The 57,061-nt window shown below is 54.9% G+C and carries 56 protein-coding genes and 2 tRNA genes (2 of these 58 only partly in view); 25 read left to right on the top strand and 33 right to left on the bottom strand.

Features of this window, described 5'->3' with window-relative positions:
- From pnp to ACERY3_RS20395, 8 genes are all read right to left on the bottom strand, one after another.
- On the bottom strand, nt 1-1,712 hold the 5' portion of the coding sequence (gene pnp, locus ACERY3_RS20430) for a polyribonucleotide nucleotidyltransferase (RefSeq protein WP_024906369.1). It extends 427 nt beyond the left edge of the window; only the first 1,712 of its 2,139 coding nucleotides appear in the window; its start codon is at nt 1,710-1,712; its stop codon lies beyond the left edge, outside the window.
- A 242-nt stretch (nt 1,713-1,954) separates the two neighbouring features.
- On the bottom strand, nt 1,955-2,224 hold the full coding sequence (rpsO, locus tag ACERY3_RS20425; protein ID WP_003861789.1) for a 30S ribosomal protein S15: 270 nt from the start codon (nt 2,222-2,224) through the stop codon (nt 1,955-1,957).
- Nucleotides 2,225-2,378: 154 nt separating this feature from the next.
- Nucleotides 2,379-3,329, bottom strand: coding sequence for a tRNA pseudouridine(55) synthase TruB (truB, locus tag ACERY3_RS20420; protein ID WP_058841637.1), 951 nt, complete (start codon nt 3,327-3,329; stop codon nt 2,379-2,381).
- Nucleotides 3,329-3,733: a 30S ribosome-binding factor RbfA gene (rbfA, locus tag ACERY3_RS20415; RefSeq protein ID WP_003024988.1), complete on the bottom strand. Its 405-nt coding sequence runs from the start codon at nt 3,731-3,733 to the stop codon at nt 3,329-3,331. The genes truB and rbfA overlap by 1 nt, the downstream gene beginning before the upstream one ends.
- A gap of 89 nt (nt 3,734-3,822) precedes the next feature.
- A complete protein-coding gene (gene infB, locus ACERY3_RS20410; RefSeq protein ID WP_029739629.1) occupies nt 3,823-6,510 on the bottom strand; it encodes a translation initiation factor IF-2 in 2,688 nt (895 codons plus the stop codon).
- A 24-nt stretch (nt 6,511-6,534) separates the two neighbouring features.
- A complete protein-coding gene (gene nusA, locus ACERY3_RS20405; RefSeq protein WP_029739628.1) occupies nt 6,535-8,037 on the bottom strand; it encodes a transcription termination factor NusA in 1,503 nt (500 codons plus the stop codon).
- 28 nt (nt 8,038-8,065) lie between these two features.
- The gene (gene rimP / locus ACERY3_RS20400) at nt 8,066-8,518 is read right to left on the bottom strand and encodes a ribosome maturation factor RimP (protein WP_014833432.1); all 453 of its coding nucleotides are present in this window, start codon (nt 8,516-8,518) and stop codon (nt 8,066-8,068) included.
- 207 nt (nt 8,519-8,725) lie between these two features.
- Nucleotides 8,726-8,802 (bottom strand) — tRNA-Met (locus ACERY3_RS20395).
- Between the two features lie 287 nt (nt 8,803-9,089).
- Between ACERY3_RS20395 and argG the strand changes: the two genes are divergently transcribed.
- Nucleotides 9,090-10,436: an argininosuccinate synthase gene (gene argG, locus ACERY3_RS20390; RefSeq protein ID WP_024906366.1), complete on the top strand. Its 1,347-nt coding sequence runs from the start codon at nt 9,090-9,092 to the stop codon at nt 10,434-10,436.
- Nucleotides 10,437-10,628: 192 nt separating this feature from the next.
- Here argG and ACERY3_RS20385 read toward each other — a convergent pair.
- From ACERY3_RS20385 to rlmE, 6 genes are all read right to left on the bottom strand, one after another.
- Nucleotides 10,629-10,715: transfer RNA gene (locus ACERY3_RS20385), tRNA-Leu, on the bottom strand.
- Nucleotides 10,716-10,724: 9 nt separating this feature from the next.
- Nucleotides 10,725-11,057, bottom strand: coding sequence for a preprotein translocase subunit SecG (secG, locus tag ACERY3_RS20380; protein ID WP_058841638.1), 333 nt, complete (start codon nt 11,055-11,057; stop codon nt 10,725-10,727).
- A 223-nt stretch (nt 11,058-11,280) separates the two neighbouring features.
- Nucleotides 11,281-12,618 (bottom strand): phosphoglucosamine mutase, encoded by a 1,338-nt coding sequence (gene glmM / locus ACERY3_RS20375; protein WP_023309339.1) that lies wholly within the window; start codon nt 12,616-12,618, stop codon nt 11,281-11,283.
- Entirely contained in the window at nt 12,611-13,459 is an 849-nt protein-coding gene (gene folP / locus ACERY3_RS20370; protein ID WP_023309340.1) for a dihydropteroate synthase, read from the bottom strand. The genes glmM and folP overlap by 8 nt, the downstream gene beginning before the upstream one ends.
- Before the next feature lie 98 nt (nt 13,460-13,557).
- On the bottom strand, nt 13,558-15,492 hold the full coding sequence (gene ftsH, locus ACERY3_RS20365) for an ATP-dependent zinc metalloprotease FtsH (protein WP_029739626.1): 1,935 nt from the start codon (nt 15,490-15,492) through the stop codon (nt 13,558-13,560).
- Between the two features lie 102 nt (nt 15,493-15,594).
- Nucleotides 15,595-16,221: a 23S rRNA (uridine(2552)-2'-O)-methyltransferase RlmE gene (gene rlmE / locus ACERY3_RS20360; protein ID WP_003861812.1), complete on the bottom strand. Its 627-nt coding sequence runs from the start codon at nt 16,219-16,221 to the stop codon at nt 15,595-15,597.
- Between the two features lie 127 nt (nt 16,222-16,348).
- Between rlmE and yhbY the strand changes: the two genes are divergently transcribed.
- Entirely contained in the window at nt 16,349-16,642 is a 294-nt protein-coding gene (gene yhbY, locus ACERY3_RS20355) for a ribosome assembly RNA-binding protein YhbY (RefSeq protein WP_003861814.1), read from the top strand.
- Between the two features lie 151 nt (nt 16,643-16,793).
- Here yhbY and greA read toward each other — a convergent pair whose 3' ends face one another.
- Entirely contained in the window at nt 16,794-17,270 is a 477-nt protein-coding gene (greA, locus tag ACERY3_RS20350) for a transcription elongation factor GreA (RefSeq protein ID WP_014171793.1), read from the bottom strand.
- 228 nt (nt 17,271-17,498) lie between these two features.
- Here greA and dacB point away from each other — a divergent pair, with 228 nt between their 5' ends.
- The 3 genes from dacB to pmrB are packed head-to-tail and all read left to right on the top strand — an operon-like array spanning nt 17,499 to nt 20,637.
- On the top strand, nt 17,499-18,932 hold the full coding sequence (gene dacB / locus ACERY3_RS20345) for a serine-type D-Ala-D-Ala carboxypeptidase (protein ID WP_032659718.1): 1,434 nt from the start codon (nt 17,499-17,501) through the stop codon (nt 18,930-18,932).
- 2 nt (nt 18,933-18,934) lie between these two features.
- Nucleotides 18,935-19,597 carry a two-component system response regulator PmrA gene (pmrA, locus tag ACERY3_RS20340; RefSeq protein ID WP_033146744.1) on the top strand — a complete coding sequence of 221 codons (663 nt, stop codon included), beginning with the start codon at nt 18,935-18,937 and terminating at the stop codon, nt 19,595-19,597.
- Complete coding sequence (gene pmrB, locus ACERY3_RS20335) at nt 19,594-20,637, top strand: two-component system sensor histidine kinase PmrB (RefSeq protein ID WP_048981187.1); 1,044 nt, start codon at nt 19,594-19,596, stop codon at nt 20,635-20,637. Before pmrA ends, pmrB begins: the two co-directional genes overlap by 4 nt.
- 34 nt (nt 20,638-20,671) lie before the next feature.
- Here pmrB and cgtA read toward each other — a convergent pair whose 3' ends face one another.
- The 4 genes from cgtA to rplU form a co-directional block, all read right to left on the bottom strand.
- Nucleotides 20,672-21,847 (bottom strand): Obg family GTPase CgtA, encoded by a 1,176-nt coding sequence (gene cgtA / locus ACERY3_RS20330; protein ID WP_039260419.1) that lies wholly within the window; start codon nt 21,845-21,847, stop codon nt 20,672-20,674.
- 15 nt (nt 21,848-21,862) lie between these two features.
- The gene (locus ACERY3_RS20325; protein WP_039260417.1) at nt 21,863-22,828 is read right to left on the bottom strand and encodes a DMT family transporter; all 966 of its coding nucleotides are present in this window, start codon (nt 22,826-22,828) and stop codon (nt 21,863-21,865) included.
- A 96-nt stretch (nt 22,829-22,924) separates the two neighbouring features.
- Complete coding sequence (rpmA, locus tag ACERY3_RS20320; protein WP_004385076.1) at nt 22,925-23,182, bottom strand: 50S ribosomal protein L27; 258 nt, start codon at nt 23,180-23,182, stop codon at nt 22,925-22,927.
- Between the two features lie 19 nt (nt 23,183-23,201).
- Nucleotides 23,202-23,513: a 50S ribosomal protein L21 gene (gene rplU, locus ACERY3_RS20315; RefSeq protein WP_003025032.1), complete on the bottom strand. Its 312-nt coding sequence runs from the start codon at nt 23,511-23,513 to the stop codon at nt 23,202-23,204.
- A 257-nt stretch (nt 23,514-23,770) separates the two neighbouring features.
- Between rplU and ispB the strand changes: the two genes are divergently transcribed.
- Both ispB and sfsB read left to right on the top strand, forming a co-directional pair.
- Nucleotides 23,771-24,742 carry an octaprenyl diphosphate synthase gene (ispB, locus tag ACERY3_RS20310; protein WP_024906360.1) on the top strand — a complete coding sequence of 324 codons (972 nt, stop codon included), beginning with the start codon at nt 23,771-23,773 and terminating at the stop codon, nt 24,740-24,742.
- Nucleotides 24,743-24,971: 229 nt separating this feature from the next.
- Nucleotides 24,972-25,259: a DNA-binding transcriptional regulator SfsB gene (sfsB, locus tag ACERY3_RS20305; RefSeq protein ID WP_058841640.1), complete on the top strand. Its 288-nt coding sequence runs from the start codon at nt 24,972-24,974 to the stop codon at nt 25,257-25,259.
- A 60-nt stretch (nt 25,260-25,319) separates the two neighbouring features.
- Here sfsB and murA read toward each other — a convergent pair whose 3' ends face one another.
- The 7 genes from murA to mlaF form a co-directional block, all read right to left on the bottom strand.
- Nucleotides 25,320-26,579 (bottom strand): UDP-N-acetylglucosamine 1-carboxyvinyltransferase, encoded by a 1,260-nt coding sequence (gene murA, locus ACERY3_RS20300; protein ID WP_023309349.1) that lies wholly within the window; start codon nt 26,577-26,579, stop codon nt 25,320-25,322.
- A gap of 50 nt (nt 26,580-26,629) precedes the next feature.
- The gene (gene ibaG / locus ACERY3_RS20295; protein WP_008501458.1) at nt 26,630-26,884 is read right to left on the bottom strand and encodes a BolA family iron metabolism protein IbaG; all 255 of its coding nucleotides are present in this window, start codon (nt 26,882-26,884) and stop codon (nt 26,630-26,632) included.
- A 126-nt stretch (nt 26,885-27,010) separates the two neighbouring features.
- A complete protein-coding gene (gene mlaB / locus ACERY3_RS20290; protein ID WP_023309350.1) occupies nt 27,011-27,304 on the bottom strand; it encodes a lipid asymmetry maintenance protein MlaB in 294 nt (97 codons plus the stop codon).
- A complete protein-coding gene (gene mlaC / locus ACERY3_RS20285; RefSeq protein ID WP_033146748.1) occupies nt 27,304-27,939 on the bottom strand; it encodes a phospholipid-binding protein MlaC in 636 nt (211 codons plus the stop codon). The genes mlaB and mlaC overlap by 1 nt, the downstream gene beginning before the upstream one ends.
- Nucleotides 27,940-27,957: 18 nt before the next feature.
- Nucleotides 27,958-28,506 carry an outer membrane lipid asymmetry maintenance protein MlaD gene (gene mlaD / locus ACERY3_RS20280; protein WP_033147081.1) on the bottom strand — a complete coding sequence of 183 codons (549 nt, stop codon included), beginning with the start codon at nt 28,504-28,506 and terminating at the stop codon, nt 27,958-27,960.
- A gap of 4 nt (nt 28,507-28,510) precedes the next feature.
- Entirely contained in the window at nt 28,511-29,293 is a 783-nt protein-coding gene (mlaE, locus tag ACERY3_RS20275) for a lipid asymmetry maintenance ABC transporter permease subunit MlaE (protein WP_010436044.1), read from the bottom strand.
- Nucleotides 29,294-29,300: 7 nt separating this feature from the next.
- Nucleotides 29,301-30,113, bottom strand: coding sequence for a phospholipid ABC transporter ATP-binding protein MlaF (mlaF, locus tag ACERY3_RS20270; protein ID WP_024906354.1), 813 nt, complete (start codon nt 30,111-30,113; stop codon nt 29,301-29,303).
- A gap of 227 nt (nt 30,114-30,340) precedes the next feature.
- On the opposite strand from mlaF, the gene ACERY3_RS20265 reads away from it, so the two are divergent.
- From ACERY3_RS20265 to npr, 11 genes are all read left to right on the top strand, one after another.
- Nucleotides 30,341-31,318, top strand: coding sequence for a calcium/sodium antiporter (locus ACERY3_RS20265; protein ID WP_023309354.1), 978 nt, complete (start codon nt 30,341-30,343; stop codon nt 31,316-31,318).
- A gap of 13 nt (nt 31,319-31,331) precedes the next feature.
- Nucleotides 31,332-32,318, top strand: a complete 987-nt coding sequence (gene kdsD / locus ACERY3_RS20260; RefSeq protein WP_023333606.1) for an arabinose-5-phosphate isomerase KdsD — start codon at nt 31,332-31,334, stop codon at nt 32,316-32,318.
- Between the two features lie 14 nt (nt 32,319-32,332).
- Nucleotides 32,333-32,899, top strand: coding sequence for a 3-deoxy-manno-octulosonate-8-phosphatase KdsC (kdsC, locus tag ACERY3_RS20255; RefSeq protein WP_023309356.1), 567 nt, complete (start codon nt 32,333-32,335; stop codon nt 32,897-32,899).
- A complete protein-coding gene (gene lptC / locus ACERY3_RS20250) occupies nt 32,896-33,471 on the top strand; it encodes an LPS export ABC transporter periplasmic protein LptC (RefSeq protein WP_033146749.1) in 576 nt (191 codons plus the stop codon). Before kdsC ends, lptC begins: the two co-directional genes overlap by 4 nt.
- Nucleotides 33,440-33,994 carry a lipopolysaccharide ABC transporter substrate-binding protein LptA gene (lptA, locus tag ACERY3_RS20245; RefSeq protein ID WP_033146750.1) on the top strand — a complete coding sequence of 185 codons (555 nt, stop codon included), beginning with the start codon at nt 33,440-33,442 and terminating at the stop codon, nt 33,992-33,994. The genes lptC and lptA overlap by 32 nt, the downstream gene beginning before the upstream one ends.
- A 6-nt stretch (nt 33,995-34,000) precedes the next feature.
- Complete coding sequence (gene lptB / locus ACERY3_RS20240; RefSeq protein WP_033146751.1) at nt 34,001-34,726, top strand: LPS export ABC transporter ATP-binding protein; 726 nt, start codon at nt 34,001-34,003, stop codon at nt 34,724-34,726.
- 47 nt (nt 34,727-34,773) lie between these two features.
- The gene (gene rpoN / locus ACERY3_RS20235; RefSeq protein ID WP_063143582.1) at nt 34,774-36,207 is read left to right on the top strand and encodes an RNA polymerase factor sigma-54; all 1,434 of its coding nucleotides are present in this window, start codon (nt 34,774-34,776) and stop codon (nt 36,205-36,207) included.
- Nucleotides 36,208-36,229: 22 nt separating this feature from the next.
- Nucleotides 36,230-36,517 carry a ribosome hibernation promoting factor gene (gene hpf, locus ACERY3_RS20230; protein ID WP_008501444.1) on the top strand — a complete coding sequence of 96 codons (288 nt, stop codon included), beginning with the start codon at nt 36,230-36,232 and terminating at the stop codon, nt 36,515-36,517.
- An 82-nt stretch (nt 36,518-36,599) separates the two neighbouring features.
- Nucleotides 36,600-37,091, top strand: coding sequence for a PTS IIA-like nitrogen regulatory protein PtsN (gene ptsN, locus ACERY3_RS20225; protein WP_008501443.1), 492 nt, complete (start codon nt 36,600-36,602; stop codon nt 37,089-37,091).
- 45 nt (nt 37,092-37,136) lie between these two features.
- Nucleotides 37,137-37,991, top strand: coding sequence for an RNase adapter RapZ (gene rapZ, locus ACERY3_RS20220; protein WP_014885397.1), 855 nt, complete (start codon nt 37,137-37,139; stop codon nt 37,989-37,991).
- On the top strand, nt 37,988-38,260 hold the full coding sequence (gene npr / locus ACERY3_RS20215) for a PTS phosphocarrier protein NPr (protein ID WP_003861872.1): 273 nt from the start codon (nt 37,988-37,990) through the stop codon (nt 38,258-38,260). The genes rapZ and npr overlap by 4 nt, the downstream gene beginning before the upstream one ends.
- Nucleotides 38,261-38,299: 39 nt before the next feature.
- Here npr and mtgA read toward each other — a convergent pair whose 3' ends face one another.
- The 5 genes from mtgA to lptF form a co-directional block, all read right to left on the bottom strand.
- Nucleotides 38,300-39,025, bottom strand: coding sequence for a monofunctional biosynthetic peptidoglycan transglycosylase (gene mtgA, locus ACERY3_RS20210; protein WP_029739613.1), 726 nt, complete (start codon nt 39,023-39,025; stop codon nt 38,300-38,302).
- Nucleotides 39,022-39,675: an isoprenoid biosynthesis glyoxalase ElbB gene (gene elbB / locus ACERY3_RS20205; RefSeq protein ID WP_373226383.1), complete on the bottom strand. Its 654-nt coding sequence runs from the start codon at nt 39,673-39,675 to the stop codon at nt 39,022-39,024. The genes mtgA and elbB overlap by 4 nt, the downstream gene beginning before the upstream one ends.
- A 232-nt stretch (nt 39,676-39,907) precedes the next feature.
- Complete coding sequence (gene arcB / locus ACERY3_RS20200) at nt 39,908-42,241, bottom strand: aerobic respiration two-component sensor histidine kinase ArcB (protein WP_047058976.1); 2,334 nt, start codon at nt 42,239-42,241, stop codon at nt 39,908-39,910.
- Between the two features lie 135 nt (nt 42,242-42,376).
- Nucleotides 42,377-43,459, bottom strand: coding sequence for an LPS export ABC transporter permease LptG (lptG, locus tag ACERY3_RS20195; protein ID WP_024906346.1), 1,083 nt, complete (start codon nt 43,457-43,459; stop codon nt 42,377-42,379).
- Entirely contained in the window at nt 43,459-44,559 is a 1,101-nt protein-coding gene (gene lptF, locus ACERY3_RS20190; RefSeq protein WP_024906345.1) for an LPS export ABC transporter permease LptF, read from the bottom strand. Before lptF ends, lptG begins: the two co-directional genes overlap by 1 nt.
- Before the next feature lie 266 nt (nt 44,560-44,825).
- On the opposite strand from lptF, the gene pepA reads away from it, so the two are divergent.
- The 5 genes from pepA (at nt 44,826) to ACERY3_RS20165 (ending at nt 51,452) form a co-directional block, all read left to right on the top strand.
- A complete protein-coding gene (gene pepA, locus ACERY3_RS20185) occupies nt 44,826-46,337 on the top strand; it encodes a leucyl aminopeptidase (protein WP_023309366.1) in 1,512 nt (503 codons plus the stop codon).
- Between the two features lie 86 nt (nt 46,338-46,423).
- A complete protein-coding gene (gene holC / locus ACERY3_RS20180) occupies nt 46,424-46,867 on the top strand; it encodes a DNA polymerase III subunit chi (protein ID WP_008502815.1) in 444 nt (147 codons plus the stop codon).
- On the top strand, nt 46,867-49,722 hold the full coding sequence (locus ACERY3_RS20175) for a valine--tRNA ligase (protein ID WP_023309367.1): 2,856 nt from the start codon (nt 46,867-46,869) through the stop codon (nt 49,720-49,722). The genes holC and ACERY3_RS20175 overlap by 1 nt, the downstream gene beginning before the upstream one ends.
- Nucleotides 49,723-49,845: 123 nt before the next feature.
- Nucleotides 49,846-50,349, top strand: coding sequence for a GNAT family N-acetyltransferase (locus ACERY3_RS20170; RefSeq protein ID WP_039260409.1), 504 nt, complete (start codon nt 49,846-49,848; stop codon nt 50,347-50,349).
- An 83-nt stretch (nt 50,350-50,432) separates the two neighbouring features.
- Entirely contained in the window at nt 50,433-51,452 is a 1,020-nt protein-coding gene (locus ACERY3_RS20165) for an NAD(P)-dependent alcohol dehydrogenase (RefSeq protein ID WP_033146757.1), read from the top strand.
- Nucleotides 51,453-51,544: 92 nt separating this feature from the next.
- Here ACERY3_RS20165 and ACERY3_RS20160 read toward each other — a convergent pair whose 3' ends face one another.
- On the bottom strand, nt 51,545-53,191 hold the full coding sequence (locus ACERY3_RS20160) for a dihydroxyacetone kinase subunit DhaK (protein WP_373226375.1): 1,647 nt from the start codon (nt 53,189-53,191) through the stop codon (nt 51,545-51,547).
- Between the two features lie 138 nt (nt 53,192-53,329).
- Between ACERY3_RS20160 and ACERY3_RS20155 the strand changes: the two genes are divergently transcribed.
- On the top strand, nt 53,330-54,832 hold the full coding sequence (locus ACERY3_RS20155; RefSeq protein WP_373226374.1) for a helicase HerA-like C-terminal domain-containing protein: 1,503 nt from the start codon (nt 53,330-53,332) through the stop codon (nt 54,830-54,832).
- On the opposite strand, the gene ACERY3_RS20150 is transcribed toward ACERY3_RS20155, so the two are convergent.
- Nucleotides 54,812-55,753 (bottom strand): TIGR01212 family radical SAM protein, encoded by a 942-nt coding sequence (locus tag ACERY3_RS20150; protein ID WP_139153161.1) that lies wholly within the window; start codon nt 55,751-55,753, stop codon nt 54,812-54,814. The two genes, ACERY3_RS20155 and ACERY3_RS20150, sit on opposite strands and share 21 nt — an antisense overlap.
- A gap of 687 nt (nt 55,754-56,440) precedes the next feature.
- Between ACERY3_RS20150 and gltB the strand changes: the two genes are divergently transcribed.
- Nucleotides 56,441-57,061, top strand: partial view of a glutamate synthase large subunit gene (gene gltB, locus ACERY3_RS20145; RefSeq protein ID WP_048981173.1) — the beginning only. 3,840 nt of this gene lie beyond the right edge of the window; only the first 621 of its 4,461 coding nucleotides appear in the window; it begins with the start codon at nt 56,441-56,443; its stop codon lies off the right edge, out of view.

Raw genomic sequence — 57,061 nt, 5'->3', positions numbered from 1 at the left:
TTACCGATAACATCTTTGATCTTGTCTGGGTTGATCTTGATGGTGTGGATACGTGGAGCGAACTGAGAAATGTCGCCACGCGGCGCGTTAATCGCCTGTTCCATCACGCCCAGGATGTGCAGACGCGCACCTTTAGCCTGGTTCAGAGCAACCTGCATGATCTCTTTGGTGATACCTTCAATTTTGATATCCATCTGCAGCGCAGAGATACCTTCGCGGGAACCCGCTACTTTGAAGTCCATATCGCCCAGGTGGTCTTCGTCACCCAGAATGTCAGACAGAACAACGAAGTTGTCGCCTTCTTTCACCAGGCCCATTGCGATACCCGCAACGGCGGCTTTGATCGGCACGCCTGCATCCATCAGCGCCAGAGAAGCACCACACACGGAAGCCATGGAAGAAGAACCGTTGGATTCGGTGATTTCAGAAACCACACGAACGGTGTACGGGAACTTGTCAGCTTCTGGCATCACTGCCAGCACGCCGCGCTTCGCCAGACGACCGTGACCAATTTCACGACGCTTCGGCGAGCCAACCATACCGGTTTCGCCTACGGAGTACGGAGGGAAGTTGTAGTGAAACAGGAAGCTGTCAGTGCGCTCGCCCATCAGTTCGTCGATGATCTGTGCGTCACGTGCAGTACCCAGGGTCGCGGTAACCAGCGCCTGCGTTTCGCCACGGGTGAACAGCGCGGAACCGTGAGTACGTGGCAGAACGCCAGTACGCACATCCAGACCACGGATCATGTCTTTTTCGCGGCCATCGATACGCGGCTCGCCTGCCAGCACACGGCTACGAACAACGTTTTTCTCGATTGCGTGCAGGATGTCGCTCAGTTCGTTAGCGTCCAGCGTTTCGTCTTCAGCAACCAGCGTCGCGATAGTTTCAGACTTGATCACGTCAACCTGAGCGTAACGCTCCTGTTTGTCAGTGATGCGGTATGCATCGCTCAAACGAGATTCTGCCAGAGCTGCAACGCGTGCGTTCAGCGCATCGTTTGCTGCTTCAGGCTGCCAGTCCCAACGTGGTTTACCGGCTTCTTTCACCAGGTCGTTGATGTTCTGGATAACGATCTGCTGCTGGTCGTGGCCAAATACCACAGCGCCCAGCATCTGGTCTTCGCTCAGCAGTTCAGCTTCGGATTCAACCATCAGCACAGCCGCTTCAGTACCCGCAACAACCAGGTCCAGCTTACTTTCTTTCAGCTCTTCCTGGGTTGGGTTCAGCACGTACTGGTCGTTGATGTAGCCAACGCGCGCGGCACCGATTGGGCCATTGAATGGAATACCAGACAGTGACAGGGCAGCGGATGCGCCGATCATGGCAACGATGTCCGGGTTAACCTGTGGGTTAACGGAAACAACGGTCGCGATAACCTGTACTTCGTTAACGAAGCCTTCCGGGAACAGCGGACGAACCGGACGGTCAATCAGACGCGCAATCAGAGTTTCGCCTTCGCTTGGACGGCCTTCACGACGGAAGAAACCACCCGGGATTTTACCGGCAGCGTAGGTACGCTCCTGGTAGTTAACGGTCAGCGGGAAGAAGTCCTGACCTGGTTTAGCTTTTTTCTGGCCAACAACGGTAACGAATACCGCAGTGTCATCCATGCTTACCATAACGGCAGCAGTAGCCTGACGTGCCATCATGCCGGTTTCCAGCGTGACGGTATGTTGACCATACTGGAATTTACGAACGATCGGATTCAGCAAAGTTCTGTCCTTTCTTAAATGTTTGACAGCACACCACCGGTGTGCTGTCGATTTAACCCGACCTTCTTCGCATCCTCGCGACTAATGACAACCAACACCCCCATGGGTGAAGCCTCTCATTAGCCGCGCGAACCTCTGCAATGAAGATCATTTATAGCAACAATACAATAGTTTCCAGTGAATTGCTGCCGTCTGGTTGAAAAAAGGGGCCATCAGGCCCCCTTTTCTGAAACTCGCAAGAATTAGCGACGCAGACCCAGACGCTCGATCAGCGCGGTGTAGCGTGCAACATCTTTACGTTTCAGGTAGTCGAGCAGTTTACGACGCTGAGAAACCATACGCAGCAGACCACGACGGCTGTGGTGATCTTTTTTGTGCTCTGCAAAGTGACCCTGCAGGTGGTTAATCTGTGCAGTCAGCAGTGCAACCTGAACTTCGGTAGAACCGCTGTCGTTAGTACCACGACCAAACTCAGAAACGATTTTAGCTTTAGCTTCAACGCTTAGAGACATTTTCAAACTCCAAAGTATAAAGAATGTAAGGATGCCGATCTCTAATTCAGCAATCCCATGTACGCCCCGCAGATTGTTAAACAATTTACCAGGCGTTAAGCGGCGATATTCTACTCGTCTCCCCTGCTTATCGCAAGGTGAGCCGTTACCACCGTCACGCGTCGACCGGATATTCGACGACCAGACGACGCGGCGCAACGCGCCCTTCGCCATCCATTTCGCCCATACCGATGAATTTCCCTTCGTCACCTTCGGTCACGCGTACCAGTCCTTCCAGCGGCACTTCCGCCGTACGAACCGGGTTGCCGTTCTTAAAGTAAACGGACGATGTTAAAGGAAGATTAACAACCGGGAAGTCCGCTGCCGGACTGTCCATCGGCATCAGCAAAGGATCCAGCAAATCTGCCGGCGCAATCCCCTGCGCTTCCGCCTGTTCTACCAGCTCGCGCAGATATTCCAGGGTCACCATCCGCTCCACCGGGTACTTGCTCACCGCCAGGCGGCGCAGGTAAATCACATGCGCGCCGCAGCCCAGCTTTTCACCGAGGTCGTCGATGATAGTGCGAATATAGGTCCCTTTCGAACAGTGTACTTCCAGCTCCAGCTCATCACCTTCGTGGCGAATAAACAGCAGCTCATACACGGTTATCGGACGGGCTTCACGCGGAACGTCAATGCCCTGGCGCGCATATTCGTAGAGCTTCTTGCCCTGATATTTCAGCGCCGAATACATCGACGGCACCTGCATCGTGTCTCCACGGAAGCTCTCCAGCGCAGCATCAAGCTGTTCCGCGCTGAACGTCACCGGACGCTCTTCCACCACCTGGCCATCCGCGTCGGAGGTATCCGTGCGCTGGCCCAGTTTAGCGATAACGCGGTAGCGCTTATCGGAGTCGAGCAGGTACTGGGAAAACTTTGTCGCCTCTCCCAGGCAGACCGGCAGCATGCCTGTTGCCAGCGGATCGAGCGCGCCGGTGTGGCCCGCACGGTTGGCGTTATAAATACGCTTAACTTTCTGCAGCACGTCGTTGCTGGAAGCGCCCTGGGGTTTATCCAGCAGCAGCACACCATGCACGTCGCGACCGCGACGACGAGGACGACTCATTAGTCCTCCTTGCTGTCGTCCGCCGGGTTAACACGACGCTCGTCATCATGTTTAACCACGCTGGTCACCAGGTTGGACATACGCATACCTTCAACCAGCGAGTTGTCGTAGAAGAAGGTCAGCTCAGGCACGATGCGCAGGCGCATCGCTTTGCCGAGCAGGGAGCGGATGAAACCAGAGGCTTCCTGCAGCGCTTTAATGCCGTTTTTCACTGCCGCTTCGTCCTGATCGTTCAGGAAGGTGACGAACACTTTTGCATACGCCAGATCGCGGGACATTTCGACACCGGAAACGGTGGTCATCATGCCGACGCGCGGGTCTTTAATTTCACGTTGCAGAATGAGTGCGATCTCTTTCTGCATTTCCTGCGCTACGCGCTGAGGGCGACCAAATTCTTTCGCCATAATAAATTCTCCAGACAAAAAAGGGGCTAAAAGCCCCTTTTAAAATTATTGCCGGGTGGCGCGAGGCGATCCCGGCTTACAATCGGTAATTAAGCGATGGTACGCTGAATTTCGATGATCTCGAACACTTCGATCATATCGCCAACGCGAACGTCGTTGTAGTTCTTCACGCCGATACCACATTCCATGCCGTTACGGACTTCGTTAACGTCATCTTTGAAGCGGCGCAGGGATTCCAGCTCGCCTTCGTAGATAACCACGTTGTCACGCAGTACGCGGATTGGGTTGTGACGCTTGATGTTACCTTCGGTAACCATACAGCCCGCGATCGCACCGAATTTCGGTGATTTGAACACGTCACGTACTTCAGCCAGACCGATGATCTGCTGTTTGAGCTCAGGAGACAGCATGCCGCTCATCGCTGCTTTCACTTCGTCGATCAGGTTATAGATGACGGAGTAGTAACGCAGATCCAGGCTTTCGGCTTCAATTACTTTACGCGCAGATGCATCCGCACGAACGTTGAAGCCAACCAGGATAGCGTTGGAGGCAGCAGCCAGGGTCGCGTCGGTTTCGGTGATACCACCTACGCCAGAACCGATGATCTTCACTTTCACTTCGTCGGTGGACAGTTTCAGCAAGGAGTCGGAGATCGCTTCCACAGAACCCTGAACGTCAGCTTTCAGAACGATGTTCACTTCGTGAACTTCGCCTTCGGTCATGTTGGCAAACATGTTCTCGAGTTTAGATTTCTGCTGACGAGCCAGTTTAACTTCACGGAATTTGCCCTGACGATACAGCGCAACTTCACGCGCTTTCTTCTCGTCACGCACAACGGTCACTTCGTCACCGGCAGCCGGAACACCGGACAGGCCCAGGATTTCCACCGGAATGGACGGACCCGCTTCCAGAACTTCCTGACCCAGTTCGTTACGCATCGCACGAACGCGGCCGTATTCGAAGCCACACAGAACGATGTCGCCCTTGTTCAGCGTACCTTCACGAACCAGAACGGTTGCAACCGGACCACGACCTTTATCCAGGAAGGATTCGATCACCGCGCCGCTCGCCATACCATTACGGATCGCTTTCAGCTCCAGTACTTCAGCCTGCAGCAGGATCGCGTTCAGCAGGTCATCGATACCGGTACCCGCTTTCGCAGATACTGGGATGAACTGCGCTTCACCGCCCCACTCTTCCGGCATAACGCCGTACTGAGACAGTTCGTTCTTCACGCGGTCCAGATCGGCTTCTGGCTTATCGATTTTGTTGACTGCAACAACCAGAGGCACCTGCGCCGCTTTCGCGTGCTGGATAGCTTCGATGGTCTGTGGCATCACGCCGTCGTCTGCGGCAACAACCAGTACAACGATATCCGTTGCCTGAGCACCACGAGCACGCATTGAGGTAAACGCTGCGTGGCCTGGGGTATCCAGGAAGGTGATCATGCCGTTTTCGGTTTCTACGTGGTAAGCACCGATGTGCTGGGTAATACCACCCGCTTCACCAGAGGCAACCTTAGTAGAACGAATGTAGTCAAGCAGAGAGGTTTTACCGTGGTCAACGTGACCCATGATGGTCACAACCGGTGCACGCGGTTCAGCCGCAGCGCCAGTATCACGGTCGCTCATTACTGCTTCTTCCAGCTCGTTTTCACGACGCAGGATAACTTTGTGGCCCATCTCTTCAGCAACCAGCTGTGCGGTTTCCTGGTCGATGACCTGGTTGATGGTCGCCATGGCGCCCAGTTTCATCATCGCTTTGATGACCTGAGAGCCTTTAACCGCCATCTTGTTCGCCAGATCGCCAACGGTGATGGTTTCGCCAATCACGACGTCACGGTTAACGGCCTGAGCAGGCTTCTGGAAGCTCTGCTGCAGCGCGGAACCTTTACGCTTACCGCCTTTACCGCCGCGAACAGCAGCGCGTGCTTCTTCACGGTCAGCTTTGGATTCAGCGTGCTTGTTGCCTTTTTTCGCCGGACGCGCTGCTTTTGCATTACGGCCACGGCCACGACCGCCTTCAACTTCACGGTCGTTATCATCTTCAGCCTGACGCGCATGCTGAGAAGTGGTCACGTGATAGTCGCTGGTGTCTTCAGTCGGCTCAACGGTATTCACACCATTCTTCTCGTTTTCTTCTGCCATACGGCGCGCTTCTTCGGCGACGCGGCGAGCTTCTTCTTCCAGCTTACGGCGGGCTTCTTCTTCCGCTTTACGCTTCAGCTCGGCAGCTTCATTTTCACGGCGGGCTTTTTCAGCCTGGGCGGTTTTGGTCATTTCGTCTGTCTGTTGATTGCTCACTTTGTCTTTTTCCGCAGCGTCACGCTTCACTTTATCACTTGCGTCGCGTTTCGCTTTTTCTGCGGCCTCACGTTCAGCTTTTAATTCTGCTTCACGTTTGGCGGTTGCTTCCGCCTCACGCTGAGCTTGTTCTTCCGCTTCACGCTGTGCCTGCTCTTCCGCGGCAAGGCGTTCTGCCTCTTGCGGATCACGTTTTACAAAGGTGCGCGTCTTGCGGACTTCAATTTGGACCGATTTGCTTTTGCCACCGGTACCAGGGATGTTTAACGTGCTACGCGTTTTGCGCTGCAGCGTTAACTTGTCAGGCGTAGAACCGTGTTCACGGTTCAGGTGCGTTAACAAGGTTTGTTTTTCTTGCGCGGTCACCGAGTCATCAGCGGACTTCGGGATCCCTGCATCAGCAAATTGCTGTACCAGGCGGTCCACGGAGGTCTGAATCTCAGCAGCCAGCGATTTTACAGTTACATCAGTCATGCTGTTCCTTCCTGCTACAGTTTATTACGCTTCGTCGCCGAACCAGCAAATATTACGTGCGGCCATGATGAGCTCGCCGGCTTTCTCGTCGGTTAAACCTTCGATATCAGCCAGGTCATCAACGCCTTGCTCAGCGAGATCTTCCAGCGTACAAACACCACGGGCAGCCAGCTTGAACGCAATCGCACGATCAAGACCTTCCAGATTCAGCAGGTCATCAGCCGGCTTCTTATCGCCAAGGCTTTCTTCCTGAGCCAGTGCCAGGGTGGTCAGTGCGTTTTTAGCGCGTTCACGCAGGGCTTCAACGGTTGGTTCATCCAGACCGTCAATTTCCAGCAGCTCTTTCATTGGCACATAGGCCAGTTCTTCCAGCGTAGAGAAACCTTCTTCAACCAGAACAGTGGCGAAGTCTTCGTCAATATCCAGGTATTTAGTGAAGGTATCGATCGCCGCATGGGCTTCAGCCTGATGCTTAGCCTGCAGGTCATCAACGGTCATTACGTTGAGTTCCCAGCCGCTCAGCTGTGACGCCAGGCGTACGTTCTGGCCGTTACGGCCGATTGCCTGCGCCAGGTTGCCCGCTTCAACAGCGATATCCATGGTGTGTTTGTCTTCGTCAACAACGATAGACGCCACATCAGCTGGAGCCATTGCGTTGATCACGAACTGCGCCGGGTTGTCATCCCACAGAACGATATCAATACGTTCGCCGCCCAGCTCAGTCGAAACTGCCTGAACGCGCGCACCGCGCATACCGACGCAAGCACCGACCGGGTCGATACGCTTGTCGTTGGTTTTCACCGCAATTTTCGCACGGGAGCCCGGATCGCGAGCCGCCGCTTTAATCTCGATAACTTCTTCACCGATTTCCGGCACTTCGATACGGAACAGTTCTACCAGCATTTCTGGTTTAGAACGGGTCACGAACAGCTGTGCACCACGCGCTTCAGGGCGAACGGCGTACAGAACACCGCGAATACGGTCGCCTGGGCGGAAGTTTTCACGCGGCAGCATATCTTCACGCAGGATCACGGCTTCAGCGTTACCCGGCAACCCTTCGGATTTGATCTCCAGGGAGATGTTGTCGCGGTTCACTTTCTTCACCACGCCGGTGATGATCTCGCCTTCCTGATCGCGGAACTGATCGACAACCAGCGCACGCTCGGCTTCGCGCACTTTCTGCACGATAACCTGTTTAGCGGTCTGAGTCGTGATACGGTCGAAGGTCACAGATTCAATCTGATCTTCTACGTACTCACCCACGTTCAGACTTTCGTCTTCAAAACGGGCAGCTTCCAGCGTGATCTCTTTGGTCGGCTGGGTCACTTCTTCAACGATTACCCAACGACGGAATGTATCGAAGTCACCGCTTTTACGATCGATTTCTACGCGAACATCGATCTCTTGTTCGTATTTTTTCTTGGTTGCTGTAGCCAGTGCACTTTCCAGCGCTTCGAAAATCTTCTCACGCGGCAGTGATTTCTCGTTGGAGACGGCTTCAACAACAGCCAAAATTTCTTTGTTCATCGCGGGCTTTTCACCTCAATCCAGACTGTTAAAAGTGGGGAACCAGGTTCGCCTTCTGGATATTACTCAGCGCGAACACTTCATCTTTGCCTTCGACTGTCACCGTGATCATTTCACCATCAACGGCTTTGATAATTCCCTGCCATTTACGGCGGTTCTGTACGGCCATACGCAGAACGAGAGCCACTTCTTCACCGGTAAAGCGCACATAGTGCTCGGCCGTGAACATCGGGCGATCGAGGCCAGGTGAGGAAACTTCCAGGTTGTACGCAACGGTAATCGGGTCTTCAACATCAAGAACCGCACTCACCTGGTGGCTGACATCAGCACAATCATCAACATTGATGCCATCTTCACTATCAATATAGATGCGCAGCGTCGATGTACGGCCGCGAACGAATTCGATGCCGACCAGTTCGTAGCCCAGTGCTTCGACCGGTGCAGTAATCATCTCTGTTAATTTTTGCTCTAATGTGGACAAGCCCACCCCCAAGACATAAAAAAAGGGCGTAAAGCCCAGTTATTCTGTAGTCAGATAACAAAAAACCCCGATAAATCGGGGCTTTAGATAACTGAACCCTATAGCCACAACTGTGGCCTGGAGCACTTTCCGAAAGAATTTTTTCAAATCCAGCTACGAAGGCTCTAAGTCTTCACAGTATATTTGAAAAAGAACTTTATGGGAAAGTGGTTGCGGGGGCCGGATTTGAACCGACGACCTTCGGGTTATGAGCCCGACGAGCTACCAGGCTGCTCCACCCCGCGCCTGAAACGTGGCAAATTCTACGCGTTTTGGACAGAATTTGCAAATAATGCTGGGATTTGGTACCGAAGACGGGACGTAAAATCGGCGTTTAGTATATTGATAGTTGACCCCACCTGTCAACCCAACTTCCGCCAGATCGATTAGACCAAAATTTTTACAAAAAACGCACGACTCTCTTCCGGTCTTCGCCAAAAGATGATTAAATGAATACTCACTTATTTTGCATAAAAATGCACAAGAGAGCGAAAGCGGTCTCTAATCAGTCAATCAAGCAGGGTTTTATTCTATGACGACGATTCTCAAGCATCTTCCGGTTGGACAACGTATTGGCATCGCTTTCTCAGGTGGCCTGGATACCAGCGCTGCACTGCTGTGGATGCGCCAGAAGGGAGCGGTTCCGTACGCCTATACTGCGAACCTGGGTCAGCCGGATGAGGACGACTATGATGCCATTCCTCGTCGCGCTAAAGAGTATGGTGCAGAGAACGCGCGCCTGATTGACTGCCGTAAGCAACTGGTCGCTGAAGGTATCGCGGCTATTCAGTGCGGTGCGTTCCATAACACCACCGGCGGCCTGACCTATTTCAACACCACCCCGCTGGGCCGTGCGGTCACCGGCACCATGCTGGTTGCGGCGATGAAAGAAGACGGCGTCAACATCTGGGGTGACGGTAGCACCTATAAAGGTAACGATATTGAACGTTTCTATCGTTATGGCCTGCTGACCAACGCCGAACTGCAGATCTACAAGCCGTGGCTGGATACCGACTTCATCGACGAACTGGGTGGCCGTCATGAAATGTCCGAGTTTATGATCGCCTGCGGCTTCGACTATAAGATGTCAGTCGAGAAGGCCTACTCCACCGACTCCAACATGCTGGGTGCGACGCACGAAGCGAAAGACCTGGAATTCCTGAACTCCAGCGTGAAGATCGTTAACCCGATCATGGGCGTGAAGTTCTGGGACGAGAACGTAAAAATCCAGGCTGAAGAAGTGACCGTGCGTTTCGAACGCGGCCATCCGGTTGCGCTGAACGGTAAAACCTTCTCTGATGATGTTGAGCTGATGCTGGAAGCTAACCGTATTGGCGGTCGTCACGGTCTGGGCATGAGCGATCAGATTGAAAACCGTATCATCGAAGCGAAAAGCCGTGGCATCTATGAAGCCCCGGGAATGGCACTGCTGCACATCGCTTACGAGCGTCTGCTGACCGGCATTCACAACGAAGACACCATTGAGCAGTATCACTCTCATGGCCGTCAGCTGGGTAAACTGCTGTATCAGGGCCGCTGGTTCGATCCACAGGCGCTGATGCTGCGTGATGCGCTGCAGCGTTGGGTGGCAAGCGCGATCACCGGTGAAGTGACGCTGGAGCTGCGTCGCGGCAACGACTACTCCATCCTGAACACCGTGTCTGACAACCTGACCTATAAAGCAGAGCGTCTGACCATGGAGAAAGGTGAATCCGTGTTCTCACCGGACGATCGTATTGGTCAGCTGACCATGCGTAACCTGGACATCACCGATACCCGCGAGAAGCTGTTCAACTATGTTGAGAATGGCCTGCTCTCCGCCAGTTCAGGTAACGGTCTGCCGCAGGTTGAAAACCTGGAGCACAGCGATAAGAAGTAATCGCTGACGTAACGTGCAAAAGGCGCCCACAGGGCGCCTTTTTTATTTTGATTTTCGTAGGCCCGGTAAGCGCAGCGCCACCGGGCAACATGGCGGTTGACGCATGCGCTTACCCGCCCTACAAAAGATCGGAGATCTCGCAGTCTACAGACGAAAAAAAAGACGTCTTTCGACGTCTTTCTTCTGGAATATTGGTACCGAGGATGGGACTCGAACCCACAAGCCCGTTAGGGCACTACCACCTCAAGGTAGCGTGTCTACCAATTCCACCACCTCGGTACAGAATACTTAGTGCGGGATATCGCTGCTTGGCTTAGCCGGTGCAGCTGGCTGAGTTTGCTCAGTTTTCGCTGGCGCGCTCAGATTTTCCCACTCGCTTCCTTTGCTGGTCTTGTTGCTGTTGATATTGCCAAGCACCAGACTGATGATGAAGAACAGCGTAGCCAGAATCGCCGTTGTGCGGGTCATGAAGTTCGCAGAACCACTTGAACCGAACAGCGTACCGGAAGCGCCTGCTCCGAAGGAGGCTCCCATATCAGCGCCTTTACCTTGCTGCAGCATGATCAGCGCTACGAGAGCGATGGCTACAATAAGGAAAATAACTAAAAGAGCTTCGTACATAATCAACCTGTTCCTTGCGGATTTGCCGCATACCAATGCTTCGACCAATTAGCAGGATTTTTGTTTCCCACTGAAGCGGGTGTGAATACTAACCAAAGCGAATGACCTTCGCAAGGGCATTTTTGACGCATTGTATCAACTGCGGAAAAAAACAGCAAAAAGCCATTAATTGCTTAAAACAAAGGCGACAACAGCCGCCTTTTTATACATTTAGCGTGCACAATTATGCAGCTTTCACAGCGTCCGCAATACGGTGAGCAAATTCGGTTACCTGCGCTTCGTCTTCACCTTCCACCATCACGCGGATCAGCGGTTCAGTACCGGACTTACGCAGCAGCACGCGTCCACGATTGCCCAGGGCCGCTTCAACGTCAGCCATCACCGCTTTGACGTTCTCGTTTTCCAGCGGATCGCCTTTACCGGCAGTGAAGCGTACGTTTACCAGGATCTGTGGGAACATTTTCATCCCGCTGCACAGATCGTGCAGGCTCATATGGTTGCGCGCCATCGCGGCAACCACCTGCAGCGCGGCCACGATACCGTCACCGGTGGTGGTTTTATCGAGCAGGATCACGTGACCCGAGTTTTCTGCACCGATGCGCCAGCCTTTCTCCTGCAGTTTTTCCAGCACATAGCGGTCACCGACTTTCGCGCGGACAAACGGAATACCGAGCTGTTTCAGCGCCAGTTCCAGGCCCATGTTACTCATCAGCGTGCCCACCGCACCGCCGCGCAGCTGGCCCTGACGCAGGCCCTCACGGGCAATGATGTAGAGGATCTGATCGCCGTCGACCTTGTTACCTTCGTGGTCGACCATGATCACGCGGTCACCGTCGCCGTCCAGCGCAATGCCCAGGTCGGCTTTCTCTGCCAGAACACGCGCCTGCAGGGCACGAACGTCAGTTGCGCCCACCTGCTCGTTAATGTTCAGACCATCCGGCTCGCAGCCAATGGTGATGACTTTCGCACCCAGTTCGCGGAAGACATTCGGGGCGATGTGATAGGTCGCGCCATTAGCACAGTCCACCACAATTTTGAGGTGAGCAAGGCTTAGCTCATTCGGGAAGGTGCCTTTACAGAATTCGATATAACGGCCCGCCGCATCAACGATACGGTTCGCTTTACCCAGCTCTGCGGAATCAACGCAGGTGATCTCTTTTTCCATTTCGGCTTCAATGGCTTCTTCCACGTCATCCGGGAGCTTGGTGCCGTCAATGGAGAAGAATTTAATGCCGTTGTCGTAGAACGGGTTGTGAGAAGCCGAGATGACAATCCCCGCTTCCGCACGGAAGGTACGCGTTAGATACGCGACTGCAGGCGTTGGCATTGGGCCCGTAAAGGACGCGGACAGTCCAGCCGCCGCCAGACCCGCTTCCAGCGCTGACTCCAGCATATAGCCGGAAATACGGGTATCTTTACCGATAATGATCTTACGGGAACCATGACGCGCCAGCACTTTGCCAGCAGCCCAGCCGAGCTTCAGGACAAAATCAGGGGTGATGGGAGCATCGCCTACACGCCCACGGATACCATCGGTACCAAAATACTTACGATTACTCATAGCGTTTGTTTTCCTTCGCTGCCAGTGTGGCTTCCACCACACGCATGGCTTCTACTGTTTCTTTGACGTCATGGACACGAATAATGTGTGCGCCCTGCATCGCCGCAATCACCGCGCAGGCCAGGCTGCCGCTCAGGCGTTCGCTCGGCCCCACGTTCAGCAACTGCCCAATCATCGACTTTCTCGACATCCCCACCAGCAGCGGCAGGTCAAAGTGATGGAATTCCGATAAGCGCGCAAGCAACGCATAATTGTGGGAGAGATTTTTACCGAAACCGAACCCCGGGTCGAGCAACAATTTCTCTTTTGGGATACCTGCACGTTCGCAGCGCGCAATATGTTCAATAAAGAAGCGATTCACGTCGGCAAAAACATCATCATACTTCGGTGCTTCCTGCATGGTTTTCGGCTGACCCTGCATATGCATCAGGCATACCGGTAACCCGGTCTCTGCCGCGGCTTCCAGTGCGCCAGGCTCGGTGAGTGAGCGAATATCATTGATAATGTGAGCGCCCACTCTCGCCACTTCACGAATCACTTCTGGTTTAGAGGTATCAACGGAGATCCATACTTCAAACCGCTGCGCGATAGCTTCAACCACCGGCACCACGCGCGCCAGCTCTTCTTCCACAGACACGTCCGCCGCACCAGGACGCGTCGATTCGCCGCCCACGTCAATAATGGTGGCACCCGCATTAATCATTAAATTCGCGTGCTTAACCGCCTCGATAAGCGTGTTATGCGTGCCGCCGTCAGAGAAAGAGTCAGGGGTAACATTCAGGATCCCCATCACATGGGGATGCGAAAGATCGAGATGCGAGTCCTGAGCGAATAATTTCATGGCGAAATCCCTGGTATCTATATCGTTAAACAGAAATGAAAAACCCCGGAGCAAGCTCCAGGGTTTGAGGTACAGACAAACGCTTCAACAGCAGTGACTTACTTATCGCCCAACTGTTCTGACATGGTGTTGCCCGGGTTTGGCGTACGCGGTTCATCAACCGGACGCGGCGCACGCGGGGTGCCATTGTTGTCAGAATTATTGGAAGCGCCTGGGTCTTCCCAGCCTGCTGGCGGACGCACTTCACGGCGCGCCATCAGGTCGTCAATCTGCGGTGCATCGATGGTCTCATATTTCATGAGCGCATCTTTCATCGAATGCAGGATGTCCATATTGTCGGTCAGGATCTGGCGTGCACGTGCGTAGTTACGCTCTACCAGAGATTTTACTTCCTGGTCGATGATACGAGCCGTCTCATCGGACATATGTTTCGCTTTAGCCACAGAACGGCCCAGGAATACTTCACCCTCTTCCTCTGCATACAGCAGCGGACCGAGTTTGTCGGAGAAGCCCCACTGCGTCACCATGTTACGCGCCAGGTTTGTCGCAACTTTAATGTCGTTGGACGCACCGGTAGAAACATGTTCCACACCGTAGATAATCTCTTCTGCCAGACGACCGCCGTACAGGGTCGAAATCTGGCTTTCCAGCTTCTGACGGCTGGCGCTGATCGCATCGCCTTCAGGCAGGAAGAAGGTCACACCCAGCGCACGGCCGCGCGGAATAATCGTCACTTTATGCACCGGATCGTGTTCCGGCACGAGGCGACCGATAATCGCGTGACCCGCTTCGTGGTATGCCGTGGACTCTTTCTGCGCTTCCGTCATCACCATGGAGCGACGTTCCGCACCCATCATGATTTTGTCTTTCGCTTTCTCAAACTCCACCATCGATACGACGCGCTTGTTACCGCGAGCGGCAAACAGAGCTGCTTCGTTGACCAGGTTCGCCAGGTCCGCACCGGAGAAGCCCGGGGTACCGCGCGCAATGATTGCCGCGTCGATATCTGGCGCCAGCGGTACGCGACGCATGTGAACTTTCAGAATCTGTTCACGACCGCGAACGTCCGGCAGACCCACAACAACCTGACGGTCGAAACGGCCTGGACGCAGCAGCGCGGGGTCAAGTACGTCCGGACGGTTAGTTGCCGCGATAACGATGATACCTTCGTTACCTTCGAAGCCGTCCATCTCAACCAGCATCTGGTTCAGCGTCTGTTCACGTTCATCGTGACCACCGCCCAGACCCGCGCCACGCTGGCGGCCTACGGCGTCGATTTCATCGATGAAGATAATGCACGGAGCTGCCTTTTTGGCCTGCTCGAACATGTCACGCACACGAGATGCACCGACACCCACGAACATTTCAACGAAGTCAGAACCTGAAATAGTAAAGAACGGCACCTTCGCTTCGCCCGCGATGGCTTTCGCCAGCAGGGTTTTACCGGTACCCGGAGGGCCAACCATCAGCACGCCTTTCGGGATCTTACCGCCCAGCTTCTGGAAACGGCTCGGTTCACGCAGGTACTCAACCAGTTCACCCACCTCTTCTTTCGCTTCGTCACAACCGGCGACGTCAGCGAAGGTGGTCTTGATCTGGTCTTCCGTCAGCATACGCGCCTTGCTCTTACCGAACGACATGGCACCTTTGCCACCGCCGCCCTGCATCTGGCGCATAAAGAAGATCCAGACGCCGATAAGAAGCAGCATCGGGAACCAGGAAATGAAGATAGAAGCCAGCAGGCTTGGTTCTTCTGGCGGCTCACCTACCACCTTGACGTTTTTGGTCAGAAGGTTATCAAGCAGCTTAGGATCGTTCACCGGGATGTAAGTCGTGTAACGGTTACTATCTTTCTTGGTAACGTTGATCTCACGTCCGTTGATACGCGCTTCGCGAACCTGGTCCTGATTGACCTCCTGCAGGAAGGTAGAATAATCCACCTTGCGGCCATTTGACTCGCTGGGCCCAAAGCTCTGGAATACTGACATCAGCACAACGGCAATGACCAGCCAGAGTATTAGGTTTTTCGCCATGTCACTCAAGGGATTAACCTCATATTACAACTGTGTTAAAAACAGCGTCAGGATACTCTATATCCAGTTTCATTCAAACTTTCGCCTGAAATCTACCGGTTATCATTTTCGCCCGGTCGCTACAATATACACTTCTCGGGAACGGGCCCGGGAAGAGTCCGGCTTACGAACTTTAACCTTCGCAAACAGGGAGCGAATTTCCTTAAGATACTCCTCGAAACCTTCGCCCTGAAACACCTTCACAACAAAACTACCACCAGGCGCTAGTACATCACGACACATTTCTAACGCTAGCTCCACCAGATACATGGCGCGGGGGATATCCACCGCCGGTGTTCCGCACATATTTGGTGCCATATCAGACATGACAACCTGGACCTTACTGTCACCTACACGATCAAGTAACGCTTTCAGCACTAATTCATCACGAAAGTCACCTTGAAGGAAGTCGACACCGACGATGGGATCCATTGGTAAAAGATCGCACGCGATGATTCGGCCCGTTCCGCCGATCTGCGTTACCGCATACTGGGACCATCCGCCAGGTGCCGCACCGAGGTCAACAACCGTCATCCCCGGCTTAAAAAGTTTGTCACTTTGCTGTATTTCATCAAGTTTAAACCAGGCACGGGAACGCAACCCCTTTTTCTGTGCCTGTTGAACATATTTATCGCTAAAGTGTTCCTGAAGCCAGCGGCTGGAGCTGGCAGAACGCTTTTTACCTGTCATTTAACATTTCCGTCCTGGTTCATCGTTACCTGCCTGTGACGTAAATTTCTACGCAGCTATTTGGCGATATAAGGGAGATGGCGGTAGAATGAACCGTTTTCAATCCCAACGTAAGCAAAAATATACGATGAATCTGAGTACTAAACAAAAACAGCACCTTAAAGGTCTGGCACATCCGCTCAAGCCTGTAGTGATGCTTGGCAACAATGGTTTGACCGAAGGGGTGCTTGCCGAGATTGAACAAGCGCTGGAACACCACGAGCTGATCAAGGTGAAAATCGCCTCTGAAGACAGAGACACTAAAAACCTGATCGTGGAAGCCATCGTGCGCGAAACCGGCGCCTGTAATGTACAGGTCATCGGTAAAACGCTGGTGCTCTACCGCCCATCTAAAGAGCGTAAAATCTCGCTGCCACGCTAAGGATATCCTGAATCAAACACATTTTCTGTGTGAAACGAGGGATTTCTGTCAGCAGGCGAGCAAAATGCCATGCTCCTTGAGTTGATAAAAGGCCGCTATGCGGCCTTTTTCTTTTCTTTACAATGTATCAACATCTTAGTAGAGAAGCGAATTACAGGTATTCAACCTTAATAATTTCGTATTCCACTTCACCGCCAGGGGTGCGAATGGTGACAACATCGTCCTGCTCTTTGCCAATCAGGCCGCGAGCAATCGGGGAGTTCACTGAAATCAGGTTCTGTTTGAAGTCTGCTTCATCATCACCCACGATGCGATAGGTCTGCTCTTCGTCGTTGTCCAGGTTCAGCACGGTCACGGTAGAACCAAAGATCACACGCCCGTTGTTAGGCATTTTGGTGATATCGATAACCTGTGCATTGGACAGTTTTGCTTCGATATCTTTAATACGCCCTTCACAGAAGCCCTGCTGCTCACGCGCGGCGTGGTATTCAGCATTCTCTTTCAGGTCGCCATGCTCGCGCGCATCCGCGATAGCGGCGATGATTTCAGGGCGACGCACGGATTTCAGGAAATCCAGCTCTTCGCGCAGTTTTTCGGCACCACGTAAGGTCATCGGAATAGCTTGCATTTGTTATACCTCTTAAACATTCCTGTTGGGAGCAGTGTTCCCTGCTCCTGCCCCCCTAAGCGGGCAAGAAGCAAAAAGAAAACCGACCCGGGAGCAATGCCCCAGGTCAGCAGCAATTTTTCAATTTGATATGCATTTTACCGCGAAGTTCACTATGGGTCATCGTTTACTTTGCAGTGCCATGCACCGTAGTATGACGGTTTGTTTTCGGGTTGTTAGCGCGAGATTATGCGATTTTCCAGATTTATCATCGGATTGACTACCAGTATAACGTTCACCGCCCAGGCCGCGAATGTTGATGAGTACATTAATCAGCTCCCCGCAGGCGCGAACCTTGCCCTGATGGTGCAGAAGGTTGGCGCACAGGCTCCCGAGATTGACTATCACAGTCAACAGATGGCGCTGCCTGCCAGTACCCAAAAGGTGATCACTGCCCTCGCCGCCCTGCTCCAGCTCGGGCCTGACTTCCGTTTTACGACCACACTCGAGACCAAAGGTAACGTCGAGGGTGGCGAACTGAAAGGCGATCTTATCGCCCGTTTTGGCGGCGATCCGACCTTTAAGCGCCAGGATATCCGCAATATGGTTGCGGTACTGAAAAAATCTGGCGTGCAGAAAATTGATGGCAATGTACTGATCGACACGTCCATCTTTGCCAGCCACGATAAAGCCCCAGGCTGGCCGTGGAACGACATGACCCAATGTTTTAGCGCCCCGCCCGCCGCCGCAATCGTTGACCGTAACTGCTTCTCGGTTTCGCTTTACAGCGCGCCAAAGCCAGATGATTTAGCGTTTATCCGCATAGCGTCCTACTACCCGGTCACAATGTTTAGCCAGGTCCGCACGCTGGCGAAAGGCTCCCCGGATGCGCAATATTGTGAACTGGACGTCGTGCCGGGCGATCTTAACCGCTTCACGCTTACCGGCTGCCTGACGCAGCGCGCCGATCCGCTGCCGCTGGCCTTTGCGATACAGGATGGAGCAAGCTACGCGGGTGCCATTCTGAAAGATGAGCTGAAACAAGCGGGCATAACCTACACCGGCACGCTGCTTCGCCAGACGCAGGTTAACCAGCCCGGCACGGTCATCGCCAGCAAACAGTCTCCTCCGCTGCACGATTTACTGCGAATCATGCTGAAAAAGTCGGACAACATGATTGCCGACACCGTGTTCCGCATGATTGGCCACGCGCGTTTCGGCGTGCCGGGAACCTGGCGCGCGGGCTCAGACGCCGTTCGTCAGATCCTGCGCCAGCAGGCCGGGATCGAGCTGGGTAATACCATCGCCGTCGATGGCTCCGGATTATCGCGTCATAATTTGATCTCTCCGGCCACGATGATGCAAGTGCTTCAGTACATTGCCCAACATGACACTGAGCTAAACTTTATTTCGATGCTGCCACTTGCCGGGCATGACGGTTCGCTTCAGTATCGGGCAGGGCTTCATGCTGCGGGTGTTGATGGCAAAGTGTCAGCGAAAACAGGTTCACTGCAGGGGGTTTATAACCTTGCAGGCTTTATCACCACAGCCAGCGGACAACGCATGGCATTCGTGCAGTATCTTTCCGGCTATGCCGTCGAACCGACCGACCAGCGCAATCGTCGTATTCCGCTTGTTCGCTTCGAAAGCAGGCTTTATAAGGACATCTACCAGAATAACTAGCGATGAAACTACTCATAGTTGAAGACGATCTGTTATTGCAGGAAGGGCTGGCGCTGGGGCTGGCTAATGAAGGGTATGCCCTCGACTGCGCTGGCACCGCAGCGGAGGCGGACGCCCTGATCCAGAGCGGCGAATACAGTCTGGTGATCCTCGATTTGGGCTTGCCTGATAAAGACGGCGCCACGCTGCTCAGCCAGTGGCGACGCCGCGGTATCGCCAACCCGGTGTTGATCCTGACGGCGCGCGATGCCATTGAGGATCGTATCACGGGCCTCGACGCAGGCGCAGATGATTACCTGGTGAAGCCTTTTGCGCTTGCGGAGCTGCAGGCGAGAGTGCGGGCGTTGATTCGCCGCTATCAGGGCCATAGCGATAACTTGCTGACCGACGGCGATATTACGCTGAATCTGCAAACCCAGCAGGTACTGCGCCGGGACCAGGCGGTAGAGGTGACGCCAAAAGAGTTCGCCCTGCTTACGCGTCTGATCATGCGCAGCGGGCAAACGGTGCACAGAGAGACGCTCCAGCAGGATATCTACTCCTGGCAGGACGATCCTGGGTCAAATACCCTGGAAGTTCACATCCATAACCTGCGTCGCAAGCTCGGCAAGGACAGAATCAAAACCGTCCGTGGCGTTGGCTATCGCCTTGAGAGCCAGAAATGAACAGCATGCGTCGGCGTTTAATGGTGCTGCTGGCGGTCATTCTCTTATTTTTCCAGCTGATAAGCGTCATCTGGCTGTGGCATGAAAGCCGCGAGCAGATCGGTTTTCTGGTGAATGAAACGCTGTCGGCAAAAGCCCGTAATAACCATGTCGAAAAAGAGATCCGCGAAGCGATTGCTTCCCTTCTCGTCCCTTCTCTGGTGATGGTAGGCTTTACGCTGTTTTTCTCTTTCTGGGCAGTCACCTGGATAACCCGACCGCTGAATAAACTGCGTGACAGCCTGGCTAACCGTTCGGCAGATAACTTAACTCCGCTTCCTATGTATTCCGACATGGAAGAAATCGGCGCGGTGACAACCTCCCTGAACCAGCTGCTCGCCCGGCTGGACAATACCATTCAGCAGGAGCGTCTCTTCACCGCTGACGCCGCGCACGAGCTTCGAACGCCCCTTGCTGGTATCCGGCTCCATCTGGAGCTTATGGCGCAGTCAGGCGCACCACAGGCCGCGACGTTAATTAGCCGTATCGATCAGCTCATGCATACCGTTGAGCAACTGCTGATGCTGGCCCGTGCCGGACAGGCAATGGCCAGCGGACACTACGAAACCGTGAGCTGGACGGAAAATATCATTGAACCTCTCGGCCTGGGCCATGAAGCCAAAGAGCATACGGTGATTTGGCCCGCTAAAAGCGCGCTCACGGTTCAGGGAGACGCCGTGCTCCTGCGTCTGATGCTGCGCAACCTGCTGGAGAATGCCGGGCGCTACAGCCCGGCAGGGACAACGATTACAGTGACATTAACCGGGGTCGACGGGGGGACGCAGATCGGCGTGATCGATCAGGGGCCCGGTATTGATGACGCGCACCGACAGTCAATTACCGAGCCATTCCGCCGTCTTGACCAGCGCTACGGTGGCAGCGGTCTGGGGCTGAGTATCGTGCAGCGCATCGTGCAGCTCCACCACGGCAGGCTGACGCTTGAGAATGGCGCTGAAGGTGGTTTGATCGCCAGCTGCTGGCTACCCGCAACGCTGGAATAAAAAAAGCCCCCATAATGGGGGCTCTCGACAGATATTAGTGCTTGTAGATGAACTCGACGCCTTCTTCGTCGTCTTCATCCCAGTCATCGTCCCAGTCTTCATCATCCTCTTCCGCTTCCAGCTCTTCGAGCTGCTGGCGGTGGTAGTCATCCCACATGAATTCGACTTTTTCAGGCTGTTTCGCTTCTTCCGCCTGAACAACTGGGTTCTCAATGATGAAGGTCATCACATCCCAGCACAGATCTTTCACGCCAACCTGGCTTGCCGCAGAGATCAGGTAGTATTTATCTTCCCAGCCCATCGCTTCAGCAATCGCTTTAGCTTTCGCTTCCGCTTCGGCCTTGTCCATCAGGTCGATCTTGTTGAAGACCAGCCAGCGTGGTTTATTCGCCAGTTTTTCGCTGTATTTTTCCAGCTCACCGATGATGATGCGGGCGTTTTCTACCGGATCGGAACCGTCGATAGGATCGATATCGATAAGGTGCAGCAGCACGCGGCAACGCTCAAGGTGTTTCAGGAAGCGAATACCCAGACCCGCGCCTTCCGCAGCGCCTTCAATCAGACCCGGAATATCGGCAACCACAAAGCTCTTCTCGTTATCCATACGGACAACGCCCAGGCTTGGTACCAGCGTGGTAAACGGATAGTCCGCCACTTTTGGCTTCGCCGCAGAAACGGCGCGAATGAACGTCGATTTACCGGCGTTTGGCATACCCAGCATGCCCACGTCTGCCAGAAGCATCAGCTCCAGCTGAAGATCGCGCTTATCGCCCGGCGTACCCATCGTTTTCTGACGCGGAGTACGGTTAACGGAGGATTTGAAACGGCTGTTACCCAGACCGTGCCAGCCGCCTTTCGCCACCATCAGGCGCTGACCGTGTTTGGTCATGTCACCCATGGTTTCACCGGTCCCCTGGTCAATCACACGCGTACCGACCGGAACCTTAATGGTGACGTCTTTACCGCGTTTCCCGGTACAGTCACGGCTCTGGCCGTTCTGGCCACGTTCAGCGCGGAAGGATTTTTCGAAACGGTAGTCGATCAGCGTGTTGAGGTTCTCATCCGCCTCCAGCCACACGTCACCACCATCCCCACCGTCGCCGCCGTCAGGACCGCCACGTGGGATATACTTTTCACGGCGGAAGCTCACGCAACCATTGCCGCCATCACCAGCCACGACCAGGATCGTCGCTTCATCAACAAACTTCATTTTACTCTCCGTAACTCATTCGCCTGAGCGGGGGACTACTACAACCGCTTCATTTTTGCGCCAACGTCCCCAAAGACGATGACCAATGGCGGAATACATCGCGCCCGCAACCACGACAAACGCACCGAGATAACCCAACAGGTTGAGCATCGGTCTGACGAAGACATCGGGCCAGGCCATTGATAACAAATCTGAAAATAACAGCGTAAACAGCGGAGTAAGCGTAATTAACGCGCTCACCTGTGCCGCCTGCCAGCGCGCCATCGCTTCGGCCAGCGCGCCATAACCGACCAGCGTGTTCAGCCCACAAAAAATGAGGCACGCCAGTTGCCAGTCGCTAAGCTGGGAAATCACACCCGGCTTTGCTAATGGCAGCAATGCTATTGTACACAAAGTGTACAATAAAAAGAGGATCTGCTGTGAGGCAAGACGACGCAATAACACCTTTTGCGCGACGCCATAGCTCACCCAGACCGTTGCCGCCCCCACGCCGAAAATTACACCCCATGTGTAATCCGTCAGGCGGGTGAAAATCTCAATCAGACTGGTGTTGAAGAACATCACCAGACCGCACAGCAGCATGCTCGCCCCGATAATCTGCGTACCGCGCATCTTTTCCTTGAGGATAAAGACGCTGGCGACCATCATGCCCACCGGTGAAAGCTGACCTATCACCTGCGACGCCGTGGGGCTGAGATATTGCAGGGAAGAGCTGAACAGGATGAAGTTACCGAACAGACCGCCCGTCGCGATAGCCAGCAATACCAGCCAGCGCGGTTTGCGGAAGAGCCGCAAGGGTGGAAGCTTACCTTTGACAGCCAGAATGGCCCCGAGGCCGATGCTTGCCATCAGAAAGCGATAAAAGACCACCGTAGGCGGCTCCATCACTTCCAGTACCTGCTTCATTGCAATTGGCAGCGCACCCCAGCACATTGCGGTAGTGAGCGCCAAAAGAATACCAATGCCGGCCTGCTGCTTCATGCCCGTTTTCCCTACAGAAAAAATTACCGGGTTTCCAATGTAAAAAGCCCCGCAACAGGTTGCGGGGCTTTAATCCGTTACCGGACCGAGAAAACCTTACTCAGCAACGATGCTGATGTATTTACGGTTGTTCGGGCCTTTAACTTCAAATTTCACTTTACCGTCTGCTTTAGCAAACAGAGTGTGGTCACGACCGCAACCTACGTTGTTGCCAGCGTGGAATTTGGTACCACGTTGACGAACGATGATGCTACCAGCCAGAACGGATTCGCCACCGAAACGCTTAACGCCAAGGCGTTTAGCTTCTGAATCGCGACCGTTACGTGTGGAGCCGCCAGCCTTTTTATGTGCCATTTAAATCTCTCCTCAGGTCTTAGGCGCTGATGCCAGTAATTTTCACATCAGTGAACCACTGACGGTGGCCCTGCTGCTTACGGTAGTGCTTACGACGACGAAACTTAACGATTTTAACTTTCTCGCCACGACCGTGTGCAACAACTTCAGCTTTGATAACGCCGCCATCAACGAAAGGAACGCCGATTTTGACTTCTTCACCGTTTGCGATCATCAGAACTTCTGCGAACTCAACAGATTCGCCAGTTGCGATGTCCAGCTTTTCCAGGCGAACGGTCTGACCTTCGCTTACTCGGTGTTGTTTACCACCACTTTGGAAAACCGCGTACATATAAACTCCGCTTCCGCGCACGTCCTCGTATGAATCAGAGTGCGCTATAAATATTCACAATAGGGCGCGAATATTACGCAAAACGCGAGCCTTTGACAAGTGCTACCGTCAATACATGAAGAAAAAAAACACAACACGTACGGTAACGTTTATCTGTGCCGTTTTTTCAGTACAATCAGCACTACTATTGATAAACCGAAACCCTTCGTTACCCCATTGAAGATGGGATCAACAGGATAAAAAGCCCGGCTTTTGCGATGAATTTAGAAAAAATCAACGAGTTAACCGCGCAAGATATGGCGGGTGTGAATGCAGCAATCCTGGAGCAACTCAACTCTGACGTTCAGCTGATCAATCAGTTGGGCTATTACATCGTCAGCGGCGGCGGTAAACGCATTCGTCCGATGATTGCCATTCTGGCTGCCAGAGCCGTTGGCTATCAGGGAAATGCTCACATCACTATCGCAGCGCTCATCGAATTTATTCACACGGCGACGCTTCTGCATGACGATGTTGTGGATGAATCGGATATGCGTCGTGGCAAAGCCACGGCAAACGCCGCTTTCGGAAACGCAGCCAGCGTCCTGGTGGGGGATTTTATCTATACCCGCGCCTTCCAGATGATGACCAGCCTGGGCTCCCTGAAAGTGCTGGAAGTGATGTCCGAAGCCGTAAACGTCATTGCTGAAGGCGAAGTGCTGCAGCTGATGAACGTCAACGACCCTGATATCACCGAAGAAAACTACATGCGCGTCATCTACAGCAAAACGGCGCGCCTGTTTGAAGCGGCTGCCCAGTGTTCCGGCATTCTGGCCGACTGTACTGAAGCACAGGAAAAAGGCCTGCAGGACTATGGCCGCTATCTGGGTACGGCCTTCCAGCTGATTGATGATTTGCTGGACTACAGTGCGGACGGCGAGACGCTCGGTAAAAACGTGGGCGATGACCTGAACGAAGGTAAACCCACCCTGCCGCTGCTTCATGCTATGCGCAACGGAACAGCCGACCAGGCGAAAATGATCCGTGAAGCGATTGAGCAGGGAAATGGCCGCCATCTTCTGGAACCTGTACTGGAAACCATGGCTATCTGCGGATCGCTGGAATGGACGCGTCAGCGCGCGGAAGAAGAAGCCGACAAAGCCATCGAAGCGCTTCAGGTCATTCCAGACAGCCCGTGGCGCGAGGCACTGATTGGTCTTGCCCACATCGCCGTTCAGCGCGACCGTTAATCCCCTTGTTTCTCCCCGCAGCGATAGCGGGGAGATTCCAGTACACACCTGTAAATTCCGTGTTCATGTAAATTCATCGGTTTAGAGACCGCATGAATAAAGCCGTGTCTTATTCTGAATATCCCTTCAAGTAACGCGAACTTTTTAGAACAAGAAGTTGAAATGGGTATAGTAACCGCGTCGTTTCAGAAGAAACGGCGTAGGTGAATCCGAACTTAAGGACGGCGTTATGGATACGAAATTTATCGACTGGCACACGGCTGATATTATTGCCGCACTGCGCAAAAGAGGCACTTCACTGGCAGCAGAGTCCCGCCGCCATGGACTGAGTTCTTCAACTCTGGCAAACGCCCTCACCCGCCCCTGGCCCAAGGGAGAATTAATTATCGCGACGGCGCTGGATACGCATCCGTGGGTAATTTGGCCTTCGCGCTACCACGATCCCATTACCCATGAATTTATCGACAGATCGCGCATGATTCGCCAGAGAAAGGTAAAAAGAGAATCGCAGGAATAACGCGTTTTTGACAGGAACAGCAACCCCCCGGTCATTGCTGGCAGGGGGCTGCCGGAACGATTACTCGCCCTTCACACGCTCGATGTTGGCACCCAGCGCGCGCAGTTTATCTTCGATACGCTCATAACCACGATCGATGTGATAGATACGATCCACGATCGTTGTGCCTTCCGCGATACAACCCGCCAGCACCAGGCTTGCAGACGCACGCAGATCGGTTGCCATCACCTGAGCACCTGACAGTTTCTCAACGCCGTGGCAGATCACGGTATTACTTTCGATCTCAGCATGCGCGCCCATACGGATCAGCTCCGGTACGTGCATAAAGCGGTTCTCGAAAATGGTTTCTGTGATGAAGCCAGTGCCTTCGGCGACCAGGTTCAACAGGGTGAACTGCGCCTGCATGTCCGTAGGGAACGCCGGATGCGGTGCCGTACGCACATTGACCGCTTTTGGACGCTGGCCGTGCATATCGAGGCTGATCCAGTCTTCACCGATTTCGATATCCGCACCCGCATCGCGCAGTTTCGCCAGCACCGCATCCAGGGTATCTGGCTGCGCGTTGCGACAAACAATCTTCCCGCCAGAAATCGCCGCAGCGACCAGGAAGGTACCGGTTTCGATACGGTCCGGCAGAACGCGATAGACACCGCCGCCCAGACGCTCAACGCCCTCGATGGTGATACGATCGGTACCCTGACCGGAAATCTTCGCCCCCAGCGCCACGAGGAAGTTGGCGGTATCCACAATCTCCGGTTCGCGCGCGGCGTTTTCGATGATGGTGGTACCTTCTGCCAGCGTCGCCGCAGACATAATGGTGACCGTTGCGCCCACGCTCACTTTGTCCATGACGATGTGCGCGCCTTTCAGACGACCATTAACGGACGCTTTAACGTAACCTTCTTCCAGCTTGATCTCGGCGCCCAGTTTTTCCAGACCGAAGATGTGCAGGTCAACCGGACGCGCACCGATGGCACAGCCGCCCGGCAGAGAGACCTGACCCTGACCAAAACGCGCTACCAGCGGGCCAAGCGCCCAAATGGATGCACGCATGGTTTTCACCAGATCGTAAGGGGCTGAGAAGTTGTTCACCTTGCTGGCGTCGATCCAGACGGAACCGTTACGCTCGACTTTCGTGCCCAGCTGGGTGAGCAGCTTCATGGTGGTGTCGATATCTTTCAGCTTCGGTACGTTCTGAATTTCTACCGGCTCTTCAGCCAGCAGCGCAGCAAAGAGGATTGGCAGCGCGGCGTTTTTAGCGCCAGAAATTGTGACTTCGCCCTGGAGACGCGTTGGCCCCTGTACACGAAATTTATCCATTGTGTGCTCTCTTATAAATTCAACCGTGCTGCGGGCCTGTCGCCCTCAGCTCAAAAACCGTTTAGTTTGCGATCGCGTGCCCACTCTTGCGGGGTGAACGCTTTAATCGACAGGGCGTGGATGCGGTTATCCGCAATATATTCCATCAGCGGCGCGTACACAGCCTGCTGTTTCTTCACGCGGCTCATACCGTCGAACATCTCACCCACAGCAATAACCTGGAAGTGACTGCCATCGCCAGTGACGTGGGCTTCCTGAAGGGAGAGTGCATTCATCAGCACTGTCTGGATTTCATGATTTTCCATGGGCTCTTAATCATCTGATAGTGAAAACAAGCCCAACATCTTAGAGCAAAGTGGCGTTGTCTTAAACAAGCAAAAAGCCCCGACGATGAAACAGTCAGGGCTTTCGGAAGTAACGCACTGAAAATATTAACGAGGCAGTACGTCCTGAGGGAGATTGTAGAGCTGCGCAAGGGTCACGACATTATCGCTCGCGCCGTGAAGCGTGACGCTTGTCCCCTGCTTTTTCCCCACGGCAATCAGATGGGCAAGCAGCGCAACACCTGCCGTATCTACCCGCGTGACGTCGGTTAAGTCGATAAGCGTCACGCCCTGCATCGCTTCGTGGCGTTTGTCCCACAGTGGGTTCAGCAGATCCTGATCCAGTTCACCGGACAGCTTTAATGTCTCGCCTTCACGCGACCAGCTGAGTTGCTGTGACATTACTTCTTCTCATCCAGAGTAATTTTCTGGCGAGAGATAGACTGCAGCTGAGCGGTCAGGCCATCAATGCCTTTGGTGCGCAGTAGGTCGCTCCATTCGTTCTGTTTGGTGGTGATCATGCTTACCCCTTCGGCAATCATGTCATACGCCTGCCAGTGACCGGTCTGGCTGTTTTTACGCCACTGGAAATCCAGACGAACCGGCGGACGACCGTTAGGATCGATGATCGTCACACGGATAGGGACGATGGTCGCATCGCCCAGCGGCTGCTCAGGCGCAATCTGATAGGTCTGGCCGTGGTACATCGCCAGCGCCTGGCCATAAGCCTGTTTCAGGTATTCACGAAACGCGGCAAAGTAGGCATCACGCTGCGCAGGGGTCGCGTCTTTGTAATAACGTCCCAGCACCAGCGCACCCGCATATTTAATCTGCACGTACGGCAGCAGTTCCTGGTCAACAACGTCACGCAGATAATCAGGATTAGCACGAATTTTAGGCTGTTCGTTTTTAAGACGGTCGAAGGTCTTCTTCGCCGCTTCGTCCATCAGTTTGTACGGGTTACTCTGATCCGCAGCGTGGGCGGCGGTTAGAGGGGCGATGACCAGCATGGCAACCATTAACAGTCGTTTAAACATGAATGACTTCTCCTGATATTAATTCGCAGCACCTGGCGTCGGTGCGACGTCGGTATGATCTTCGCTCTGCGCAGGGGCAGCGTCGGATTTTTTCTCATCCCCTTTACTGTTGTAAAGGAACTGACCAATCATATCCTCCAGAACCATCGCGGATTTCGTATCCTGAATGACGCTACCGTCTTTAAGGATAGTCGTTCCCAGCTCGGGATCTTCAAAGCCAACGTTAAGCGCCAGATATTGTTCGCCCAGCAGGCCGGAAGTACGGATAGAAAGGGAACTGGTGTCCGGGATATGGTTGTAACGCTCTTCGATATCCATCGCGACGCGTGGCAGGTAGGTTTTCTCATCCAGCGTAATGTCAGATACGCGTCCGATCACCACGCCGCCGATGCGGACCGGTGAACGCGCCTTCAGCCCGCCGATGTTATCGAAGGTGGCATAGATGCGATACGTCGGCTCGGTGCGTACAGACGTGATATCCGCCGCTCTCAGGCAGATAAACAGCGCGGCCAGCAGCGCCAGCAGCAGGAATACACCGACCCAAATTTCATTTTTTCTCGTTTGCATGAACTCAATTCCCAAACATCAGTGCGGTGAGCACAAAATCCAGACCCAGTACGGCCAGCGACGAATGTACGACTGTACGTGTAGTTGCGCGGCTAATGCCCGCCGACGTCGGGATGGCATCGTAACCATTGAACAATGCAATCCAGGTGACCGTAATGGCAAATACCACGCTTTTAATCAGGCAATTAACCAGATCCATTCGCAGGTCGATGGCGTCCTGCATCGCGGACCAGAAGAAACCGGCATCAATGCCTTTCCAGTGCACACCAACCAGCGAACCGCCCCAGATACCCACGGCGACAAACAGAATAGTCAGTAACGGTAAAGAGATCACCCCAGCCCAGAAACGCGGCGAGATCACGCGACGCAGCGGATCGACCGCCATCATCTCCATGCTGGAGAGCTGCTCGGTCGCACGCATCAGGCCAATTTCAGCCGTTAATGCCGACCCCGCGCGCCCGGCGAACAACAGCGCCGCCACAACCGGCCCCAGCTCGCGCAGCAGCGAGAGCGCCACCAGCATCCCGAGGCTGGTTTCCGCACTGTAGGTTGTCAGAACCAGATAGCCCTGCAGCCCAAGCACCATACCGATAAACAGACCGGAGACAATGATGATGAGCATCGACAGCACGCCGACATTATAAAGCTGCCGCACCAGCAGCGGTGCGTGCTTACGGAATTCCGGCTTGCCGACCAGCGCGTTGAATAACATCAATCCGGCACGCCCGAACGTCCTGATGGTTTTTATGCCACGGTGTCCGAGAGCGGCCAACGCATTTAACAGCATGAGTGGCTTAACTCCCTATTCCCAGTAAATCGTCACGATAGTCGCCCGCCGGGTAGCGGAATGGCACAGGGCCATCGGCAATACCGTCAAGGAACTGCCGCACGCGCGGATCGCAATTTTCCTGCAGCGCCTGAGCGCTACCGTGTGCGACGATCTTTTTGTCCGCCACAATATAGGCGTAATCGGCAATGCTCAATACTTCCGGTACATCGTGAGATACTACAATGCAGGTGACGCCAAGCGCGCTGTTCAGTTCAGAGATGAGCTTCACCAGCACGCCCATCGTGATGGGATCCTGTCCAACAAACGGTTCGTCGAACATGATTAAATCAGGTTCTAATGCAATGGCGCGTGCCAGCGCGGCGCGGCGCGCCATCCCGCCGGACAGCTCCGAAGGCATCAGCTTTGCAGCGCCCCGCAAACCGACGGCTTCGAGCTTCATCATCACCGTGCTTTTCAGCAGTTCTGGCGGCAGGCTGGTATGCTCACGCAGCGGATAGGCCACGTTATCAAAGACATTCATGTCGGTGAACAAGGCTCCCGACTGAAAGAGCATGCTCATGCGTTTGCGGACAGTATACAGACGCGAGCGTGACATCTCCGGGATGTTTTCGCCATCAAAGAGGATTTCACCGCTATCAGGTGGGATCTGCCCACCAATAAGGCGCAGCAGGGTCGTTTTACCGATCCCGGACGGCCCCATGATGGCAGTGATTTTGCCACGCGGTACGGTCAACGAAATATCATCAAATATCAATCTGTTGGCGCGAGAAAAACTCACGCCGCGAACATCGACTAAATTCGCCATCGTTTGGCTCATTTATGGTTCCTTTATTACCCTGCTCACGTTAAGGCATGCCGCCTGAATCAGCCCTCAACTCCGCATTTTTACAGAATAATAGCCGTTGAGGTTAGCGAAAGCTGGCATTTGTTTTACTTTTCCGGCGCATAAAGTCAAAATTAGGAATTCGTTACGCCTCAGACTGTATGCAGTCCAGCCATTCCCGTGCGATGGACCGACGAGTATACCTGAAGAAAGGACTTTTGATGCTTTTAGCAACAGCACTGTTAATAATTGGTTTACTTTTGGTGGTCTACAGTGCTGACCGTTTAGTGTTTGCTGCATCTATCCTGTGTCGCCTGACCGGCGTACCGCCTGTCGTCATCGGGATGACCGTGGTGAGTGTTGGAACGTCACTTCCTGAAATCATCGTCTCTGTCTCGGCATCGCTGCATGGTCAGTTAGACCTGGCAGTTGGTACCGCGATTGGCTCCAACATCGTCAATATACTCTTGATTTTGGGCCTGGCCGCACTGCTCCATCCATTTCGCGTGCATTCTGATGTTCTGCGCCGTGAATTGCCGCTAATGTTAATCGTAAGCCTGCTGGCAGGCTGCGTATTTTACGATGGTGTGCTGAGCTACAGCGACGGCATTTTCCTGCTGGCGCTGGCCGTCATCTGGCTGCTGTATAGTGTTAAAATCGCCCGTCTGGCTGAGAAGCAGGGTCAGGATAGCCTCACGCGGGAGCAGGTCGCCGAACTGCCGCGAGAAGGCACGCTGCCTGTTGCCCTGCTCTGGCTTGGCGTTGCGCTGATCATCATGCCGATGGCAACGCGCATGGTCGTGGATAACGCGACCGTGCTGGCGAACTATTTCGCCATCAGTGAACTGACCATTGGCCTGACGGTGATTGCCATCGGCACCAGCCTGCCGGAGCTGGCCACGGCCATTGCGGGGGCACGGAAAGGTGAGGATGACATTGCCATAGGTAATATCATCGGTTCCAACATATTTAATATCGCCATTGTGATGGGCCTGCCGGCCCTGATTACGCCAGGGCCCTTTAATCCCCTGGCGTTCTCACGCGACTACGGCGTGATGTTATTGGTCAGCGTGATATTTGCCCTGCTCTGCTGGCGTCGGCAACGACAGATCGGCAAAGGCGCAGGCGCGCTGCTGACGGGTGGATTTATCGTATGGATGGCGATGCTGTACTGGCTCTCGCCTCTTCTCTCTGGGTAAACGGAAACGCATTATGTCGCAAATAGAATTGCAGCCGGGTTTTGACTTTCAGAAAGCAGGCAAAGAGGTTCTGGAGATTGAACGTGAAGGTCTGGCGCAGTTAGATCAGTACATTAATCAGGATTTTAGTCTGGCATGTGAGAAGATGTTCTACTGTGCCGGCAAAGTCGTGGTGATGGGGATGGGTAAGTCCGGCCACATTGGACGCAAAATGGCGGCAACGTTTGCCAGCACCGGAACCTCTTCCTTCTTTGTACATCCGGGGGAAGCCGCGCACGGTGACCTGGGTATGGTCACGCCGCAGGATATCGTCATCGCGCTGTCCAACTCCGGGGAGTCCAATGAAATTCTGGCGCTGATCCCGGTACTGAAGCGACTGCAGGTGCCGCTTATTTGCATGACCAGCCGTCCGGAAAGCAGCATGGCGCGGGCGGCCGATATTCACCTGTGCGTGAAAGTGCCCAAGGAGGCCTGTCCGCTCGGCCTGGCGCCGACGTCCAGCACCACCGCCGCGCTGGTCATGGGTGATGCGCTTGCCGTCGCGCTGCTCGAAGCCCGCGGTTTTACGCCGGAAGATTTCGCGCTTTCCCACCCGGGCGGCGCGCTGGGGCGCAAGCTTCTGCTTCGGGTAAACGATATTATGCACACCGGGGATGAGATCCCTCACGTCAGTAAAGAAGCCTCCCTGCGTGATGCGCTGCTGGAAATCACCCGTAAGAATTTGGGTATGACGGTCGTGTGCGACGATCTGATGAAAATTCAGGGGATCTTCACCGATGGCGACCTGCGCCGCGTGTTCGACATGGGTGTAGATGTCCGCACGCTCGGCATTGCCGATGTGATGACGCCGGGCGGTATCCGCGTCCGTCCGGGTACGCTGGCCGTGGATGTGCTGAACCTGATGCAGTCCCGCCACATTACCTCAGTGATGGTTGCCGATGGCGACCAGTTGCTGGGTGTGGTACATATGCATGATCTGCTGCGCGCAGGCGTAGTGTAATGAAGGATAAGACAATGAGTAATGCGGGTGCATCCCTTGCAACCTGTTATGGACCGGTCAGTACCCAGATGATGGCAAAGGCGGAAAACATTCGTCTGCTCATCCTGGACGTGGATGGCGTACTTTCCGATGGCCTGATTTACATGGGCAATAATGGTGAAGAGCTGAAAGCGTTTAACGTTCGCGACGGCTACGGTATCCGCTGCGCGCTCACCTCGGGTATTGAGGTGGCTATCATCACCGGGCGAAAAGCTAAACTGGTAGAAGACCGCTGTGAAACCTTAGGAATTACCCATCTGTATCAGGGTCAATCCGATAAGATGGCGGCGTTTAAGGATTTACTGGGTAAACTGGCTATCGCACCGGAAAACGTAGCCTACGTCGGGGACGATCTGATTGACTGGCCCGTGATGGCTGAAGTCGGGCTGAGCATCGCCGTTGCCGATGCGCATCCGCTGCTGATCCCGCGCGCTGACTACGTTACCCACATCAACGGGGGCCGTGGTGCCGTACGTGAAGTCTGCGATCTGCTTTTGCTGGCGCAGGGCAAGCTTGATGAGGCCAAAGGGCAATCGATATGAGTAAAACCAGACGCTGGATTATCATTTTGCTTTCGCTTGTCGCACTGGTATTGATTGGCGTGAACCTTGCCGATCGCGACGATCCGCAAACGGAAGTGGTCAACAATAACGATCCAACCTATAAAAGCGATCACAGCGACACCGTGGTCTACAGCCCGGAAGGCGCGCTGAACTATCGCCTGATTGCCCAGCATGTTGAATATTTTTCAGATGACGGTATTTCGTGGTTTACCCAACCTGTCATGACCACATTTGATAAGGACAAAGTGCCGACGTGGTCAATTAAGTCAGATCGGGCAAAACTGACAAATGACCGTATGCTTTATCTGTATGGCCACGTTGAAGTCAACGCCCTGACCGCTGACTCGCAACTGCGAAAAATTACGACGGATAATGCCCAAATTAACCTGGTAACCCAGGACGTGACCTCGCAGGATCTGGTCACACTGTATGGCACAACATTTAATTCCAGCGGTTTGAGAATGCGCGGGAACTTACGCAGCAAGAACGCCGAGCTGATTGAAAAGGTTAGAACCTCCTATGAAATTCAAAACAAACAAACTCAGCCTTAAAGTAATTATCGCCAGCGCGATGCTGGCGACCAGTCTCCCCGCGCTTGCTGTAACGGGCGATACCGACCAACCGATCCATATCGAGTCTGATACCCAGTCTCTCGATATGCAGGGCAACGTCGTCACCTTCACGGGTAACGTCGTCATGACTCAGGGCACCATCAAAATTAACGCCGACAAAGTGGTCGTGACCCGTCCGGGTGGCGAGCAGGGCAAAGAGATCATTGATGGTTACGGCAACCCGGCCACCTTCTACCAGATGCAGGACAACGGCAAACCGGTGAAAGGCCGCGCTTCGCATATGCACTATGAGCTGGCGAAGGACCTGGTCATCCTGACCGGAAACGCGTATCTGGAACAGCTGGACAGCAACATTACCGGCGACCAGATCACCTATCTGGTGAAAGAGCAAAAAATGCAGGCCTCCAGCGAGAAAGGCAAACGCGTCACGACCGTCCTGGTTCCGTCGCAGCTGCAGGACAAAGGCAAAGGCCAGGCCCCGGCACAGAAGAAGAGTAACTAATTCGTTATGGCAACTTTAACTGCAAAAAATCTCGCGAAGGCCTACAAGGGCCGCCGTGTCGTAGAAGATGTCAGTCTGACCGTCAACTCCGGCGAAATTGTAGGGCTGCTTGGCCCTAACGGTGCGGGTAAAACCACCACCTTCTACATGGTCGTTGGCATTGTGCCGCGCGATGCCGGCAACATTATCATTGACGATGAAGACATCAGCCTTCTGCCACTGCACGCGCGCGCGCGTCGCGGGATCGGCTACCTGCCGCAGGAAGCCTCCATTTTCCGTCGTCTTAGCGTTTACGATAACCTGATGGCGGTACTGGAAATTCGTAACGATCTGACCAGCGAACAGCGTCAGGATCGTGCCAACGAGTTGATGGAAGAGTTCCACATTGAGCATCTGCGCGACAGCCTCGGTCAGGCACTCTCCGGGGGTGAACGCCGTCGTGTTGAGATTGCACGTGCGCTGGCCGCAAACCCGAAATTTATCCTTCTGGATGAACCGTTTGCGGGCGTTGACCCAATCTCGGTTATCGACATTAAACGCATCATTGAACACCTGCGTGACAGCGGGCTTGGCGTACTGATCACCGACCACAACGTCCGTGAAACGCTGGCCGTGTGTGAACGCGCGTATATTGTGAGCCAGGGCAATCTGATCGCCCACGGTACGCCGCAACAGATCCTCGAAGACGATCATGTTAAGCGCGTCTATCTTGGGGAAGACTTCAGACTCTGATAGGGTAGAGGTAACGTAACGCCGAACCGGAGAAAAACGCTCTGAACATGAAGCAAGGTTTGCAATTAAGGCTCAGCCAACAACTGGCAATGACGCCGCAGCTACAGCAGGCAATTCGCCTGTTGCAACTGTCCACGTTAGAACTTCAGCAGGAGCTCCAGCAGGCGCTGGACAGCAACCCCCTGCTGGAACAAACCGATCTTCATGACGAGGTAGATACTCAGCAGTCACAGGATACAGAAGCGCTCGACACCGCGGATGCACTCGAACAAAAAGAGATGCCCGACGAGCTACCGCTGGATGCCAGCTGGGATGAAATCTACACCGCCGGAACCCCTTCCGGTACGCGTGCAGACTACCAGGATGATGAGCTACCGGTCTATCAGGGAGAAACCACCCAGTCGCTGCAGGATTACCTGATGTGGCAGGTGGAACTTACCCCCTTCTCCGATACCGACCGCGCGATTGCCACCTCAATTGTCGATGCCGTTGACGACACCGGCTATTTGACCGTCACGCTGGACGATATCCTGGAAAGCATGGGCGACGAAGAGATTGAACTTGAGGAGATCGAAGCCGTTCTGAAGCGCATCCAGCGTTTCGATCCGGTAGGCGTGGCCGCAAAAGATCTGCGCGACTGCCTGCTGATCCAGCTATCTCAGTTCAGCAAAGAGACGCCATGGATCGACGAGGCGCGCTTAATTATTAGCGATCATCTGGATCTGCTGGCCAACCACGATTTCCGCTCCCTGATGCGCGTCACGCGCCTGAAGGAAGAGGTGCTGAAAGAAGCGGTAAATCTGATCCAGTCGCTCGATCCGCGCCCGGGACAGTCGATCCAAACCAGCGAGCCCGAGTACGTGATCCCGGATGTGCTGGTCAGAAAACACAATGACCGCTGGGTCGTTGAACTGAACTCAGACAGCATCCCTCGCCTGCAAATCAACCAGCAGTATGCCTCCATGTGCACCAGCGCGCGTAACGACTCCGACAATCAATATATTCGTAGCAATCTTCAGGAAGCGCGATGGTTGATCAAAAGTCTGGAGAGCCGAAATGATACGCTGCTGCGCGTCAGCCGCTGTATTGTCGAACAGCAGCAGGCGTTCTTTGAGCAGGGCGAAGAGTATATGAAACCGATGGTACTGGCGGATATCGCCCAAGCCGTCGAGATGCATGAATCAACCATTTCCCGTGTCACCACGCAGAAGTATCTGCACAGTCCACGCGGTATATTTGAGCTTAAGTATTTCTTCTCCAGCCATGTGAATACCGAGGGCGGCGGCGAAGCGTCGTCAACGGCCATTCGTGCCCTGGTGAAGAAGTTGATCGCCGCGGAGAACCCCGCGAAGCCACTAAGCGACAGTAAGTTAACCACCATGCTGTCCGATCAGGGTATTATGGTGGCACGTCGTACTGTTGCGAAGTATCGAGAGTCTTTATCCATTCCGCCGTCCAACCAGCGTAAACAGCTGGTCTGACACAACCGATAAGGAAGACACTATGCAGCTCAACATCACTGGACAAAACGTCGAAATTACTGAGGCTTTACGTGACTTCGTGAACGCGAAGTTTGCAAAACTCGAGCAGTATTTCGAAAGGATCAATCAGGTCTATATTGTGTTGAAAGTGGAGAAAGTGACTCATATCTCGGATGCCACCCTGCATGTTAACGGGGGTGAACTGCATGCCAGTGCGGAAGGGCAAGACATGTACGCTGCTATCGACGGCTTGATTGATAAGCTTGCACGACAGCTCAATAAACATAAAGATAAACTGAAACAACACTAATTGTCCGGGCAGTTAACGGGTGCAGGACGGCCTGTTGTGAAACACAACAGGCCATTTGTACAGTTAGCGCTTAGGTGAAATTATGATGAACAACGATTCCGCTCTTCAACTGAGCAATGTCCTTAACCAGGAATGTACCCGCAGTGCGGTTCACTGTCAGAGCAAAAAACGTGCGCTGGAGATCATCAGTGAACTGGCTGCCAAACAGCTGGGCCTGCCGCCGCAGGTGGTGTTCGAAGCGATTCTGACCCGTGAAAAAATGGGCAGTACCGGTATCGGCAACGGCATCGCGATCCCGCACGGCAAACTGGAAGAGGATACCCTGCGTGCCGTTGGTGTGTTTGTGCAGCTTGAAACACCCATCGCCTTCGATGCCATTGATAACCAGCCCGTCGATCTCCTCTTCGCGCTGCTGGTGCCTGCCGACCAGACGAAAACCCATCTGCATACGCTGTCGCTGGTCGCAAAACGTCTGGCCGATAAAACCATTTGCCGTCGACTGCGCTCGGCCCAAAGTGATGAAGAGCTCTATCAAATTATCACTGAAGCAGAAGGCAATCAGGATGATGCATAACCAGGAGATGGCCTTCACATCTGTTGTCCTGAGGAGAAACGGAACATGGTGCTGATGATTGTCAGTGGCCGTTCAGGGTCGGGGAAATCCGTTGCTCTGCGCGCCCTGGAAGACATGGGTTTTTACTGCGTCGATAACCTGCCGGTCGTGTTGTTACCCGACCTGGCCCGCACGCTGGCGGAGAGACAAACCTCTGCCGCCGTCAGTATCGACGTTCGTAACATGCCTGAATCGCCAGAGATCTTCGAACAGGCCATGAGCAACCTGCCTGACGCGTTCTCGCCTCAGCTGCTGTTCCTCGATGCAGACCGCAATACGCTGATCCGCCGCTACAGCGATACCCGTCGTTTGCATCCGCTTTCCAGCAAGAACCTCTCTCTGGAGAGCGCTATCGATGAAGAGAGCGACCTGCTGGAGCCGCTGCGTTCTCGTGCCGACCTGATTGTCGACACCTCTGAGATGTCCGTTCACGAGCTGGCGGAAATGCTGCGTACCCGGCTGTTGGGTAAACGCGAGCGCGAACTGACGATGGTGTTCGAATCCTTCGGCTTTAAGCACGGTATTCCGATTGATGCGGATTATGTTTTCGACGTGCGCTTCCTGCCGAACCCGCACTGGGATCCAAAACTGCGTCCAATGACCGGTCTGGATAAGCCGGTGGCGGCGTTCCTCGACCGGCACACAGAAGTACACAATTTTATCTACCAGACGCGAAGCTACCTTGAGCTATGGTTACCTATGCTGGAGACAAACAATCGTAGCTACCTGACGGTGGCGATTGGCTGTACCGGCGGTAAACATCGTTCGGTTTACATCGCCGAACAGCTGGCCGACTATTTCCGCTCGCGCGGGAAGAACGTTCAGTCCCGTCATCGCACGCTGGAAAAACGTAAAACATGACCGTAAAACAAACCGTTGAGATCACCAACAAGCTGGGTATGCATGCACGCCCGGCGATGAAGCTGTTTGAGCTGATGCAGGGTTTCGATGCAGAGGTTCTGCTGCGGAATGACGAAGGCACCGAAGCGGAAGCGAACAGCGTGATCGCGCTGCTGATGCTGGATTCCGCCAAAGGACGCCAGATTGAAGTAGAAGCCACCGGCCCTCAGGAAGAGGAAGCGCTGGCGGCGGTGATTGCCCTGTTTAACGCAGGGTTCGACGAAGATTAAGGTCTGCTATTCAGGCGGGTAGCGCTGCGCTTACCCGCCCTACATAAGATTATTACGCTGCATAAACCCCTCTCCACCCAGCTGATTCATCTGGCGCATAATCCACGCCTGTCGGCTTCGCACGTACCCTGATGGGGCACTGGCCTTAAAGCGGATAGGGTTCGGTAACACAGCGGCCAATAGCGCGGCTTCTGACATGCTCAGACGGCTGGCTGGCTTATTGAAATACCGCTGTGCGGCAGCTTCCACGCCAAATATACCGTCGCCAAACTCAGCGACGTTGAGATAGACGGTCAGAATGCGTTTTTTGCTCCAGACCGTTTCCATCCCAAGGGTCAACCCCGCTTCCAGCCCTTTTCGCACCCAGCTTCGACCATCCCACAGAAACAGGTTTTTGGCCGTCTGCTGCGACAAGGTTGATGCCCCGCGCACGCGGTTTTCATGGCGTTCGTTATGGGCTAGCGCCTTCTCAATGGCCGCCACGTCGAACCCCCAGTGCTCCGGGAATTTCTGGTCCTCCGCCGCGATGACCGCCAGCCCCATGAACGGGGAGATCTCGTCCATGCTCACCCAGTCAGAGTGGGCAACGTAGCTGAAATCGCCGCTGAACCACGCGCTAAGCTGGCGCTCAACCATAACGGCAGAGAACGGAACCGGCATAATGCTGAATAAAGCCAGCCCGCCTCCCCAGAATACCGCCAGCACAAGTACGATGCGCAAGAGAAAACGTTTCACCCCTGCGCCTGCGGCAAATTTGCGCCTCATTCAGTCAGCACCAGCACGCGGGCCACCAGCTTTTCAATACCTGAGGCCGCCTCAGCGATATTGTTCGCCAGCATATACGCTGGCGTGGTGACAATTTTGTTATCTTCATCAACCACAATGTCATCAACCGGGCACGGAACGTGTTCGCCCCCCATTTCCTCGACGATCTCTGCGGTATCAATATCCGTCCCGATAGTCAGGCGCAGCGGGAAATCAAAAATCCTGGGCACCATTGCCGGCGCGATGCAGATAAAGCCCTGCGGTTTTCCTGCCGCGTGCATGGCCTGCGACAGCGCTTTAAGATGAGGATCGATCTGACACTCCGCTCCCTGCGCAGCAAAGGTACTCAGATTTTTGGCCGCGCCAAACCCACCCGGCACAATGAGCGCATCAAGCTCTGTAGGGTCTGCCTGAATAAGAGGATGGATATCACCTCGCGCAATACGCGCGGCTTCAATCAGTACATTGCGGTTTTCTGCCATCGGCTCGCCGGTCAGATGATTAATCACATCCGCCTGATTTTTGTTCGGCGCAAAACAAATAACCTCTGCTCCCTGCTTAGCCAGGGCCAGCAGCGTGATTACGGCTTCATGTATTTCAGAACCATCGTAAACACCGCATCCGCTCAGCACGACACCAATCTTTTTCATCATGACAATCCTTTTCTGCAACTTGCTGAAGCACATTAATAATTTTGATTAAAACGCTATGCTTCACACATTTCACTGATTCATGTAACAAACCATTTAAGATTTGCTATCTTATCTGCGTGCGGCCTAAATTTTTCAGGCAGCGCCCTTTCGAAAATAACTTTATAAAACAGGCGCAGCCACGATTTCCCTGGTGTTGGCGCAGTATTCGCGCACCCCGGTTAATCCGGGGTCATTTTTTTCTGGCGTCGACCCAGGCTTTAAGCACCGCCACATCGTTTTGCCACTCTTGTTTCATCTCTTCAACCCAATCACCCACGTTATCTTCCCATGCAGGTAAATCAGGCGACTGAATCTGTTGACCCAGCTGCTGCAGATGGCGTAAGCCAACCGAGCCGGCGGCGCCTTTGATTTTATGTCCTTCTTCGACGATGCCCTTCTGGTCACGAGCCGTCAGGTTTGATTCCAGCACGCTCAGATAGCCCGGCATCATTTTTTCGAACACCGCCAGACCATCGGTAATCAGTTTCGGACCCACCAGATCGATGTACTGCTCCAGCATCGCGGTATCGAGTATCGTTTGGGCTTTTGCGCTATCAACAGACGTCATGGTGCTCTCCTCTTCATCACGGGTATCCCAGAACTTCTTAATCATGGCGGTCAGAGCAGGCACCGCCAGCGGCTTGCTGAGTACATCGTCCATACCGGCATCGAGATACTCTTTTTTGTCTTTCAGCACGTTCGCCGTCAGCGCCACCAGCGGCGGCAGCTCGTCGGCCGCGTACTGACGCGTCAGCTCACGCGAGATATCCAGCCCGGTCATATCCGGCAGCTGGATATCGAGCAGAACAAGATCGTATTCGCCCGGTTTAAACATCTCCAGCGCGGCCTTACCGGTCATCGCGACATCCACGCTGTTGCCCAGTTTTTCCAGCACCGAGCGCGCCACAATCACGTTCAGCTCAATGTCTTCCACCAGCAGGACGTGCAGCGCGGGCAGCGGCATGTCGTCGTTTTCAAAGGTGTCTTCAACCTCTTCCGCCACCGCCGGCGCATGGACCGTCAGCGTGAAGGTTGACCCTTTGCCCGGCTGGCTGACAACGGTGATATCGCCACCCATGCTCTTCGCCAGCCGTTTAGAGACCGCCAGGCCAATGCCTGTTCCGGTAGCTGGCTTCCCGCCGTTGCTGTCCTTCACCTGGTAGTACATCGCGAAAATTTTGTCCTGCTCCTCCTGCGGAATACCCATCCCGGAGTCTTCCACCTCGAAGTGCAGCATATCGCCTTCGTCATAGCGGATGCGCACCGCCACCTGCCCCTTCTGGGTAAATTTCACCGCGTTGCTGATGAGATTCCACAGGATCTGGCGCAGACGCGTGCCGTCGGTCACCACTTTATGCGGCAGCGGCAAGGTGGGATCCATAACAAAGCTCAGTCCCTTCTGCTGCGCCTGCAGGCCGGAGAGATTTTCGAGGTCGGCAAGGAAGCTGGTGAAATCAACCGGCTGATTATCAAGCTGAACTTTACGGCGCTCCATCTTATCCATATCAATAATATCGTTGAAGATATTACCCAGCGTGACCGCGGATACATGGATAGTCTTGAGGTATTTTTCCTGCTCTGCGGTCAGGTCGGTATCCAGCAGAATACGGCTCAGCCCGACAATCCCATTAAGCGGTGTACGCAGCTCGTGGCTGATGGTGGAGATAAAGGTAGTCTTGTCGCGGCTGGCGCGCTCCAGGGCATCCTGGTAGCGCTTACGCTCGGTGATATCGCGGCCAAAGCCCATCAGGCCGTGGCGTTTCCCCACGCGGTCATAGTAGGGCACCTTACGGATCTCAAAGCAGGCCTTGCGTCCGTCCGGGTAATCCAGCCACTGTTCATAGGTCAGCGAGACGTTATGGCGGAATACTTTTTCGTCCGTCTCCATGACCTTGGCCGCCGCCTCTTCAGAGTAAACGTCCTGCGGCTTCAGGTTAATCAGCTGCTTCTCGCTTTTCCCGGTGAGCAGCTCCATCGCCCGGTTACAGCCGGAAAACTCTTTATCTTCATTACGGTAAAACACCAGATCCGGCGAAGCATCAAGGAACGACCGCAGGAAAGAGGATTGCTGCTCAAGCTGGATCTGCGTGACCTCGCGCTCTTTCATTTCGATTTTCAGCTGTTCCAGCGTGGCCTGACGCTCGGCTTCCGCCTTCTCACGATCGGAAATCTCCTGATTCAGCTGCGCAATATTGTCTTTAAGCTGGACGTTGAGCTTCAGGTCGCGCTCGCGCATCTCTTCCAGTTTATCGACCAGTTTTGACAGACGCTGACGGGACTCTTCCAGCTGTTCAACCACCACGGAAAGGAAATAGACCGCCCAGGGCGTAATGAGCAAGCCAAAGAAGATGGAGCGGATGACGTCGATACTCTCGACCTGACCATGCAGAACCATGGTGACGGCCATTTGCACGACAATGGCCAGAACGACCAGCGCCAGCGCAAGCAGCATGGAGAAACGCACCAGCCCAAGCTTCATCATCAGGTCGACGTAATACTGGGCAAGCATTCGAATTTGCTTCATAGAGGATCCCTTCACGACTTTATCGCTCAATAATACTCAAATTCAGGGCGAGGCGTTGAAGGTTGTGAGAAAAAGTGCGGGGTGAAACAGGAGATTAGCCTCGCTTCCGGTTAACCGGAAGCGAGGAGAGGTCAATCAGGAGCGTTTCAACAGCAGCCAGAGGCTGATCAGGAGGAAACTGGCGCTTGGCAGCAGCGCACCAATTATTGGCGGAATGCCATAAACCAGCGTCAGCGGACCGAAGATCTGATCGAGCACGTAGAACACAAAGCCGAAACTGATACCGGTCACGACGCGCACGCCCATCGGCACGCTGCGTAACGGGCCGAAGATAAACGACAGCGCCATCAGCATCATCACCGCCACGGACATCGGCTGGAAGATCTTGCTCCACATGTTGAGCTGGTAACGTCCCGCATCCTGCCCGCTCGACTTCAGGTATTTCACATAGTTGTGCAAACCGCTGATGGAGAGCGCGTCAGGATCCAGCGCCACAACACCGAGCTTATCGGGCGTCAGGTTGGTTTTCCACGTACCGGTTACCGTCTGAGAACCCGTAATCTGTTTCGGATCGGTCAGGTTAGACTCATCGACCTGGGACAAACGCCACTGTTTATGTTCGGCGTCAAATTTCGCCGAAGAGGCGTGGCGGACTGACTCCAGACGGCGCTGGTCATCGAAAGCATAGATGCTCACCCCACCCAGCTCATCATTCCCCTTCACCCGTTCGATGTAGACGAAGTTTTTACCGTCTTTCGCCCATAAACCTTGTTGAGTCGAGAGCAGCGAGCCGCCGTACATGGCCTGCGCACGGTAGTTACGCGCCATCTGTTCGCCCTGCGGCGCGACCCACTCACCAATCGCCATGGTCAACAGCACCAGTGGGATCGCGGTTTTCATTACCGACAGCGCAACCTGCATGCGGGTAAAGCCCGAGGCCTGCATAACGACCAGCTCGCTGCGCTGCGCCAGCATCCCCAGCCCCAGCAGCGCGCCCAGCAGGGCCGCCATCGGGAAGAAAATCTGCACATCTTTCGGCACGCTGAGCAGGGTATACATCCCCGCGCCCATCGCGTCATAGCTCCCCTGCCCGGCTTTTTTCAGCTGATCGACAAATTTGATAATGCCGGAGAGCGACACCAGCATGAACAACGTCATCATGATGGTGGTAAAAATGGTTTTACCGATATAGCGATCAAGAACGCCAAACGCCTGCATTAGATGGCTCCTTTACGCGAGAATCGGGCACGTATGCGGCGCACAGGCACCGTATCCCACAGGTTTAATCCCAGCGCCAGTAAGATGTACAGGCTGTTGACGAACCATGTCCAGACCATAGGGTCCAGCTTACCCTTCGCGCCGTTAGAACGAATCGAGGTTTGCAGCAGGAAATAGATCAGGTAAAGCAGCATCGCCGGCAGCATAGAGAGCACGCGGCCCTGGCGCGGGTTCACCACGCTCAGCGGAACGACAATCAGCGCCATCATAAACACGGTGAAGACAAGCGTAATACGCCAGTGGAACTCAGCACGCGCTCTGTCGGTATCGGTATTCCACAGGGTACGCATGTCCATTTGCTCGGTATCCGTTGGATCGAGCGCCACCGCCTGATGGCCGATAATGGCCTGATAGTTCTGGAAATCCGTAATACGGAAGTCGCGCAGCATGGCTGTGCCTTCGAAACGGGTGCCTTTGTTCAGCGTCACGATCTGAGAACCATCTTTGCGCTGAGCAAGCTGGCCGGAGTCTGCAACCACCACGGAAGGACGCGCGTTACCTTTGGGACGTAACTGCGCCAGGAATACGTCGTTGAATTTACTGCCGTCAACGCTCTCAATAAACAGCACGGAGTTGCCGTCGGTCGCCTGCTGGAATTGCCCCTGGGCTAAGGCTGCCATGCCGGGGTTGGCTTTCGCTTCGGCCAGCACTTCGTCCTGATGACGGGAAGACATGGGACCCGCCCACATCACATTCACCGCTGCGACAATACCCGTGAACAGCGCCAGTATCATGGCCGCTTTCACCAGTACCGCTTTGCTCAGGCCACAGGCATGCATCACCGTGATTTCACTCTCGGTGTAGAGTTTCCCAAGCGTCATGAGCAGGCCAAGGAAAAGACTTAGCGGCAGGATGAGCTGCGCCATTTCCGGGATCCCTAAGCCAAGCAGGGAAAGCACCAGATTTGTTGGAATTTCGCCGTCAACGGCCGCACCGAGGATCTTAACCAGCTTCTGACAGAAAAAAATCAGCAGCAGGATGAAGAGGATCGCCAGTTGGCTTTTGAGCGTCTCCCGCACCAGATATCTTATGATTATCACTTTAAATACGCCCGTAAAAACCCGTCTCTTTGCTGGAAAATCGCTTGTTTCATGGCTTAAACGTCATTTATTCTCTTGAGTCGTCGAAATCATCGCTAAGATTAAAACATCCGGCGGATTCACGCTTCAGGACTTTTTCTGACGTGTCGAAACCGTAGTAACGTAAGATTAACACGAAGTCACCACAACAGCGGACATGAGTTACGAAAGGTTTCAATTCTATCCGTAGCTGCCGCCGTTGTCTTTAAGATTCAGGAGCGTAGTGCATGGAGTTCAGTGTAAAAAGCGGTAGCCCGGAGAAACAGCGGAGTGCCTGCATCGTTGTGGGCGTCTTTGAACCACGCCGACTCTCCCCGATCGCCGAGCAACTCGATAAAATCAGTGACGGCTATATTAGCGCCCTGCTGCGCCGTGGCGAACTGGAAGGTAAACCTGGGCAGACGCTGTTACTGCACCATGTTCCGAACGTACTGTCAGAACGTATTCTGCTGATTGGCTGCGGCAAAGAACGCGAGCTGGATGAACGTCAGTATAAGCAGGTGATTCAGAAAACAATCAATACGCTGAATGATACCGGCTCAATGGAAGCCGTCTGCTTCCTGACGGAGCTGCACGTTAAAGGGCGTAACACCTACTGGAAAGTGCGTCAGGCGGTTGAAACGGCAAAAGAGAGCCTGTACAGCTTCGATCAGCTGAAGACCAATAAAAGCGAGCCGCGTCGTCCGCTGCGTAAAATGGTCTTTAACGTGCCAACCCGTCGCGAGTTGACCAGCGGCGAACGCGCGATCCAGCACGGTCTGGCGATCGCAGCCGGCATTAAAGCGGCCAAAGATCTCGGCAACATGCCGCCTAATATCTGTAACGCGGCGTACCTGGCCTCTCAGGCACGTCAGCTGGCCGACGCCTACAGCAAAAACGTCATTACCCGCGTCATCGGCGAACAGCAGATGAAAGAGCTGGGGATGCACTCTTACCTTGCGGTCGGTAACGGCTCGCAGAACGAATCCCTGATGTCCGTCATCGAGTACAAAGGCAATCCGTCCGAAGACGCGCGCCCGATTGTGCTCGTCGGTAAAGGCCTGACCTTCGATTCCGGCGGTATCTCCATCAAGCCTGCCGAAGGCATGGATGAGATGAAATACGACATGTGCGGTGCGGCGGCGGTTTACGGCGTGATGCGCATGGTCGCGGAACTGCAGTTGCCTATCAACGTGATCGGCGTACTGGCGGGCTGCGAAAACATGCCTGGCGGGCGCGCCTATCGTCCGGGTGACGTTCTGACCACCATGTCCGGCCAGACCGTTGAAGTGCTGAACACCGACGCCGAAGGGCGTCTGGTGCTGTGTGACGTGCTGACCTACGTTGAGCGCTTCGAGCCGGAAGCGGTGATTGACGTAGCCACCCTCACCGGAGCCTGCGTGATTGCGCTGGGCCACCATATCACCGGCCTGATGTCGAACCACAACCCGCTGGCGCACGAGCTTATTGGTGCCTCAGAGCAGGCCGGGGACCGCGCATGGCGTCTGCCGCTGGGTGACGAGTATCAGGATCAGCTGGAGTCTAACTTTGCGGATATGGCGAACATTGGCGGACGTCCTGGCGGGGCGATCACCGCGGGCTGCTTCCTGGCACGCTTCACCCGCAAGTACAACTGGGCACACCTGGATATCGCGGGCACCGCATGGCGCTCCGGTAAAGCCAAAGGCGCAACCGGCCGTCCAGTGGCGCTGCTGTCGCAGTTCCTGCTGAACCGCGCAGGTTTTAACGGCGACGAGTAAGTCAAAACGGCAGTAAACCGTAGGCCGGGTAAGGCGAAGCCGCCACCCGGCTTAAGCATTTAAAGTGAGCACAAGAAGCCCCATATATGAAGAATGCAACGTTCTACCTTCTGGACAACGACACCCATCAGGATGGCCTCAGCGCCGTAGAACAGCTGGTGTGTGAAATTGCCGCAGAACGTTGGCGCGCAGGTAAACGCGTTCTGATTGCCTGTGAAGATGAACAGCAGGCGATTCGCCTGGATGAAGCGCTGTGGGCGCGCCCGCCGGAGAGTTTTGTGCCGCACAACCTGTCGGGCGAAGGCCCGCGCGGTGGAGCACCGGTTGAAATTGCCTGGCCGCAAAAGCGCAACAGCAGCGCGCGCGATATTCTGATTAGCCTGCGGATAGATTTTGCAGATTTTGCCACCGCTTTCACAGAAGTGGTAGACTTTGTCCCTTACGAAGAATCTTTGAAACAACTGGCGCGCGAACGCTATAAAGCGTACCGCCTGGCTGGTTTTAACCTGAATACGGCAACCTGGAAATAATGGAAAAGACATATAACCCACGCGATATCGAACAGCCGCTTTACGAGCACTGGGAACAGCAGGGCTATTTCAAGCCTAACGGCGACGAAAGCAAAGAGTCCTTCTGCATCATGATCCCGCCGCCGAACGTCACCGGCAGTTTGCATATGGGTCATGCTTTCCAGCAGACCATCATGGACACCATGATCCGCTACCAGCGCATGCAGGGTAAAAACACCCTGTGGCAGGCGGGGACTGACCACGCGGGTATCGCGACCCAGATGGTGGTTGAGCGTAAAATTGCCGCTGAAGAAGGAAAAACCCGCCACGACTACGGTCGCGACGCGTTCATCGACAAAATCTGGCAGTGGAAGGCGGAATCCGGCGGCACCATTACCCGTCAGATGCGCCGTCTCGGCAACTCCGTGGACTGGGAGCGCGAGCGCTTCACCATGGACGAAGGCCTGTCCAACGCCGTTAAAGAAGTCTTCGTCCGCCTGTACAAAGAAGACCTGATTTACCGCGGCAAACGCCTGGTAAACTGGGATCCGAAACTGCGCACCGCCATCTCTGACCTGGAAGTGGAAAACCGCGAGTCTAAAGGCTCCATGTGGCACATCCGCTATCCGCTGGCCGATGGCGCAAAAACCGCCGACGGTAAAGATTACCTGGTGGTCGCAACGACCCGTCCGGAAACCCTGCTGGGCGATACCGGCGTGGCCGTTAACCCGGAAGATCCGCGTTATAAAGATCTGATCGGCAAATTCGTGGTGCTGCCGCTGGTAAACCGCCGTATTCCGATTGTGGGCGACGAACACGCCGACATGGAAAAAGGCACCGGCTGCGTAAAAATCACCCCTGCGCACGACTTCAACGACTATGAAGTCGGCCGTCGTCACGCCCTGCCGATGATCAACATTCTGACCTTCGACGGTGATATCCGCGAAAGCGCAGAAGTGTACGACACCAAAGGCAACGAATCCGACGTTTATTCCAGCGACATCCCGGCTGAGTTCCAGAAGCTGGAGCGTTTTGCCGCGCGTAAAGCCATCGTGGCTGCCGTTGACGCGCTCGGCCTGCTGGAAGAGATCAAACCTCACGATCTGACCGTGCCGTACGGCGACCGTGGCGGCGTGGTTATCGAGCCAATGCTGACCGACCAGTGGTACGTGCGTGCCGACGTGCTGGCGAAACCGGCTGTCGAAGCGGTTGAAAACGGCAGCATTCAGTTCGTGCCGAAGCAGTACGAAAACATGTACTTCTCCTGGATGCGCGACATTCAGGACTGGTGTATCTCCCGTCAGCTGTGGTGGGGTCACCGTATTCCGGCGTGGTACGACAACGAAGGCAACGTTTACGTTGGCCGTAGCGAAGACGAAGTGCGTCAGGAAAACAATCTGAGCGCAGACGTTGCGCTGCGTCAGGACGAAGACGTGCTGGACACCTGGTTCTCCTCCGCGCTGTGGACCTTCTCCACCCTCGGCTGGCCAGAAAACACCGACGCGCTGCGTCAGTTCCACCCAACCAGCGTGATGGTGTCCGGCTTCGACATTATCTTCTTCTGGATTGCCCGCATGATCATGATGACCATGCACTTCATCAAAGACGAAGACGGCAAGCCGCAGGTTCCGTTCCATACCGTCTACATGACCGGTCTGATCCGCGACGACGAAGGCCAGAAGATGTCCAAGTCCAAGGGGAACGTGATTGACCCGCTGGATATGGTTGACGGTATCTCTCTGGAAGATCTGCTGGAAAAACGTACCGGCAACATGATGCAGCCGCAGCTGGCTGAGAAAATCCGCAAGCGTACCGAGAAGCAGTTCCCGAACGGGATCGAGTCTCACGGTACCGACGCCCTGCGCTTCACCCTGGCGGCGCTGGCCTCTACCGGTCGTGACATCAACTGGGACATGAAGCGTCTGGAAGGTTACCGTAACTTCTGTAACAAGCTGTGGAACGCCAGCCGCTTCGTGCTGATGAATACCGAAGATCAGGATTGTGGCTTCAACGGCGGCGAAATGACGCTGTCTCTGGCAGACCGCTGGATCCTGGCGGAATTCAACCAGACGGTGAAAGCGTTCCGCGAGGCGCTGGACAGCTACCGCTTCGATATCGCGGCGGGCATCCTGTATGAATTCACCTGGAACCAGTTCTGCGACTGGTATCTGGAGCTGGCGAAGCCGGTGATGAACGGCGGCACTGAGGCGGAGCTGCGCGGCACGCGCAACACGCTGATTACCGTTCTGGAAGGTCTGCTGCGCCTGGCGCATCCGGTCATTCCATTCATCACCGAAACCATCTGGCAGCGCGTGAAGGTGATTGCGGGCATCAACGCCGATACCATCATGCTGCAGCCGTTCCCGGAATTCGATGCGGCCAAGGTTGATGAAGCGGCGTCCGCGGATACCGAGTGGCTGAAACAGGCGATCGTTGCGGTACGTAACATCCGTGCTGAAATGAACATCGCCCCAGGCAAACCGCTGGAGCTGCTGCTGCGTGGCTGCAGCGAGGCGGCCGTTCGTCGCGTCACCGAGAACAACACTTTCCTGAAAACCATGGCGCGTCTGGAAAGCATCACCGTGCTGCCTGCGGATGACAAAGGTCCGGTTTCCGTGACCAAAATCATCGACGGCGCCGAGCTGCTGATCCCGATGGCGGGCCTGATCGACAAAGACGCCGAGCTGGCTCGTCTGGCGAAAGAAGTGGCGAAAGTCGACGTGGAAATTGGCAAAATCGAAAGCAAGCTGGCGAACGAAGGCTTTGTGGCCCGCGCGCCGGAAGCGGTCATCGCGAAAGAGCGTGAGCGTCTGGTTGCCTTCGCCGATGCGAAGACCAAGCTGATCGAGCAGCAGGCGGTTATTGCCGCACTGTAATGCTTTTACCCCTTACGCTTCAGGGCGTAAGGGGTATCCTTCCTGAAAACTCCTCGCTTGCACTCCCCTTTCTGCGGTGCTATTAACAGCAGTTATGTGTCAATTTTTGTAATGAGTAATGCTATGAGCGTGATTACCCCCGTCGCGACGACGATGCGCCGGATCGCTGAGCAGGATAACCCGGCAATCGCCGCCGTTATCCGCACCGTTTCTGCCGAATATGGCCTGACGGCTGACAAAGGCTACACGGTTGCAGACCCGAACCTGGACGAGCTTTACCAGCTCTACAGCCAGCCAGGGCATGCCTACTGGGTAATCGAGCAGAACGGTCAGGTGGTGGGCGGCGGCGGCGTGGCGCCCCTCAGCTGCAGCGAGCCGGATATCTGTGAGCTGCAGAAAATGTATTTCCTGCCAACGGCGCGCGGGCAAGGACTGGCAAAAAAGCTGGCGCTGATGGCGCTGGACCACGCGCGCAAGCAGGGTTTTACCCGCTGCTACCTTGAAACAACCGCTTTCCTCAAAGAGGCCATCGGCCTGTATGAACATCTGGGCTTTGAGCATATCGATGCGCCGCTGGGCTGTACCGGCCACGTTGATTGCGAAGTCAGAATGCTGAAAAGTCTGTAAGTTTCGTTCCTGCCCTCTTCTGTTAAGCGGCTGTAAACTGAATGCTCTACACTCTCAGTTCACACTACAACGGGGGAAACACGATGTCGAAGATAAAAAGCTACGCCGCACCGCAGGCGGGTGCAGAACTTGAGCTGTACGAGTACGATGCGGGCGAACTAAAAGCAGAAGACGTCGAAGTACAGGTTGATTACTGCGGGATCTGCCACTCGGATCTCTCGATGATCGACAACGAATGGGGCTTCTCGAGCTATCCGCTGGTTGCCGGGCACGAAGTCATTGGCCGCGTCGTGGCGCTCGGTAGTGCCGCACAGGACAAAGGGCTGAAGGTAGGCCAGCGCGTGGGCATTGGCTGGACGGCACGCAGCTGTGGTCACTGTGACGCCTGTATCAGCGGCAATCAGATCAACTGCCTCGAGGGTGCCGTTCCCACCATTCTGAACAAAGGCGGTTTTGCCGACAAACTGCGCGCCGACTGGCAATGGGTGATCCCGCTGCCGGACAGCATTGATATCGAATCCGCCGGTCCGCTGCTGTGCGGCGGTATCACCGTCTTCAAACCCCTGCTGATGCACCATATCACCGCCACCAGCCGCGTGGGCGTCATTGGTATTGGCGGCCTGGGGCATATCGCCATCAAGCTGCTGCACGCGATGGGCTGTGAAGTCACGGCGTTCAGCTCGAACCCGGCGAAAGAGAAAGAAGTGCTGGCGATGGGCGCGGATAAAGTGGTGAACAGCCGCGATCCTGACGCGCTGAACGCGCTGGCTGGGCAGTTTGATCTGATCATCAACACCGTGAACGTGGATCTCAACTGGCAGCCGTACTTTGAGGCGCTGGCCTACGGCGGTAACTTCCACACCGTAGGTGCCGTGATGAAGCCGCTGCCGGTTCCTGCGTTTACCCTGATCGGCGGGGATCGCAGCGTGTCAGGCTCCGCGACCGGTACGCCGTTTGAGTTGCGCAAGCTGATGAAGTTTGCCGGACGCACCAAAGTGGCGCCGACCACCGAACTGTATCCGATGTCGAAAATCAACGAAGCGATCCAGCACGTGCGTGACGGCAAAGCCCGCTACCGCGTGGTGCTGAAAGCGGATTTCTGATGTGACATTGGCGGGGAATGTGCGGCCTGATGCCCTCACCCCAACCCTCTCCCCCAGGGAGAGGGCGTACACACTAAAAACGGTAACGGTCGTTACCGTTTTGCATCTACCAGGGCCTTAAACACCTCAGCCACCGCGACCGCACCGGGATCCATTACCCCATCCAGATTCTCTTTATTCACATACGATGAACGTCCCGCGCCGGCTTTCGCCATTTTCGCCGTTGCTTCGGCACCGTGCTGTGCTGCCTGCGCCGCTGCCTGAAGATCGCCATTCTTCAATGCTTCAAGCGCCGGCTGCAGCGCGTCGATCAGGGTACGATCGCCGAGATCTGCCCCACCGTACTGCTTCATCTGCGCCAGCCCGCTGAGCAATGCCTCGGGCAGCGGCTGACCATCGTGAAGCTTTTGCCCGGCCGCGGTGAAGAAGATCGACATCAGCACCCCGCTCGATCCGCCCATCACCGTCGCCAGCCGCTCGCCCACCAGCAACAGCAGCGTCGATACGTTATCAAGCGGGAGCTTGCGATCCTCCAGACGCTGCGCAATATCCCGCGCCCCTTGCGCAAAAGTGGAGCCGGTATCGCCGTCGCCCACTTTGGCATCCAGCGCGTTCAGTCGGTTTTCCAGCTGGAGCAGCGTTTTCGTCACCGAGGAAACATATTCGCCCACCCGCAGATTGTCCGACGGAGTGTATTCCACGCGATCGTGAATGGCGGTATGCGCCACGGTGCGCAGTGGCGCAAACGCCACGGGCTTCTGCCAGCCCAGCGTTTCGACCTCGGCGTGAATCGCCTTTTCAAAGAAATCGTTGAGCTTCAGCAGCGTGAGCGAAAAGCCCTTCATGTCCAGCGCGCTCACCAGCGGCGCGGGGCCTATCAGGTACGCGATCTCCTCTTTCAGCGCCGAATGCGCCAGCTCTTTGGTCAGCAGCGCCATCTCCAGCGCCGATACGCCGCCGAGATTGTTAATCAATACCGCAAACCGCCCTTCTCCCGCCTGCGCGCGTAACGGCGTCACCAGCGTGTCGATAATGGCTTTACTGTTCTGCGTATCCACGACGGAAGCACCGGGCTCGCCGTGAATGCCCAGCCCCAGCTCGACATGGCCCTGCTTAATGCGCCCCTCTTCCTCGTCGCTGCCCGGCAGGTTGCACGTTTGCATCGCAACGCCCAGGCTCCAGAGGTTATCGCAGGCCTGTTGCGCAATATCCCGCACCTCGCTTAGCGATTTACCGTGCTCCGCCGCATAGCCCGCAATCTTGTGCACCAGTGCCGTACCGGCAATACCGCGCGGCTGTTTGTTATCCGGCAGCGCGATATCGTCCGCCACGATCGCCATCTCCACCTTCAGGCCGTAGCGTTTGGCCTTTTCTGCCGCGAGGCCAAAGTTCAGGCGATCGCCGGTGTAGTTTTTGACGATCAGCAGACAGCCGCGATCGCCCGTGACCGCCACAATGGCGTTCAGCACCGCATCCACGCTCGGCGAGGCAAACAGATCGCCACACACTGCCGCCGTCAGCATCCCTTTGCCGACAAACCCGGCGTGCGCGGGTTCGTGGCCTGAGCCGCCGCCGGAGATCACCGCCACGCGGCTTTTGTCCCAGTCGCCGCGTGCGACGATCCTGATGGCCGGATCGATATCAAGTTTGACGAGATTTGCGTGTGGCGCAGAAAGCAGTATGCCTTCAATGGCATCGTTGACCAGCTGTTTGCGATCGTTAAAGAAGAATCTGGACATCGTTTCCCACTATTTTTGTGAACCGTATGCAAAAGCATAGTCCGCGCTGGATAATGCGCCGCAAAGTCAGGAATTTACTCAACCAAATTGCGGTCAGGTTGCCTATACTCCACCCAGGACTAAGAGAGGAAGCGCATCATGAGTACACCATTGTTAATTGCCAGGACGCTGGAAAAAGAGCTGTATTTACTGCCCTCGATGGCGAACCGCCACGGTCTCATCACCGGAGCGACCGGGACGGGGAAAACCGTCACCCTGCAAAAGCTGGCGGAGTCGCTTTCGGAGATTGGCGTACCGGTCTTTATGGCTGACGTGAAAGGCGATTTAACCGGTGTGGCTCAGGAAGGTACGGCCTCTGAGAAACTGCTCGAACGGCTGAAGAATATTGGCATCACGGACTGGACGCCGCATAACAATCCGGTGGTAGTGTGGGATATCTTTGGTGAGAAAGGCCACCCGGTGCGCGCTACCGTCTCCGATCTCGGCCCGCTGCTGCTGGCCCGTCTGCTTAACCTCAACGACGTGCAGTCCGGCGTGCTGAATATTATCTTCCGCATTGCCGACGATCAGGGGCTGCTGCTGCTTGATTTCAAAGATCTGCGCGCCATTACCCAGTACATCGGCGATAACGCCAAATCCTTCCAGAACCAGTACGGCAATATCAGCAGCGCCTCGGTGGGTGCCATTCAGCGCGGGTTACTGACGCTGGAGCAACAGGGCGCCGAGCACTTCTTCGGCGAGCCGATGCTGGATATCAAAGACTGGATGCGCACCGACAGCAGCGGCAAAGGCATCATCAACATTCTGAGCTCCGAGAAGCTCTACCAGATGCCAAAGCTCTACACCGCCAGCCTGCTGTGGATGCTCTCCGAACTGTACGAACAGTTACCCGAAGCGGGCGATCTGGAAAAACCGAAGCTGGTCTTCTTCTTCGACGAAGCGCACCTGCTGTTTAACGACGCGCCGCAGGTCTTGCTGGATAAGATTGAACAGGTCATTCGCCTGATCCGCTCCAAAGGCGTTGGCGTCTGGTTTGTCTCGCAAAACCCGTCGGACATTCCGGATAACGTGCTCGGTCAGCTTGGTAACCGCGTGCAGCACGCCCTGCGCGCCTTTACGCCGAAGGATCAGAAAGCGGTGAAAGCCGCCGCGCAGACCATGCGCGCCAACCCTGCCTTTGATACCGAAGCGGCGATTCAGGCGTTGGGCACCGGTGAAGCGCTGATCTCGTTCCTGGATGCGAAGGGCAGCCCGTCCGTGGTGGAACGCGCCATGGTGATCGCGCCCTGCTCGCGCATGGGGCCCGTTACCGACGATGAACGTAACGGCCTGATTAACCACTCTCCGGTTTACGGGAAATACGAAGACGAGGTGGATCGCGAGTCCGCGTTCGAGATGCTGCAAAAAGGGGTGCAGGCGACAACGGAGTCGCAGGATGCACCTGCCGCTAAAGGACAGTCCGTCGCCGTGGATGACGGTATTCTCGGGGGGCTCAAAGACATCCTGTTCGGCAGCACCGGGCCGCGCGGCGGCAAGCGCGACGGCGTGGTACAGACCATGGCGAAAAGCGCGGCGCGGCAGGTCACCAATCAGATAGTGCGCGGCATGCTGGGAAGTCTGTTAGGCGGCCGTCGCCGGTAGACGGGGAACCCACGGGCGGCCAAGCGCTGAACCCTGCACACCGTTCTCCTGCAGATAGCGGTCGATTTCCACCATCCCCGTCCAGCGGTTCTCACACCATAGCGGTGCCAGAAGCGTTGGACGGCGGGCGCTGGCCGAAATACGGTGGTAGACGATTTCCGGCGGCGTGTGGCGAATCATCTCCCCTGCCGTTACCGTATAGTCCTCAAGCTCAATTCCGCTTAACCGCCCGGCTTCCCAGGCTTTCGCCATAATGCTGCCCGTAACGATATGCAGCGGGTGCAGCTTAATGCCGTCCACGCCGGTCTCAACCACCTTTTCCAGCGTTTCAAGGCCGTGCTGCTGCCCTTCACCCGGCAAGCCGACAATCAGATGCGAGCAGACCTTCAGCCCGCGCTCGCGGGCCAGGCGCGTGGTGCGCTGGTAGCAGGCGAAATCATGGCCACGGTTAATACGGTGCAGGGTTTTGTCATGCGCGGTCTGCAAGCCCAGCTCCAGCCAGATCTCATAGCCTTGTTCTTTGTACTCGCTGAGCAGGTCCAGCACCGCGTCCGGTACGCAGTCCGGGCGCGTGCCCACGCACAGCCCAACGATGTTAGCCTGGCTGACGGCCTGCTGATACATAGAGCGCAGCACCTGCACCTCCGCCCACGTGCTGGTGTAGGCCTGAAAATAGGCCAGATACTGCTTCGCACGGCTCACCAGGCTGGCCTGAAGGGCAAGCTGTTCAGCGATAGATTTATGCTGCTGGGCTTCGTCAGCAAAGGACGCAACGTTACAGAAGGTACAGCCGCCGCGCCCGATGGTGCCATCGCGATTCGGGCAGCTAAACCCGCCGTGCAGCGTCAGCTTATGAACCTTTTGCCCGTACCGCTGCAAAAGATCCCCACCAAACATATTGACTAATTTCTGTAACTGCATAATCTGATAGACCGTCCCGGAGAAAGGGGACAAGCCTGCCACTTTTAGCCTCTGTCGGCGATGACCTGGATCAATCGTCCCGGACGGCCTTTATCTATATGAATAAATACTCAGGATTACTGCAATTTCATTCACGCCATTCGTGATTACTTTTCCTTATGTTCTGATTGTTTTTTTCATTTATAGCGCCACCACTGAAAAACAGTGGGTTTATGCGGGTTTGCATTCGATACCAGATTATTATTCTGCTATAAAACTGCTATTCAGCACGCTACATTGATAATACCGCTTTCATATAGTGAGTCAGATCACACTCCGCTGCGTCCTGCCAGGGCATACATTCAATGTAAAAATAGTTAAATAGCATTTACTTTCAAAGACATAAACGCTCTTTAGCACATTTTTGTATAAATAAGATTGCCATTTGACCTGTGTACCAATTCCCGATAAGTTGGAAATCCGCTGGAAGCTTTCTGGATGAGCGGCCTGCTCATCATATTTATGCAGTAATTGAGATTCCCTCTGAAGCAAGTCCTCAAACTTGTTTACCTGCGCGAAAGGATGAAAAAGAGGGCGAATGCGAGGTCCGCGTATGAAACGCAAACCCCGTCGCCATGCTCTTTCTGTGCCTGTGCGCCACGGTAAAGTTCAGTGGGAAGCCCGACGAGCCTGGGGAGGTTCACTGATATGTTGTACGATAAATCCCTTGAGAAGGATAACTGTGGTTTCGGCCTGATCGCCCACATAGAAGGCGAACCTAGCCACAAGGTAGTGCGTACTGCTATTCACGCACTGGCCCGAATGCAGCACCGTGGCGCTATTCTTGCCGATGGTAAAACCGGCGACGGTTGCGGCCTGCTGCTGCAAAAACCGGATCGTTTCTTTCGCATCGTGGCGGAAGAGCGCGGCTGGCGTTTAGCCAAAAACTACGCTGTCGGCATGCTGTTCCTGAATCAGGATCCTGAAAAGGCTGCTGCCTCACGCCGCATCGTCGAAGAAGAACTTCAGCGTGAAACCCTGTCGATTGTCGGCTGGCGCAATGTGCCAACCAACGAAGGGGTGCTCGGTGAAATCGCCCTCTCCTCGCTGCCTCGCATTGAACAGATTTTCGTCAACGCGCCTGCGGGCTGGCGTCCGCGTGATATGGAACGCCGTCTGTTTATCGCCCGCCGCCGCATTGAAAAACGTCTCCAGGACGATAAAGAGTTCTACGTTTGTAGCCTCTCTAACCTGGTGAACATCTATAAGGGTCTGTGTATGCCGGCTGACCTGCCGCGCTTCTACCTGGACCTGGCGGACCTGCGTCTG

The sequence above is a fragment of the Enterobacter cloacae complex sp. ESBL7 genome, assembly GCF_041679625.1.
GTDB classification, from domain to species: Bacteria; Pseudomonadota; Gammaproteobacteria; order Enterobacterales; family Enterobacteriaceae; genus Enterobacter; species Enterobacter asburiae_B.
Note: the sequence above shows the minus strand (reverse complement) of the source record. Positions and strands in the feature narration are given on the sequence as shown.

Bases quoted from the DNA above. Each gene is read 5' to 3' on its own strand.
- ACERY3_RS20165 (WP_033146757.1), top strand. From the start codon at position 50,433: ATGTCGAAGATAAAAAGCTACGCCGCACCGCAGGCGGGTGCAGAACTT.
- arcB (WP_047058976.1), bottom strand. From the start codon at position 42,241: ATGAAGCAAATTCGAATGCTTGCCCAGTATTACGTCGACCTGATGATG.
- glmM (WP_023309339.1), bottom strand. From the start codon at position 12,618: ATGAGTAATCGTAAGTATTTTGGTACCGATGGTATCCGTGGGCGTGTA.
- murA (WP_023309349.1), bottom strand. From the start codon at position 26,579: ATGGATAAATTTCGTGTACAGGGGCCAACGCGTCTCCAGGGCGAAGTC.
- pmrB (WP_048981187.1), top strand. From the start codon at position 19,594: ATGAACAGCATGCGTCGGCGTTTAATGGTGCTGCTGGCGGTCATTCTC.
- ftsH (WP_029739626.1), bottom strand. From the start codon at position 15,492: ATGGCGAAAAACCTAATACTCTGGCTGGTCATTGCCGTTGTGCTGATG.
- ACERY3_RS20325 (WP_039260417.1), bottom strand. From the start codon at position 22,828: ATGAAGCAGCAGGCCGGCATTGGTATTCTTTTGGCGCTCACTACCGCA.
- ACERY3_RS20150 (WP_139153161.1), bottom strand. From the start codon at position 55,753: ATGCAGTTACAGAAATTAGTCAATATGTTTGGTGGGGATCTTTTGCAG.
- mlaB (WP_023309350.1), bottom strand. From the start codon at position 27,304: ATGTCACAGCAACTCAGCTGGTCGCGTGAAGGCGAGACATTAAAGCTG.
- lptG (WP_024906346.1), bottom strand. From the start codon at position 43,459: ATGCAGGCGTTTGGCGTTCTTGATCGCTATATCGGTAAAACCATTTTT.
- holC (WP_008502815.1), top strand. From the start codon at position 46,424: ATGAAGAATGCAACGTTCTACCTTCTGGACAACGACACCCATCAGGAT.
- mlaD (WP_033147081.1), bottom strand. From the start codon at position 28,506: ATGCAAACGAGAAAAAATGAAATTTGGGTCGGTGTATTCCTGCTGCTG.
- mlaE (WP_010436044.1), bottom strand. From the start codon at position 29,293: ATGCTGTTAAATGCGTTGGCCGCTCTCGGACACCGTGGCATAAAAACC.
- ispB (WP_024906360.1), top strand. From the start codon at position 23,771: ATGAATTTAGAAAAAATCAACGAGTTAACCGCGCAAGATATGGCGGGT.
- rbfA (WP_003024988.1), bottom strand. From the start codon at position 3,733: ATGGCGAAAGAATTTGGTCGCCCTCAGCGCGTAGCGCAGGAAATGCAG.
- rpmA (WP_004385076.1), bottom strand. From the start codon at position 23,182: ATGGCACATAAAAAGGCTGGCGGCTCCACACGTAACGGTCGCGATTCA.
- ptsN (WP_008501443.1), top strand. From the start codon at position 36,600: ATGATGAACAACGATTCCGCTCTTCAACTGAGCAATGTCCTTAACCAG.
- dacB (WP_032659718.1), top strand. From the start codon at position 17,499: ATGCGATTTTCCAGATTTATCATCGGATTGACTACCAGTATAACGTTC.
- folP (WP_023309340.1), bottom strand. From the start codon at position 13,459: ATGAAATTATTCGCTCAGGACTCGCATCTCGATCTTTCGCATCCCCAT.
- rpsO (WP_003861789.1), bottom strand. From the start codon at position 2,224: ATGTCTCTAAGCGTTGAAGCTAAAGCTAAAATCGTTTCTGAGTTTGGT.
- lptA (WP_033146750.1), top strand. From the start codon at position 33,440: ATGAAATTCAAAACAAACAAACTCAGCCTTAAAGTAATTATCGCCAGC.
- ACERY3_RS20160 (WP_373226375.1), bottom strand. From the start codon at position 53,191: ATGTCCAGATTCTTCTTTAACGATCGCAAACAGCTGGTCAACGATGCC.
- rapZ (WP_014885397.1), top strand. From the start codon at position 37,137: ATGGTGCTGATGATTGTCAGTGGCCGTTCAGGGTCGGGGAAATCCGTT.
- truB (WP_058841637.1), bottom strand. From the start codon at position 3,329: ATGAGTCGTCCTCGTCGTCGCGGTCGCGACGTGCATGGTGTGCTGCTG.
- npr (WP_003861872.1), top strand. From the start codon at position 37,988: ATGACCGTAAAACAAACCGTTGAGATCACCAACAAGCTGGGTATGCAT.
- nusA (WP_029739628.1), bottom strand. From the start codon at position 8,037: ATGAACAAAGAAATTTTGGCTGTTGTTGAAGCCGTCTCCAACGAGAAA.
- ACERY3_RS20265 (WP_023309354.1), top strand. From the start codon at position 30,341: ATGCTTTTAGCAACAGCACTGTTAATAATTGGTTTACTTTTGGTGGTC.
- ACERY3_RS20170 (WP_039260409.1), top strand. From the start codon at position 49,846: ATGAGCGTGATTACCCCCGTCGCGACGACGATGCGCCGGATCGCTGAG.
- hpf (WP_008501444.1), top strand. From the start codon at position 36,230: ATGCAGCTCAACATCACTGGACAAAACGTCGAAATTACTGAGGCTTTA.
- argG (WP_024906366.1), top strand. From the start codon at position 9,090: ATGACGACGATTCTCAAGCATCTTCCGGTTGGACAACGTATTGGCATC.
- ACERY3_RS20175 (WP_023309367.1), top strand. From the start codon at position 46,867: ATGGAAAAGACATATAACCCACGCGATATCGAACAGCCGCTTTACGAG.
- ACERY3_RS20155 (WP_373226374.1), top strand. From the start codon at position 53,330: ATGAGTACACCATTGTTAATTGCCAGGACGCTGGAAAAAGAGCTGTAT.
- yhbY (WP_003861814.1), top strand. From the start codon at position 16,349: ATGAATCTGAGTACTAAACAAAAACAGCACCTTAAAGGTCTGGCACAT.
- infB (WP_029739629.1), bottom strand. From the start codon at position 6,510: ATGACTGATGTAACTGTAAAATCGCTGGCTGCTGAGATTCAGACCTCC.
- rlmE (WP_003861812.1), bottom strand. From the start codon at position 16,221: ATGACAGGTAAAAAGCGTTCTGCCAGCTCCAGCCGCTGGCTTCAGGAA.
- pepA (WP_023309366.1), top strand. From the start codon at position 44,826: ATGGAGTTCAGTGTAAAAAGCGGTAGCCCGGAGAAACAGCGGAGTGCC.
- rpoN (WP_063143582.1), top strand. From the start codon at position 34,774: ATGAAGCAAGGTTTGCAATTAAGGCTCAGCCAACAACTGGCAATGACG.
- kdsC (WP_023309356.1), top strand. From the start codon at position 32,333: ATGAGTAATGCGGGTGCATCCCTTGCAACCTGTTATGGACCGGTCAGT.
- cgtA (WP_039260419.1), bottom strand. From the start codon at position 21,847: ATGAAGTTTGTTGATGAAGCGACGATCCTGGTCGTGGCTGGTGATGGC.
- rplU (WP_003025032.1), bottom strand. From the start codon at position 23,513: ATGTACGCGGTTTTCCAAAGTGGTGGTAAACAACACCGAGTAAGCGAA.
- lptC (WP_033146749.1), top strand. From the start codon at position 32,896: ATGAGTAAAACCAGACGCTGGATTATCATTTTGCTTTCGCTTGTCGCA.
- greA (WP_014171793.1), bottom strand. From the start codon at position 17,270: ATGCAAGCTATTCCGATGACCTTACGTGGTGCCGAAAAACTGCGCGAA.
- pmrA (WP_033146744.1), top strand. From the start codon at position 18,935: ATGAAACTACTCATAGTTGAAGACGATCTGTTATTGCAGGAAGGGCTG.
- elbB (WP_373226383.1), bottom strand. From the start codon at position 39,675: ATGAAAAAGATTGGTGTCGTGCTGAGCGGATGCGGTGTTTACGATGGT.
- ibaG (WP_008501458.1), bottom strand. From the start codon at position 26,884: ATGGAAAATCATGAAATCCAGACAGTGCTGATGAATGCACTCTCCCTT.
- secG (WP_058841638.1), bottom strand. From the start codon at position 11,057: ATGTACGAAGCTCTTTTAGTTATTTTCCTTATTGTAGCCATCGCTCTC.
- lptB (WP_033146751.1), top strand. From the start codon at position 34,001: ATGGCAACTTTAACTGCAAAAAATCTCGCGAAGGCCTACAAGGGCCGC.
- mtgA (WP_029739613.1), bottom strand. From the start codon at position 39,025: ATGAGGCGCAAATTTGCCGCAGGCGCAGGGGTGAAACGTTTTCTCTTG.
- sfsB (WP_058841640.1), top strand. From the start codon at position 24,972: ATGGATACGAAATTTATCGACTGGCACACGGCTGATATTATTGCCGCA.
- mlaF (WP_024906354.1), bottom strand. From the start codon at position 30,113: ATGAGCCAAACGATGGCGAATTTAGTCGATGTTCGCGGCGTGAGTTTT.
- mlaC (WP_033146748.1), bottom strand. From the start codon at position 27,939: ATGTTTAAACGACTGTTAATGGTTGCCATGCTGGTCATCGCCCCTCTA.
- kdsD (WP_023333606.1), top strand. From the start codon at position 31,332: ATGTCGCAAATAGAATTGCAGCCGGGTTTTGACTTTCAGAAAGCAGGC.